Source organism: Anaerospora sp. (assembly GCF_032013335.1).
Lineage (GTDB): Bacteria > Bacillota > Negativicutes > Sporomusales > DSM-15969 > Anaerospora.
In genome coordinates, this window is record NZ_DALZUO010000020.1 from 1 (window position 1) to 57,671 (window position 57,671).

Genomic DNA, 57,671 nt, shown 5'->3' on the forward strand with positions numbered 1-57,671 from the left:
TGGTGCCCGGGAAGGGACTTGAACCCCCACACCATTCCTGATAGCAGATTTTGAGTCTGCCGCGTCTGCCGTTCCGCCACCCGGGCATGTATTATGTTGAGTTTGCTGTACCGACATTTAGTATAATATCATGCTTTCCTCTTTGGTGTCAAGCATATTATTTTATTTTTTATGTTTATTTTAATAGGATTTTTCATTTCCTAACGCTAATTATTGTAACAAGCCAGGAAAGGAATAATAGAACAATGAAAACAGTAACAATCTACGGATCACCAATTCCGTACAAGATACAACGGGTTAAAAATCGCAAAACCATTCAAATCGCCTTCACACCCGAACGCACTCTGCTAGTAAAGGCACCTTACGGAATTACTGATTTAGAAGCGGTAACAATTTTGACAGACAAAGCCAGCTGGATACACAAGCACTGGCACCGCCTTGCTAAACTGTCAACTAATCCTGTTAACAGTGAGTTCAAATCAGATGCCCTTCTTTTATACCTTGGTCAGCAATACCGTTTAAAACTAACCACATCCAGCAAGGATCTGGTCTATATTGACGGCGAACACATCATCGTCCAATGCAGTGCTGCATCTGATACATATCCAGCATTTGCTCAGACACTGCTGTTGAAATGGTATGTAGAACAAGCAAGTTCTGCTTTGTTAAGCCGTACGAACTATTGGGCAAAGATCATTGGCGTCTCTCCTACGCGCGTAACCATCCGGGATCAAAAGACCCGCTGGGGCAGTTGCTCCAACAGGGGTTCCATCAACTATAGCTGGCGCCTGATTATGGCTCCCAGTACGGTAATGGATTATTTGGTTATTCATGAGCTTTGCCATATGAAAGTAGCGAATCATTCCCAGAGCTTTTGGCAGTTAGTTGCGAGTTATATCATTCATTATAATGAGCAAAGGCGCTGGCTTAAGGAAAATGGCAGCATTCTGATGCGCCTGTTTGCCCCGGACAAATGATCATTGTCCGGGGTTCAATTTAATTACCAACAGTGCTTTGTAACAGTTTCAGTCATATTGATAGCAGAACCTGCTTATTACTTGAAAACCGCTTCTTAAAACATAGTGAGGCTATTAGAGAATTCAAGTGTGAATAAATTTTTTATTATTTTTTTAGAACAATTGGGTATTTTTAGTAAAATATGTTTATATTTCCATCGTTTTGTGCATACTTTTACTAGGTAAGCATTATATAAATTAAGGAGTGAATACCTTGGGATTCTCATTTTCACTATTTGAACCAAAAAAAGAACGACTTGCCAAAAATGATCAGCCTCAAATTGAGGTTCGTACAAATGGACGAATTGTTTTTAACAAAAAAGCGACTGAACTATTAAATCCTCATCAATTTTGTATGTTAGGCTACGATGCCAATCAAGCAGCTCTTGGCATTATGCCGGTAAATGAAAAAAATGTTAACGCCTTTCCTATACGGTATGCGGCAAAAGGAGCATATATAGGAGCAAAGAAATTTTTTAAACACTTTGGTATTTTACCTGCCGAATTAGTACGTGACATGCCCTTCCAGGATGACCGTTTTATTGGCATAAAACTATAAAGTAATGAATAAAAGCAAGGGCAGCACTTTCTGCCCTTGCTTTTATTTTTTTGCCTAACCTCAATGAAACCCAGCTTCCTTTAGCGGTTGCACTGTTTATCAATCAGTCGATCGTATGCCTCCTGAATTTGGCGGCATATGGGGCCTACTGTTCCATTTCCTACAGGAGCACCATCTATGCTAACAACCGGTACTATTTCTGTATTGGTACCGCAGACAAATGCTTCTTCTACTGTTTTCAGAAATGCAGGAGTAAATGCCTTTTCCAATACCATATGCCCCAGTTCAGGCACAATTTGTTCAATAACGAGCGTCCGTGTCACACCTTTTAGAATGAGATTAGAAACAGGGTGTGTCCACAAAACACCATCTTTGATTACAAAGAAATTACTGCTAGTGCCTTCCGTAATATTGCCGTCACGAATCATAACGCCTTCAAAACAGCCGGACTCTTTTGCTTTCTGCTTGCCCATAATATTACCTAGTAGGTTAATAGACTTAATATCACACCTGAGCCAGCGTTCATCGGGAATAAGCGCCACTTTTGCACCATCCGCTTTCAATGCAGTCAATGCACTTGTAGGGCGAATAGACATAGTTAGGCGAGGAATTACCTGTTCAGGGAAACCGTGCGCCCGAGGTGACACTCCACGGGTAATTTGCAGATAAACAGCGCCTTCTAAAATACCGCTTTCCTTAATAAGCAATTCATGAAAGCCAGCTAATTCTTCAAAAGAATATGTCGCTGGAATACGCAATTCCCTTAAAGAGCGATATAACCTCTCCATGTGCGCTTCCAGGGAAAAACACAGTCCGTTATATACACGGGTAACTTCGTATACTCCATCCCCAAATTGATGTCCACGGTCTTCCATCGGCAGAATGTTTTCATTTAAATCAATAATTTTACCATCAAATAAACCTAACGCCTTCATGATAACGCCCTCCTAATATTGATATGTATATACCTAATTTCACCTTTTTCTCATAGATTCCTGCAAATCATTCAAGTGCAGGAAAAAGCGTCCTATAAAGAGAAAACAAGTATGAACTAACATGAACTTTATAGGGAAAGGGTAAGGAACTACATGTCCAAACAACGCATTCTGTCAATTGAATATATTCGCGGTCTTTCTATGCTAGGAGTAATCGGAATTCATACAGGAGCTTACTCTCTTGCAAATCCAGATGTTAATGTTCATCTTTTTGCTTTACTGGAAATCTGTACTCGCTTTAGCGTTCCTATCTTTTTCTTTGTATCCGCCTTCGGATTATTTCTTCATCATAATTTAGAAGCACCCTTTAACTATTTCAATTTCATGAAGCGGCGCTGCCGAACAGTACTGATTCCTTATATCGTCTGGTCACTGCTTTACATGATCCATTATACCTGGGTAAGCGGTGACATCTCCCCCTGGTTCCCCGGTATTTTAGTTAAATATCTCTTATTTGGCCTAGCTTCCTATCAGCTCTATTTTTTAGTTATTTTACTTTGGTTTTACAGCTTTATGCCACTATGGCGTATGATCGTCAAAGGCATCGCGAAGGCTCCTGGTTTTTACTTAACAGTACTTTTACTTTTGCAAATTGCTGTCAATTATTATTCCAGTTATATCCTAGAAGCAAATTTTGCTAATCGCTATATCAATATGGCAATTCAATATCGCTTAAGCTACTGGGTGATACACTATATCTTCATATTTTTACTAGGCGCAATTTGTGCCCTCCATTATCAGCAATTTATTCATAAATTAAGAAAGTATCGGATTGCTATTACCTGTTTTTTTGGCGTTACATTGCTGGGCATGACAGGGTACTATTATCATTTGCTGTTTACTAAGCATTACTCTCCCGAAGAGGCCGTTAATACCGTCCACCAGTTAAGCCCCATTGGAGTATTATATACCCTGGCAACGACCTTATTTTTATTAGTACTTTTCGAATCTTACCGCCTGAATCCCGTTATCAAGGCGACCCTCACGCAGTTAGGTGAACGTTCTTATGCAGTATATCTCGTTCATCCCTTTGTTATGTATTACTTAATCGGCTTTATCAATAGCAAAAATATCATCATGAGCGTACCGGTTGTACTAGCATTTTATGTTTTTACTGCTGCTATCAGCCTTGCCATTAGTTGGCTGATTCATTTCAGCAGCCGTTCCCGCCCTTCAATCGGACTGTTACTTACAGGCAGTGCAGCAAAAAAATAAAGCTTCTTGCTAAATAAAAACGACTTGGTTAATACCAAGTCGTTTTTTTATTTCCAATGTAATTAGAGCAACTCAATCCAGCATAAACGAAAGCTTTGCCTTATCCAATTGTGAAAAACCGCTAAGTTGTTGCTGTGCATCGCCAACAAGCTCTAAACGCCGGGATTTACGCCTGCTGGTCTGCGCCCAAAAAGAAAGCAGCAGCTGGCAAAATTTGCGGGCAGCCTTTCCGTACTGACCGGATGCTGCAGGATGTTCCTGCCAGAGTTGCAAAAACTCTACAATAAGTTCACCGGCCGTGACCGTCATACGCTGGCGGGCAAGCATTTCAAAGGCAACTAACAGTTCCCTGACCAGTATATGCAATGCCTGCGGGCGAAAGCCTTCACCTGTACTCTGAGCAAAATTCAGCTCTGCTTGCAGCAAGCGCCGTCCCGTATCAGCCAGCGGAAAAACTACAGGAAAAGCCTCTGCAAAGGTATATCTCGTTAAAACCATAGCTACAACCTGAACAATCTTTCTCACCATTCGGCGGAAAAAGATCGCATCTTCTGTATGAACAGCTATAAATAAGATGCGGGTAAGTATCCGCGGCCCCAGAGTACTGTTGGGATTTAAACAAGCATTGCCTGCCAGCTCGATCCAGCCCTCTGCCAATTCCCGCAAGGCCTGACCACGAATGAGCCGGTTATCAACAAGAGACTGGGTTAATTCATCCAAGACCTGCAGTTGAAGGCAGTTGTCTCCCTTCATGATGCGGTGCATCCAGGAAACAAGACATTGTGCTGCTTCCGTTCCAAGATTCAGTTCTTTGCCAACAGACGACCACGCAGTTAAGCGATTTGCTATTTCACGAAACAGTGCCTCATCATGACGGCGAATCGCCAAAATCCCTAAAAAACGAACCGCACGAAAGGCAGCATTCATAACAGCCTGATTACTTAAGCAGTCAGGGCGATCCAAAACAGAAAATACAAGGTCCGCCACTTTTGCTGCTAGGAAATTTTGCTTTTCTTTCATTGCCGTAGTCGCAACCATCAACAGCGGATTAATAACCGCTGGAAGCGCCTGCGGTTCACAGCGTTTGACAAGAGTCCGGAAAACATCGAGTAACTGACCGGCAACATCAGGCTGCTTCGTTTTAATGGCTAGAACAATGAGCGTCATAAGGCGCAGCGGCTCATCACTTCTGCCTAGTCCCACACCTACAGCTAATTTTAATGCATCAGCAGCCTGATAAATAACAGCAGGCTGCTGAGTGCGCATTCCCTGATGAATCAATGCATAGATTTGACGAAACATGACAGCTACAGCCTTTTTATTAGGCAGCCTCTTTTTAGCTAATTTATCAGTCGCCTGCCTTAGCTTTCGCAAACGCCAACTTAGGCTATTTGTCCTGTACCAGTATACTCCGGCGACAAGCGTCATGAAACAGATCACTATAATAGCAATTGGCACCGCCGCAGCCTCCAGTCCTAGCCGAATTGACGAACTACTTACCTGGCATTAATATGTCCTTGATAAACCACACCCCGCGATGCGTCGATGGTAACCGCCGCTCCATCAGTAAGACAAGCTGTCGCACCCTCAGCCCCAACAATAACAGGAATGCCGAAGCTAATACCAATAATCGCGGCATGAGAGGTAAACCCACCTTCCTCCGCTACGATTCCCGCTGCTTTAGCGGCATAAGGTGCTATCTCTTCATCAACTCCGGGTACTACCAAAATATCACCGGCAACAAACTTGGATTTTACATCCTGAATAGTGGTAGCAACACAAACATTACCCGTTGCCACCCGCTGACCGACGCCCGCACCACGCAACAGGATATTTCCAACTACGTGAACCCGAATCATATTCGTAGTTCCCGCGGTACCAACCGGTACACCGGCTGTTACAACAACCAGATCGCCATCTTTAACAATACCGGATGCTAATGCCCCAACAACGGAATTACTTACTAATTCATCTGAATTTTTTGAGCCTGCACCAGCTACCGGGCAAACCCCCCAGTTTAACAGCATCCGACGCAGTGTCTTAGCATTAGGGGAAACAGCTACAATCGCTGCCTGTGGACGATACTTGGACACCATACGGGCCGTATACCCCGACTCCGTTGCTGTAACAATAGCAGCAGCTCCCAGTTCATGGGCAATTTGTACAGTAGCATGGCTGATTGCATCAGTTGTACTCAGCTGCAGTAAGACGCCTTTTGACATCAAAAGCGCACTATACGATAATGCGGCTTCTGTTCTGATCGCAATTCTGGCCATCGTCTGTACAGCCTCTACCGGATAACAGCCCGATGCAGTTTCACCACTAAGCATGATAACATCTGTACCATCCATAATTGCATTGGCAATATCACTGGCCTCTGCCCTTGTAGGGCGAGGATTGGTAATCATGGATTCCAGCATTTGCGTAGCAGTAATAACCGGTTTACCATCCTTATTACACTTTTCAATCAGCATCTTCTGCACAAGCGGTACTTCTTCCGTCGGAATTTCCACTCCCAAGTCGCCACGTGCTACCATAATGCCATCGGCAACCAGCAGTATTTCATCAATATTTTTTACGCCTTCGGCATTTTCAATTTTCGGAATGATATCCATATCGGAACCGGCATCTTCGAGAACCTTGCGAATAGCTAATACGTCAGCAGCACGCTGAATGAAAGAAGCAGCTACAAAATCCATATCCTGCTCAACGCCGAATAAAATATCTGCCACATCCTGCTCTGATAATGGAGGCAGCTTAACAGGGACCCCCGGTACGGCAACTCTCTTCCGGTCACTAATCGGTCCACTGTTCAAAACGGTGGTGATGATATCTTGTCCTTCTACACCTTCTACTTTAAGGCTAATTAAACCATCAGATAATAGAATGATATCACCGGCAGTCACTTCTTCCGGTAAGAGCTTATGGTTAACTGAAACAATTTCCTTGGTCCCGGCGATATCGCGGGCTGTCAAAACAAAACGCTCACCGGCTGTCAATTGAACTTTTCCTTCAGCAAAGGTGCCTAAGCGCATCTCCGGCCCCTTAGTATCCAGCATTAAAGCTACGGGCTTCTTGGTCTTCGCCGCTGCCGCTCTTACAAGTGCAATCCGTTTTGCATGATCGCTATGATTCCCATGCGAAAAGTTAAAGCGAGCCACATTCATTCCAGAATTAAGCATTTGCTCTAAAACACCCGGTTGATCGGTGCTAGGGCCGACAGTACAGATAATCTTTGTCTTCTTGATCACACAAACACTCCTTTTACTGGTGCTTACCTCTATTTTACTGCATGCTGGCAGAGAATAGCATGCGCTTCATCTGCTTCTGATTCTAAAACCAATATTTCGTGAATCCCGTCACCAAGCATGGAAATACCTGCAGGGCGGGTGTTTGCCAAAATTCCCTCTCTATCAAGTAAATTTTTGAGCATTTCCGCCTGAGCTCGATTTGATGCAATATATACTACAGTCCACATAGTGCCTCCTGATTTGATAATATGCTAGGTAATATTATATTTTTGCAACTTTTGATAGAATCCAGAACGATGAATACCTAGCAATTTAGCTGCTTTACTTTTATTGCCCCCGGCAGCTTCGAGCGCTCTATAGATTGCTTGTTTCTCCGTGTCTCCAAGGATTCCTGCAAGGTCTTTGTCAGTTTCTTCTGTTTCTTTTGGCTTATAATGTTTTTTTAGCAATGGTGGTAAGTGTTCGGGCTGAATAAAGGTATCATCATCCATTAAATTGACTGCTCTTTCCAATATATTCTCCAACTCGCGCACATTACCCGGCCAATTGTATTCCGCTAACAGATACATAACCTCCGGAGAAATTCCTTCAACCCCATACTGGACCTGGCTGTTAATCTTTTGCAGCAGAGCAGTACAAAGCATCGGAATATCTTCTTTTCGCTCTCTGAGAGGCGGAATTAACAAGGTAATAATATTCAAGCGATAGTATAAGTCCTGCCGAAATCGACCTTGCTCGATCATTGTCTCTAAATCTTGATTTGTTGCTGCTATAACACGAACATCAATTTTACTGGTTTTCGTTCCGCCGACTCGCTCAATCTCCCGTTCCTGGAGAACACGGAGCAATTTCGCCTGCATGGCCATAGTCATATCACCGATTTCGTCAAGAAAGATTGTACCACCATTAGCAAGTTCAAATTTCCCCGGTTTCCCCCCCTTACGGGCACCGGTAAAAGCTCCCTCATCATAGCCGAACAATTCGGACTCCAGCAGATTTTCCGGTACAGCTGCACAATTCACTTTAATTAGCGGCCCCTGGCGGCGGGAACTTGCATTATGAATAGCATGAGCAAACAGCTCTTTGCCTGTGCCACTTTCCCCTAATACCAGTACTGTCGAAGCTCCTTTAGCCGCTTTAGTGGCGATACTCTTCAGCCAGAGCATCTTCTCGCTATTACCGATAATTCGCTCTACCGTATATTTACCGCCATGCACTTTACGCAATTCTTCTTTGTAATATTCCAGTTCTGATTGAAGGGTGTTCAGCTTGCGAGCTAAAAGCTTGAAGTCTTTTAAGTCTTTAAACAGCACTTTGCCGACTGCTCCCACTACTTCACCGTCTTTTATAATGGGAATACGGCTTACAATAACATTATTTTCACCGATACGCTGCAGCTCACCCAGTTCAGCCTTACCGGTTTGAGCTACGACGTGCATACGCGTATTCGGAATGACATCCGTTATGTGTTTACCAATCATGATGCGGGAATCAACTCCGAGGAACTCCCCATATGCTTGGTTGATCATCGTAATATAGCCGCTTTTATCAACAACTACTATCCCTTCAAAAATACTTTCAATTGCCGATTCAAGCGTGCTCTTCAGGCTTTTTACCGTTTCCAATTCGGCCGCAATTGCTTGTAATTCTGTAATATCCTGAAAAACCCCGACAGCCCCAATTACTTTATTGTTTTTAGTAATTGGGGAACGATTGGTTACAATTTGACATTTACCAAGGTATTGTTGTTGGTTTAACTCTGCAACTCCGGTTTTCAGCACACGCTGCAAACCGGAGTTGGGAATGACTTCCTCTACATAGCATCCCAAAACGGAATCCGCGCTTAATCCTGTAATATATTCTGCTGCCGGATTAAAGATCGTGATAATTCCATCGGGATTAGTGGCTATAACGCCATTACAAACGGAATGAAGCACGGCCTGCATTTCATCAGCCAAAAAAACAGATCGTTCTGATAAGTACTTTACCAAATCTGTCCTGTTTATAATGCCAATGGGTTTCTTGTCCCCATTGACGACGGGAAAACAGCTATATCGGTAAATCTCATTTCTATGAGGCAATTGATTCGCTGTCATGTTCTCCGACAACGTAAAAACATCAACTGTCATCATGGAACGCACAGAACAATCAGGAGTATCATCAGCAAGTGCTTTTGTAAAGTGAGATTTTGTTATTAATCCTATTAAGCGGCCGTGATCATCAATGACCGGAGCGCCATCCATAATCGCCTTACTAAAAATTACCGCTGCCTGCCGCATAGTCATATCAGGCCGGACAGTTACAACCTGCGTACTCATTATATCCCGTATCCGCATAAGCTCCTCCTTATTCCACTGCACAATCGATTAGACACCATTATATCAGAAACCTTCCCATTTGTATGTTTTTTTAGACATAACAGACAAAAAAAATAACCTCGCCATTTGGCGAGGTTATTTTAAAACACTTTATAATGTGCAGGCTCCGTCAACACTAAGCACGGTTCCGTTGATATATTTTGCATCATCAGATGCCAGGAAGGCAAATGCAGCTGCAATTTCTTCCGGCTCGCCAAGGCGGCCAGCAGGAACTTTAATGATGATTTTATCATTCAATACTTGCTCAGGAATCTTTTTAACCATATCAGTACCAATAAAACCAGGAGCAACGCAATTAAAGCGCAGACCGTTTTTAGCCATTTCTTTGGCCCATGATTTGGTCATACCGATTACGCCCCATTTAGTAGCAGCATAATTGGTCTGTCCCAAATTGCCATAAATACCAACTACTGACGAGGTAGTAAGTACAACGCCTGATTTTTGTTCCAGCAGGAACGGCAAAACGGCGGAAGTACAATTGAATACGCCTGTCAGGTTAACAGAAATAACTGCATCCCAAGTTTCCTTGGTCATTTTTTTCATCATCGCATCTTTAGTAATACCAGCATTATTGATCAAAACATCAACGCGTCCAAAGGCTTCCACAGCCTTATCCACCATAGCCTTAGTGCTATCTGGATTTGTTACATCAACTTGAACATATACAGCTTCTGCGCCTTTAGCCTTTACTTCTTCTACAGTAGCAGCTCCATCCGCAAAATCGGCAATCACTATTTTGGCACCTTCTTCAGCAAAACGTAAAGCAGTTGCTTTACCAATTCCGCCAGCTCCACCAGTAATAATCGCTACTTTGTCCTTTAAACCTCTCATGTACATCTTCCTCCTGCAGTTATCAATTTCTGAACCCTATTATTTACAATGACGCGTTATTACATTCACTGTCACATCCGGCTCAGATTCATCATCCATTTATTATGCAACTATCGTGCCAATAAAAAAAAAGCCCTTAGTTATCAGTAATTCTGCTCTTTTCAACAATAGGAGTATACAGAAATCCATAATTTTGTATATTTTTATGTACACAAGTGTCTATCTTCTTAGCCAGCATATGTGTAAATAAAAATGCCGTACTCTTGTGAGTACGGCATCCTTATTTATTTCTTCATTACAGTAGCTTTTCCGTCTGTCACAATTTTACCTTCTTGATTTGTAACAGTAGTCTTCAATACCAGCCGATTTTTTGCTTCAATCTTTTCCACTACTTCAACAGTAGCCGTTATGGTATCACCGATTTTAACCGGAGCTTTGAAAGAAAGTTCCTGACCGAGGTAAATGGTATTTGCTCCCGGTAAGGTAGTTCCAAGGACTGCCGATATAAAGCCTGCTGATAACATGCCGTGAGCAATACGCTCTTGGAACATCGTTGTTTTAGCAAATTCAGCATTAACATGAACAGGATTGAAATCGCCCGTTATACCAGCAAAGCCATACACATCATACTCACTTACTGTTTTTGCCATACTGGCTTTATCACCAATTTGAATATCAGCAAATTTTACGTCTTGGATCATATGCTTAGCTCCTTTTCAACGGGGCTTATCGACTTAAGCCTGCCGTATTTTCTTAAATTCTGCAATCATAACAGGAAGCACTTCCGTTACATCACCAACAATACCATAATCAGCTACTTTGAAAATAGGTGCATCTGCATCCTTGTTAATAGCAATGATGATATCAGAGGAAGACATACCGGCGATATGCTGAATCGCTCCGGAAATACCGCAGGCAATATAAATCTTCGGTCCAACCGTTTTGCCGGTTTGGCCAACTTGATGAAGAGCGGGTTTCCAGCCGGCATCAACAGCCGCACGTGATGCACCTACCGTACCGCCAAGGACTTCAGCCAGGTCTTCAATCAATTGGAAGTTTTCCAGCTTGCACATACCACGTCCGCCCGATACAATGACTTCCGCTTCTTCCAAATTGCATGAAGCTGCCGATACTTGTAACAGCTCAATGAATTTGGTCCGAATATCTTCTGCTTTTACTTTGCTTGCTACTCGAACGATTTCACCAGTCCGGTTGAAATCCTGTACAGGACGTTTAAATACTTTCGGACGGATGGTTCCCATTTGCGGACGATGCTCTGGACACAAAATGGTTGCCATAATATTGCCGCCAAAGGCAGGACGAGTCCATGCTACCAAGCCGGTTTCCGCATCGATATCCAGATTGGTGCAGTCTGCGGTTAATCCGGTTCCAATACGGCAAGCCACACGCGGCCCTAGATCACGGCCGTCATTCGTTGCTCCCATCAGAATAACACTCGGTTTATAAGTGGTAATCAGATCAGCAAGGGCAGTGGTAAAACCATCTGTGCTGTAATGACTGTATTCTGCTCCTTCAACCAGATAGATTTTGTCAGCACCACTGGCAAAAACATCTTTCGTTAAAGACTCTACCTGATTGCCAATTAACACACCAGCCAGTTCCTGCCCCATGGCATCAGCCAGTTTGCGGCCTTCACCTAGAAGTTCATGCGAAACTCCACGAATGTGTCCTTCAGCCTGCTCAATGAATACCCAAACACCTTTATACTCTTTTTTATCCATTGCTACTGTCTTTTCTTCTTCTTCCCGAACAATTGTGCTGACCGGGCAAGTCTCGATGCATGCTCCACAGGCAGTACAAGCCTCTGTTATAAAGGCTTTGTCATTATCCTGCATCTCAATAGCACCGAACGGACAGACAGCGACGCAAGCGCCGCAACTGATACATTTATCTTGAATTACTACAACTGCCATTTCGTTATTTACCCCCCTCTTAGATAATCTTTGCTTCAGATAGTTTTTGAATGAGTATTGCTACCGACTCGCGAGCGCTGTCAGTTTCAATAATTTCACCTTGTGTCCGCTGCGGAGGGGTAAAAATGCGACGCACCTGTGTAGGAGAACCTTTCAGACCTAGACGTTCAGGATCTACTTCCACATCGTTAACTGTAATGACAGGAATTTCTTTGCGATTAGCTTTCATCGTTCCCTTTACAGTTGGGAAACGGGGCTCATTAATCGATTTTACAACAGTCAACAGTACGGGCAGTGAGGTTTCAATTACTTCATAACCCTCTTCATGTTCCCGTTCAATCCGGACAACACCCTCATTCACTTCTACCTTTGCAACATAAGTGACTTGAGGAATATCAAGATATTCTGCAATTTCAGGACCTACCTGGGCAGTATCGCCATCAATAGCCTGCTTACCGCAAATAATCATATCAAAGCTTCCCAGCTTACGGATGCCGGCAGCTAATGTATAGCTGGTAGCCAGCGTATCAGCACCGCCAAAAGCGCGGTCACTGATCAAATAGGCTTCATCTGCTCCCATTGCCAAGCACTCTTTCAAAGCATCTTTCGCCTGGGGCGGTCCCATAGAAATAACGACAACCTTGCCGCCGTGCTTTTCTTTCAATTGCAGAGCTGCCTCAACAGCATTCTTGTCAAAAGGATTGACAATACTAGGCACCCCTTGACGAATTAGTGTATTTGTTTGTGGGTCAATTTTGACCTCGGTGGTGTCAGGCACTTGCTTGACACATACCAAAATATCCATACTATATGCCTCCTGTTATGATGATTAGTGCGTAAAATTGCTATTACCGCAACAGTGCTCCGGAAATGACCATTCTTTGAACCTGATTTGTACCTTCGTAAATTTGTGTAATCTTGGCATTTCTCATCAGGCGTTCAACCGGATACTCGCAAGTGTAGCCATAGCCGCCAAATATTTGTACAGCATCAGTTGTAACTTCCATTGCAATATCGGAAGCATATAACTTAGCCATAGCAGCTTCTTTCGAATAAGACAATCCTTGATCCTTGTTCCAGGCAGCTTTATAAACCAATAAACGGGCTGCTTCCACTTTTGTACCCATATCAGCCAGCATGAAGGCAATAGCCTGATTGCTAGCAATAGGTTTGCCAAATTGTACACGTTCTTTGGAGTATTTTACTGCATGATCAAGCGCCGCTTGAGCAATTCCCAGTGCCTGAGCAGCAACACCAATACGGCCGCCATCAAGTGTAGTCATGGCAATTTTGAAGCCATCACCCTCTTTGCCCAGCATGTTTGCTTTCGGTACTCTCACATCTTGGAATACAAGTTCCATTGTAATGGAGGAATGAATACCTAATTTATGTTCTTTTTTACCAAACGTAAAACCAGGCATGCCTTTTTCAAGAATAAAAGCGGTAATCCCTTTGACTCCCTTGGATTTATCGGTCATAGCAAAAACGATATAAGTTTCTGCTTCACCAGCATTGGTGATAAAAATCTTACTGCCATTAATGATATAATCATCGCCGTCAGCAACAGCCACTGTTTGCTGAGAAGCGGCGTCTGTACCAGCATTTGCTTCTGTTAGGCCAAATGCTCCCATATGAGTGCCTTCCAGAATAGGACGCAGGAATTTTTCTTTTTGTTCTTCTGTGCCATAAGCATAGATCGGCCAAGCACAGAGAGATACGGTAGCAGACAGCGTAATGCCTACACCATCATCCACTTTGGATAACTCTTCAATTGCTAAAACATAGCTCAGATAATCGCTGTCGGCACCGCCGTATTTTTCCGGGAAGCAAATACCGTTAAGCCCCATTTCCCCCATGGCATCAGCTAAGGAACGGTCAAATATACTTTGCTCATCCCGCTCGGCAACACCTGGTGCCACTTCTTTCTCAGCGAATTCGCGCACCATTTTTTGCATCATTTTCTGCTCTTCAGTTAATTGAAAAAACATACTAACTCCTCCTTTTAATTTCATTATTCGCCTCTTTTGAGACTAATAATCACAAGATTACTTAGTGAAAAAAATCACTTATGTTTTTTGAATGAGTGCCAATAGCGTGTCACCATTGGCACTCACCGGTTAACAGTTTATAGACGTTCTATAACGGTGGCAACACCTTGGCCGCCGCCGATGCACAGTGTAGCCAAACCAATCTTCGCTTGGCGCAGCTCCATTGCATGTAATAATGTTACAAATATACGGGCACCGCTGGCACCAATCGGATGACCCAAAGCAATTGCGCCGCCGTGAATATTAACTTTTTCACGTACAAATTCCAGTTGTTTGCCTACAGCAAGGAATTGAGCGGCAAATGCTTCATTGGCTTCGATCAAATCAAGATCCTTAACAGTAAGTCCAGCTTTAGCCAGCGCTTTTTGAGTAGCAGTTACAGGGCCGATACCCATTACACTAGGATCAACACCGCTCGAAGCATATCCGCGAATGCGGGCCAATGGTTTAAGTCCCAGTTGTTTTGCTTTGTCAGCAGACATAATGACAAGAGCTGCAGCGCCGTCATTAATGCCAGAAGCATTACCGGCAGTGACAGAACCGTCTTTTTTGAACGCAGGTTTCAGGCCGCCAAGTTTTTCGGCAGTGGTGCCTGCTTTGGCGTATTCGTCAGTATCAAATACGACATCGCCTTTTTTACCTTTTATGGTTACGGGAAGTATTTCTTTTTTGAAAGCACCGCTTTGAATAGCCTTAATTGCTTTTTCCTGCGATTCATAAGCCAGTTGATCCTGGTCTTCGCGGCTGATTCCATATTGAGCTGCAACATTTTCTGCAGTGATGCCCATATGGTAGTCATTAAATGCGCACCATAAACCATCCTGAATCATGGAGTCCACTAATTTGCCATGGCCCATACGATAACCGGAGCGGGCTTTATCCAGCAAATAAGGGGAATTTGTCATGCTTTCCATGCCGCCGGCAACAACGATTTCAGCATCTCCTGCCATAATGGACTGAGCTGCCAAATTAACTGCTTTCAAACCGGAGCCGCACACTTTATTGATAGTCAATGCAGGAACTTCAATTGGCAGTCCAGCTTTTAAGGTCGCCTGGCGTGCAGGATTTTGTCCCAAACCGGATTGGAGGACATTCCCCATAATAACTTCATCAATACTCAAGCCCTCAGCACCAGCGCGTTGAAGAGCTTCCTTAATAACCAACCCGCCCATTTCAGTCGCCGACAAAGGGGACAATGAGCCGTTAAAACTACCAATAGCAGTGCGAACCGCACTAACGATTACTACTTCTTTCAAACGAAAACACCTTCCTTAGACGTAAAGTTTCACTTAGTATGACCATTATAAGTATCTATTTGCCATTACTGGTGTAATTCCTGTTAGTTGTAAATATTTTCTTACAGCTTCTTACAGTTTTAAACCCATAAGTTTATCTTCAAAAATAGCTGCATCCATGATTTTTAGGTTTTCCGCAATGATTGGTTTGAAGTCCATAAGAGCCAATATGTCCTTCTCCAGGTCAACCCCAGGTGCAATTTCAATCAACGTCATGCCTTTTTCTGTCAGAGTAAATACGGCACGTTCCGTAATATACATGACCGGCTGATCGACTTTCTTGGCGTAGTCGCCGCTGAACGTAATTTGTTCAACGTGATCCAGGAACTTTTTCGCTTTACCTTCGGTAAGAATATTAAGCTTGCCATTAGCAACCTCTACTTTAAGCCCACCGGCTGTAAAGGTTCCGCAGAAGACTACCTGTTTGGCATTTTGCGTAATATTGATGAAGCCGCCGCAGCCAGCCACACGGCCTTTGAACTTACTAACGTTAATATTGCCGTGCTGATCGGTCTCAGCTAACCCTAAATAAGCAAGATCAACGCCGCCGCCATCATAAAAATCAAACTGATATGGCTGATCCAGAATAGCCTCTGCATTAGTTGCCGCACCGAAGCTTAATCCTCCAGCAGGAACCCCGCCAACCGGTCCAACCTCAACAGTCAGAGTCATCATATGCCCGATACCTTCTTCATTAGCAACAACAGAAACACCTTCTGGCATCCCTATTCCTAAGTTAACTCTGGCATTAGGGATAAGTTCCATTGCGGCACGGCGGGCAATTACCTTGCGCTCGTCCAGAGCCAGTGGAGCAATACCAGTTAAAGGAATACGGGTTTCACCGGAATAAGCCGGGTTATACTGCTCACTGAAAGTCTGCATATGTGCTGCAGGATCATCAGCTACAACTATATAGTCAACGCTAATTCCAGGAAGCTTAACATGCTTAGGATTAATAGAGCCATTTGCTACAATACGCTCTACCTGAGCAATAACGATACCGCCTGAGCTTTGCGTTGCCTGGGCAATTGATAATATCTCCACTGATGCGGCTTCACGCTCTATGGAAATGTTTCCTTTTTCATCGGCACTCGTACCGCGTACAAGAGCTACATGTACAGGAAAGGGTTTATACCAGAGCCATTCTTCTCCGCCCAATTCGATTACTTCAACCAGGTCTTCTTTTGTTACATCATTAATTTTACCGCCCTCAACACGAGGATCGCAGAAAGTATTGAGACCGACTTTCGTAATAACGCCAGGCTTACGGCCAGCTACATTACGGAACCAATGCGTCAAGGTTCCCTGCGGGAAGTTATAGGCTTCGATTTTATTCTCTACTGCCAATTTACCCAGCTTAGGAGCCAAATTCCAATGCCCGCCTACGACGCGCTTGACCAGACCTTCATGTCCAAGATGATTAAGACCACGGTCTTTGCCATCCCCTTGTCCGGCACAATATACTAATGTGAGATCACGAGGCGCTCCTTCAGCAAGAAATCGTTTTTCTAAGGCAGTTGTTAATGCTTCCGCATGCCCAATGCCGACAAATCCACTCGTGGCAACGGTAACGCCATCTTGAATCAGCTTGACGGCTTCTGAAGCAGTAATAATTTTTGCCATGGGTTTCACACTCCCTTGTAATATTGTCATTTATTTTATTATGCAATTATCATGCCAAATTTACAACAACATAAACCTTCAGTTAAAACAAGCCTTTTTAGGTTATTAAATTCACAAACTTGTAACCAACTAACGGTTCACTGTATATTTTTATGAACACTGGTGTCTATTTTATTATACACGCAGTGTCTAGGCAGGATTTTATTATTACCTTCTTGAATAACTATTACCAGGTAAAAAATTTGCTAAATATTATACTAAAATCCTGATTCATGCAAGCATTCACCTCCAAATAGCATAATATATCAATTTTTGAATGACTTGGCATGGTATTTGCATAAGTATAATATGCAATCATCTCACGGCCCTGCCGGAGCCTGATAAAGCAATAATCAATAAGGAGGTGTTGGATTCACATTTCTTAGTTTAGGCCTTATATCAAAATTATTTTATAGGAGGTAGTTCATCAATGGAAGTTATTGGCATTCTTCTTAGTTTGTTTTTGTTAATGTTCTTTGCCTATCGTGGCTTTTCCGTTATTCTATTTGCTCCTGTCTTCGCTCTACTGGCAGCTTCAATGTCGGGTCTGTCCCTCATGCCTGCCTACACTGAATTATTCATGGCTAAAGCAGTTACCTACGTAAAATCATTCTTCCCCGTATTTATGTTAGGTGCTGTTTTCGGAAAAGTGATGGAAGATACCGGTTTAGCTAAAGGTATCGCCCACTCCATTATTAAAGGATTAGGCAAAGAGCGGGCCATATTAGCAGTTGTTCTCTCTGCTTCGGTCCTAACGTATGGCGGCGTAAGCCTCTTCGTAGTAGTATTTGCAGTATATCCTTTTGCCGCTGCTTTATTTAGAGAAGCCGATATTCCCAAACGCCTTCTACCCGGTACCATTGCATTAGGTGCTTTTACCGCAACAATGGACTCTTTCCCCGGCACACCCCAAATACAAAATCTGATCCCTACCAATTTCTTTGGCACTAACGGCTATGCTGCACCAATATGCGGTCTGCTCGGTGGTATCGCCATTTATTTCATTGGTATGTGGTATATGGAAAAACAACGTAAAGCTGCTGCTGCTGCCGGCGAAGGTTATGGCGCACACACGCTTAACGAACCAGAAGTAAAAACCAACGAAGGAACCCTTCCTTCCTGGCAGGTTGCAATGCTGCCGCTCCTGACCGTTCTTGTCGTTAACTTTATTATGACCCGTTTCAGCTGGGACCCTACTATACTACAACCTTTCCTGGCAATGAAACTCCCGCTTACTGCTGCTGCAGTAAAAAATGTAGTTAGTATCTGGGCTCTCATTATTGCACTTGTTTGCGGTATCCTTTTGGCAATTGCCCTTGGATTCTCCCGTCTTCCCCAAGGCGGCTTGGCAAAATCGCTTAACGCCGGTGCAATCGGATCTCTTCTGGCTATCATGAATACAGCTTCCGAAGTTGGTTACGGCAACGTTATCGCTTCACTTAGCGGCTTTAAAGCCATTTCAGGCGCTTTACTGGGTATTAAGGTTGGCGGTTCACCGCTTGTTTCCGAAGCAGTCAGCGTTACCACACTGGCTGGTATTACCGGTTCCGCTTCCGGCGGTATGTCAATCGCCCTTGACTTAATGGCAAAAGACTGGCTGGCATGGGCTAACCAAATCGGCATGTCCCCTGAAATTCTGCATCGTGTAGCCTCCATGGCTTCCGGTGGTATGGACACCCTGCCACACAATGGTGCGGTTATCACCCTGCTTGCAGTATGCGGATTAACACACCGCGATTCATACCGTGATATTTTTGCGATTACCTGCATCAAAACCGCAATGGTTTTTGCAGTCATTATCTTCCATTCTATTACCGGTATTCTATAAACCTATAAAAAAGCCTGTGTACTTTTTTGAAAAGTACGCAGGCTTTTTTTTCTTTTATCAACTTTTGCTAAACCGTGGTTATTTGTAGCACTCTTATCCACACGCTGGTATAATAATAAGCGGTGTCTGTTTTTTGCCCAGGAGGTGCTTATGATAACTTCGAAAAAAATACGCCGCTACATTCTGGCTCTCACCCTTTTGGTGTTCATCGTTGTTGAAATTCCGATTATTGCAGTCGGCCAGTTCTCGGCACCAGAGCCTGGAGATGTAATTATAGTGCTCGGAGCAAAATTAATTGGTACGGAACCAAGCACCATGCTGCGCTTACGTCTCGACGAAGCGATCCGCCTCTACCGCGCAGGCTACGCTCCCTTTATCATTGTGAGCGGTGCCCGGGGATCGGATGAAGAGGTCAGTGAAGCGGCCGCCATGCGCGACTACCTCATCCTCCAAGGGATCTCAGCTGATCACATACTATTGGAGGATGCATCGTTTAATACGTATCAAAACTTGGTTAACTCTTATGCAATTATGAAACAGGCAGGGCTGACAAAAGCCATTATTGTCTCGAACTCATCCCATATCAGACGTTCGTTAGTGCTGGCTCACAGTATTGGGATGAATGCCAGCGGGGCTCCCGCTCCTATGGCGAACAACGCTTACTTGACAGCAAAACAATATCTCCGCGAAGGGGCAGCAATGCTGTCGCTCGGTTTTTTAAAGTGATCCAACAAGGCATGTAAAGCTACCTGATCGATAAAAACAGTCAGCATCAACAGATGCTGACTGTTTCTTTTCCCAATAATGTCTCGATCTCCTCCAGCGCTTTTTGCGAAGGATCAATCCAGTACCGGGACTCTGTCTTTATTACTCTTCCAGTACTGCTTAAGCAAAAGTAAACGGTTGATTTACCACGATTAGCAGTCAACACTTGTTGAAGCTTCTCAATAATTTCCGTTGTTTCATTTTTTTTCTCAATCCGGATACGTACTGCATTTTCAACGGTATCTAACGGTTTAATGTCCTGCACAAGGACTTTACTGCCTTCCTCATTTACTGACAGGCGGCCCGCAATAATTACTGCCATATCAGGAGCCAGCAGACGGCTTACCTTGTTAAAGACCCTTGGGAAAACGATAACTTCAATTTGACCGGTAAAATCCTCCAACGTAACAAAGCACATCATGTCACCGGTCTTCGTTGTCAGCCGCTTAGCAGCAGCAATTAAACCACCAATACGAACCGGTTGTCCTTCCGTGTTATCTCCGGAAGACAATTTTTCAATCGGAGTAAGGCTTTGCATTTTTTCACGAAAGCGATCAAGCGGATGCCCTGTTACATAAAAGCCAATAATTTCTTTTTCCATTGCCAAAATGTTTTCCTGTAACAATTCAGGAATATCCGGATAGATTACGTCAGCCGCCTCTACCGTATCTTCTCCGAATAACCCTAGCTGACCACTTGATAAATCCCTTCTCCGCAGAGCAGCCATATCAACGGCTTGTTCCAGTACGGCCAAGAGCTGCGACCTTTTCTTCCCCAATGAATCAAAAGCACCGCATTTAATTAAGCTTTCAATAACACGTTTATTAGCAAGCCGCATATCTACACGGCTGCAAAAATCAATAATTGAAGTAAACTTACCGGCTTCTTCCCGTACTGCCATAATACTGGCAATAGCATTTGCCCCGACATTCTTAACGCCCGCCAATCCAAAGCGGATATCCTGTCCATCTACTGTGAATCCCGTACCACTCGCATTGATATCCGGTGGCAGCACGGCAATTCCCATGCGACGGCATTCTTCAATGTAAAAACCGATTTTATCATTTACGCCCATAACACTGGTCAGAAGAGCGGCCATAAACTCTGGCCGGTAATGAGCCTTGAGCCAGGCCGTTTGATAGGCTACTAACGCATAAGCGGCGCTATGTGATTTGTTAAACCCATAATCACCAAAGTGAATCATAAGGTCAAAAATTTCCTGGGCAATCTTGCGGTCAATATTTTGGGCAGCTGCCCCTTGCAAAAAGGCATCCTGCTGAGCAACTAGGACATCATGCTTTTTTTTCCCCATCGCCCGCCGCAGCAAATCCGCCTGGCCAAGCGTAAAACCACCCATGAGCGACGCAATCTGCATAACTTGCTCCTGGTACAATATCACGCCAAAGGTATCTTTTAAAACCGATTCCAGTATCGGATGCAAATATTGTATTTCTTTTTTACCATGCCGGCCCGCAATAAAATCAGCAACCATGCCACTGCCGAGAGGGCCAGGCCGGTATAGAGCTACCAGAGGAATGAGATCATTAAAATGCTCCGGTTTCAGCTCTTTTACCAAGTTGGTCATACCAGACGACTCCATTTGAAAAACACCGGCAGTCTCACCATGTGCCAGCATTAAGCAAGCCGTGCTGTCATCAAGCGGAATTTTTTCAATATCAATTGTAATTCCGCGATTTTTGCGGATAAGCTCCAGAGCATCGCCAATAACCGTCAATGTTCTGAGTCCGAGCAAATCCATTTTGAGCAGGCCAATTTCTTCAATTCTGTCTTTGTCAAATTGAGTAGTCAGAAAGCCCTCAGCCGAATTTTGCAGCGGAACATGCTGTGTTAATGGATATTTGGATATAACCAGCCCTGCAGCATGCGTGGACGCATGGCGCGGCAGGCCTTCCACTGCCATTGCAAAATCAAGCAGCCTCTTAATCAGCGGTTCACTATCATAGCTCTGTTTTAATTCTTTGCTGATCTCCAGACTGCGTTTTAACGTAATTCCCAATTCATTAGGCACCAGCTTAGCGATACGGTCTACATCACTATACGTCATATTCAGCGCCCGTCCAACGTCGCGAATAGCCGCTTTGGCCGCCATTGTACCAAATGTGATAATCTGGGCTACCCGATCCGCACCATACCGGGCAGAAACATATTCAATAATTTTGCTGCGCCGCTCATAACAAAAATCAATATCGATATCCGGCATGGTAACCCGGTCAGGATTTAAAAAGCGCTCAAACAATAGACCATATTGCAAAGGATCAATACTGGTAATTCCTAAAAGATAAGATACAAGGCTGCCAGCTGCCGATCCCCGTCCCGGGCCAACCGGAATCTTCTGCTCACGGGAGTAATTTACAAAGTCCCATACAATCAGAAAATAGCTGGAATAGCCCATTTTCTCAATAACAGCTAGCTCATATTCCAACCGATCCTGAATCTCTTGCGTAATTTCACGGTAACGCCAGAGAAGCTTTTCTTCGCATAGCTGACGTAAATACGCCTGAGCATTTTGTCCTTGCGGAACTGGGAATTCAGGCAAGTGGAGGACACCAAACTCAAAAGCGACATTACAGCGTTCTGCAATACGCAGTGTATTGGCTAATGCCTCCGGATAGGCGTCAAAAAGCTTCTCCATTTCTGCCGTACTTTTTAGGTAAAACTCATTCGAGGGAAACCGCATCCGATTTTCTTCGTCAACTGTTTTACCCATCTGAATACATAACAACACATCATGGCTTTCCGCATCTTCCTGGCGAACGTAGTGCAAATCATTTGTCGCAACCAAACCAATGCCTAGTTCTCCAGCTAATTCAATTAACTGGACGTTAACCCGCTTTTCTTCCTCCATTCCATGATCCTGCAGTTCAAGAAAGAAGTTGTCTTTGCCAAGTATGTCGCAGTACTCCTCAGCGATTGCCCGCGCCCCCGCCGCATCTCCTTTTAAAAACGCCGCCGGAACTTCCCCGGCGATACAGGCACTTAAGCCAATGAGACCTTCGCTATAGGTCCTGAGTATTTCCCGGTCAATACGGGGTTTGTAGTAAAAACCCTCTGTGTAGCCCCTCGATACCAATTCAATTAGATTCCGGTATCCTTTTTCATTTTCTGCTAGTAATACAAGATGATAATAGGCTTCTGTATCCGCTCCAGCACTTTTCTCCATCCGGGAGCGGGGCGCTATATATACTTCGCAGCCGATAATCGGCTTAATCCCCTGCTTTAACGCTTGTTTATAAAAATCGACAGCACCATACATGCAACCGTGATCGGTTATTGCAATAGCCGGCATGCCCAGCTCTTTGGTCCGGGTGATTAAATCTTTGATTCGGCTGGCACCATCAAGCAAACTATACTCCGTGTGTACATGGAGGTGAACGAAATTATCCATGAGTAAATCTCCCTTAAACTAACCTCTATTCGATTATTTTCGCTATAAAACTGCATATTCCTCTCCACTTGCATATTAAGAGAACATATAGAGCCTGGTAAAAAACAAATGCTTTACTACATAAAAAAACCGGAACACAAACGGCAAAAACTAGTGCCATTTGTGTCCCGGCCTATAGAAAACTACCCGTGCTACCCTCGTATTGCCCGTGCCATTCGATTTCTTTTACCATCCCGGGATTTTCTTTCATCGAAGCCAGGAAAGTAGAACCTCTGTCGACGTTCTCCAGATAAGCGGGTGGAATGAGCTAAGCATACGATAATGCTTAGCAGCGCCCAAATACCGGCAAATATGCGACCCGCAGCAGAAGTCAGGAATTCAGGTAACGCCAACGCAAACAACATCAGCATAGCCGTCAACGTTACAAGACTCAGAAGCGAGCCAAATCTGGATATCTTGGTTTTGAATAATGATTTCATACAAAACACCTCACAGCCTGCCTAATATCCAAAACTACGACTTCACTTGAATTATATTCCTGTACGCCTTTAACTATTACCATTATTATCAATATTATGTATGTCTGCAGATACTGCCGGCTTATTCCTGCGCTGAATGCAGATAATTTTTAATGCAGTAAAAATAGTACGCAGCGGCTAACAGATCTGCCGCCCCTCCAGGACTAATATTCTTTTGAATCAAAGCTTCATCCCACTCACTAATCAACTGCCGCCCCTTATCAGTCATCATCCCCCCGCAGCCAAGGATACCGGCCGCTTGCTGCTGAACACTGGACAGCACCTGCAAATTGTGTCTATTCAAAATTGTCGTATCCTGAGTTGAAGCAATCAGGGCAATCAACGTATCCACCATGGCATCATTTACAGACAAACCTGCTGCTAATGCCTGCTCCAGGCGGGGAAGAGCAGTTGTAACCAGAATAGTTAAACCAGACTCAAGTTCGCCTCGTATACCAGTAATACCATAGGCAAGAAACAGTCGTTCTCCTGCTGTCAATTTACGGTCCGGTTTTATTTGCTGCAGCGGGGCCAATTCCTGTGATACAAGCCCCTGACACATCGCAGCAACTGTTTGCAAAATACCTTCAACGGAAGCGGAATTACCCATTTTGCGCATATGATGGGCAGTAGCTGCTGTTGCAATTCCCAGAAGGAAAAGCAAGCCCTTTTGTGTATTTACGCCCTTTGTGGCGGCAAACATTGCCCTTTCCCCATCTTGACCGATTTTTCTCAGGACAGGCAACAACGCAGTGCTTTCACCGGTATGATTCCAACCAGCCAGCGTACAGCGAAGCAGCGATGAAACCAAAGCACTGCTGCTGTGAATAAAAGTAAAAAAATCCATATCGCGATGAGCACCGGAATTGAAGCGGTCGACCAAGCCTGGAGCAGGTGAGCAGGCTACTTCCGCCAGCATTGCCTCTAAGGCCTTTGAAGCAATATATACAACCTTTTCCGGAACAACCTGCGTTTGCTCGCTGTAAAACGATACTAGCAGCTCCTTAACAGCGCTCATTACCTCTTCGGACTGGTGCGCCTGGGAGCGAACACATTCCACTGCCGGCCGCTCGCAAACCATACAGGAGCGGCGAGGAAGCTGATAACCATCTCTGCTGATTAAGTTTCCCTGTGAGTCAAATACATCAATATCAAGCAGTCGACCGGATTTGAACTCCTTTTCAATTTCAATGGCTATTTTTTTACACTGATGAGCATCTCCACGAACTGAGACAAGCACAACCGGGCCGGTATTCCAATGAAAAATCCGTTCTTCACTCAACAGGAATTCGTGCTCGGCGAATCTCAGCTGCAGTTCACGAAGCGCAAAATAGACCAGCTGAACTGTGTCGCCGGTATATTTTCGGCTCCCCGGCATGTTAACCGTCAGACTAATCAATGCGTCTCCCTGCGCAGAATACTTCAAGCGCATCTCACGCTGCGCCTCTGCCCGGTATTCTCTGCTATCCAGAACCTCTTGCAATGTTACTTCCCTAAACGTATTCATAAGACTTTAGACACTCCTAGATTCGTTTTAATTTAAACCGGTGCACCGGCCTGCCAACAGTTAAATAGTCCATGGTCCTTACTACCTGCCCCTGATCAAGCATATATTCCAAATAACGGCGTGCAGTCACGCGCGAAACACCGACCGTTGCCGCAACTTGCTCTGCTGATGCCGCTTCGTCCTGACTTACCAGAAAATTAATAATTAAGTCTCTTGTCTGGCTGTTAAAATTTTTAGGCATTTCGCCTGGCTCCTGAGTTATACGGCCGCTGCCGACAGCGATCAGTTCATCTATCTCATCCTGATTAAACCGTTCTTTTTCCTTTACCTTAAATCGGTTGTCACGGTAAGCTTCCAGCACCGCGCGGTACCGTTCAAATTTAAACGGTTTGGTAATATAGGCCACTACACCTTGCCGGATCGCTTTATTGACGGTTTGAACATCATCGGCGGCAGTAATCATGATGATATCAACGGGCTCATCCTGACTGCGTAAAGCATGCAATATGTCCACTCCATTCGTTTCCGGCAGATAATTATCGAGAATAACTACATCCGGCCTGGTCTTATTGATTTGCTCTACCGCTTCACTGCCGTTATAAACTAAACCGACAACTTGATAACCTTCTACTGCTTCTGTATATTTTTTATTAATTTCGGCTACCATCACATCATCTTCTATGATTAGCACATGAATATTTCTCATATTACCATCCTTGACTATACGGTATTGTGACCGCAAATTGGACCCCGCCCAGAGGCAAATTGCTTTGCACAATTGAACCTCCTATTAACTGCAGTTTTTCCGAAACTAATGCGAGCCCTAGTCCTCCGCCATCAGGTTTTGTGGTTACGCCCATTTGAAAAATTGTTGCTGCCACATCTTTATCTATCCATGGTCCTGAGTTCTGCACTAGGATGGTAAGCTCTGCCACATCCTGTAGAATACTGACGTAAATGAGTTTTTCTTCTGTATTTGCTAATGCTTCGATTGCATTCTGCAGTAAATTGCCCAGCACCAATACGATATCGCCGCTTGTCACATGAATGGGCAGCTCCTCTAAATAGCTTTCTGCATCAATGGAGAACTCAATGCCCTTCTCACGCATTACACTGGCTTTTCCCAATAACAAACCAAATATAACGGAATCACGTATCCGGCCGTTCAGCTGATTGAATAACCCTTGCCTGCTGATATTGCCATCTGTCGCAAAGCGAATAGCCTCGTCATATTGTCCAAGCTGAATAAGCCCGCTGATAGTATGCATTTTATTTTTAAATTCGTGTGTTTGCGCTCGTAAAATATCAACAAAACTATGAACTCCGGTGAGGGCCTCTGCCATACGATTCACTTCTGTCCGGTCTCTGAATGTAATAACTGCCCCGCTTACTTTCTGATCAACAATTATCGGCACGCTATTTGCTAAAATAATCGTATTGCCAACATAGTGCTCCTCATCATAAATAGCGCTACCGCTCCTAATGACTTCGTTAAGCCCGCTGCGGGGAATCAGATCATCAACCTGCTTGCCAATGACAGCCTGCTCCTCAATGCCTAAAACCTTGGCGGCCTCATTATTCACCAGCCGGATTCGCCCCTCAACATCAACTGCCACCACACCCTCACGGATCGCCTCCAGTGTAGCGGTTCTTTCCTTTAGTATTGTTGCTATTTCATAAGGTTCCAATCCAAATATGGCTTTTTTTACATTACCAGAAAGATATACGGCACCGGCTACACTGAACATTAGTCCCACGAACAGGGCAAAGAGTATTTGCTTAAAGCTTTCCATAAAGGTTTCGTTGATGTCTTTTAAGTAATAACCAACAGAAACAAAGCCGATTTGCAGTCCCGTATCGGGGTGAAAAATAGGTACATTAGCCCTCAATGAAGGCTCCAGACTCCCCTTACCGATATAAACATATTCGTTCCCCTGTAAAACAGGATCACGATATAAATTAGCCATCGGTGTTCCTATTTTTTCAGGTATGGGATACGAAAACCGAATTGCCTCCATATTACTGATTACAATAAAAGCCGCATCTGTTGCGACACGCCAGCGTTCAGCAAATGGCTGCAGAGTCTCAGACGGATTATCCGATAGCAGTGCCTGCTGCACATGAGGTACCCGAGCGACAACCTGGGCAATGGACATTGCTTTATCGGCAGTGCTGCTTTGAACATTCATACTTACATTTTGCGCTATTAATAAACCTGCGGTAATCAACACTAAAAAAACCATAATAACACTATGCAGCATAATTTTATGCTGTAGTTTAATTGTCGATAATGTAAACAGTTTACTTCACCTCAAAAACGTGATTCGACAAAAAAGCAAAAACATCCTGCACTTTTTTCTCTAGCATTCCCGATAGCATAAGAGACCATGAACCGTTTCCGGTTCATGGTCTCTCTTTATTCTCAATCGTCTGTCTGCTGATTTATTATCCTTTTTTCTTTACGTAGGTAGGTATGGATACAGCAAACAACTGCTTTTCAATTTGTGCATATTGAGGAAGATACATATAGATATTGTCTGAAATACGTTCTGCACTGCCATCAATTACAAAGGCCACACCACTCAGAAAATCGTGAATTCCTTGCAAAAGCTGCTGATCAACGTATTCATAATTGACCAAAACAGCCATATTATTCTTTAAGCAATCGGCCAAGAGGCGGACTTCATCTTCATTGCGTGGCGTAGCGATAAAAATCTTCAGCGCTGTAGGCACATGCACGCGCAACTGAGCTTTCCGTTCACGGATATTAACCTGCTCAAAATCAGCAGCACCTTCTACAGGCATTAGAAAATTAGTTAGTTTATCAATCAAACCATAGGCCATAAACTCGCCTCCACACAAACAAATTCACCATTATTTGGCAAATATTCGACAGACAATGAAATTTACCTTCCATATTTTTTAGTTCTTACAGATATTTTGCTAAAAAAAATAAAAAACGTGCAGCCCAGACAAGTTTGTACAAAGAATTTACTAAAAAACAAGGCAAGCTTCCGGCGAATCGCCAGGCTTGCCTTGTTTGAAAAAGAAAATTAACCTACACTGTTGTTCTTCCGTTCCCGGGCACGCAGATTTCTATCTAAAATCGCCTTCCGTAAACGAATACTCTTCGGTGTTACTTCAACCAGCTCATCATCGTTGATCCATTCCAACGCCTGTTCAAGACTGAGTATTCTGGGAGGAGTCAGGCGAACCGCCTCATCGGCCGAGCTGGAGCGCATGTTAGTAACATGCTTCTTCTTGCAAGGATTAACATCCATATCCAGTTCCCGTGCATTTTCGCCCACTACCATGCCGGCATACACTGACTGAACAGGAGAAATAAAGATCACACCGCGATCTTGTACGCTGTTAATTCCATAAGCCGTAGTTTCTCCATCTTCAAAAGCTACTAAAGCTCCCCGTGTACGTCCGGGAATATCGCCTTTAAACGGTGCATAACCATGGAAAACATGATGCATGATACCGTTGCCTTTTGTATTCGTTAAGAACTCAGAACGGAAACCGATCAGACCGCGGGCAGGAACAACAAACTCCATCCGCAAGTAGCCAGCAAGTTCTATCATATTGATCAGTTCAGCCCGACGGGTTCCCAATGATTCCATAACTGCGCCCATAAATTCCTGAGGCACGTCAATGGTCAGTAATTCCAATGGCTCGCATTTCTTGCCATTAATCTCACGATTAATAACTTTAGGTTTGCCTACTTGGAATTCATAGCCTTCCCGGCGCATTGTTTCAATCAATATTGCCAAGTGCAATTCACCGCGGCCCGCTACTTCAAAGGAATCCGCACTATCCGTTTCGGTAACGCTCATGCTGACATTTGTCTGCACTTCACGGAACAGACGGTCCCGTAAATGACGGGAGGTAACGAATTGACCTTCCCTGCCGGCAAAAGGACTGTTATTTACACTAAAAATCATTGACAAGGTTGGTTCATCAATATTAATTGCCGGTAATGCCTCAGGCCGTTCCGGATCAGCAATGGTATCGCCGATATTCACATCGTTCAGGCCGATGATTGCTACAATATCACCGAAAGCGGCTTCCTTCGCTTCTACCCGTTTTAAGCCTTCATACGTATACAGTCGGCCTATCCGCACCTTGGTTTCAGTAGCTCCATTGAGTACAGCAACCATTTGGCCACTGCTTACCGACCCCCGCATGATACGTCCGATAGCAACGCGGCCTACATACTCATCATAGTCCAGCGTGGTAACCATAATTTGCAATGGCCCGTCTATGTCCCCGTGAGGAGCAGGAATTGAATCGATCAACAATTTAAATAATGGCTCCAAGTTGGTACTTTCATCATCCATTTTCAGTTTTGCGATGCCATCGCGGGCAGCTGCCAAAACTACCGGGAAATCAAGCTGATCATCATTGGCTTCCAGCTCCATGAACAACTCTAAAACCTCATCATAAACATCATCCACCCGTTGATCAGGGCGGTCAATTTTATTAATGACTACAATTGCTTTTAGGTTTTGCTCGAGAGCCTTGCGTAGTACATATTTGGTTTGCGGCATAGGCCCTTCAAATGCATCTACCAGCAATAGTACTCCGTCAACCATATTGAGTACCCGTTCTACTTCACCGCCAAAGTCAGCATGTCCCGGTGTATCAACAATGTTGATTTTAACGCCGTTATGCATGACTGCCGTGTTCTTGGACAGAATGGTAATTCCCCGTTCACGCTCCAAATCATTGGAGTCCATAACCCGTTCTGCTACATGTTCGTTTGCACGGAAAACATTACTTTGTCTGAGCATGGCATCAACCAATGTTGTTTTGCCATGGTCAACGTGAGCAATAATTGCGACATTACGTAAATCGTTGCGTTTCACTAGCTACCTCCTGAAATAAACCCTACTTACTGAAGTTAAAAAGGATGCTGACAGAAGCATCCCTTTTAGTGTCAATACAAATGACTATATTATACTACTTGACGGCTGTCAATGCACAAAAGAAAATTTATTCTTATGCGATTTATTTCAACACCGCTCCGGTACTGCCAGATGTGACCAGTTTGGCATAACGGGCTAAATAGCCGGTAGTTACTTTAGGGGCAGGTTTTACCCATTCTCTCCGGCGTTTTTCCATTTCACTTTCATCAATTTTTACTGCCAGCTTACGGTTGGGAATATCAATTGTAATCATATCGTTATCTTGTATCAGACCGATCGGCCCGCCTTCGGCAGCTTCAGGCGATATATGTCCAATACAGGCTCCCTGCGTAGCACCGCTGAAACGCCCGTCTGTAAGCAGAGCTACCCGGAGTCCCATTCCAGTAATGACAGCTGTAGGATTCAGCATTTCTTTCATACCGGGACCGCCTTTAGGTCCTTCATAACGGATAACAACAACATCACCGTCATGAATTTTTTTGCCGATAATGGCCTCAATGGCCGCCTCTTCAGAATCAAATATTTTAGCCGGTCCTTCAAACATAAGCATGTTTTCGGCAACTGCACTTTCTTTGACTACAGCACCATCTGGAGCCAAATTGCCCATCAGAATGGCAATTCCACCGCGAGTACGATACGGTGCTTCTACCGTTTTAATAACATCGGATCTGGTGATAGCAGCAGCTTCCAGTCGATCACCAATTGTACCCGTAATTGTTAATGCATCTGTATGAATAATTCCCGTCTTCGTCAGCTCTTTCATTACTGCTGCAATGCCACCGGCTTCATTAAGATCTTGGATATGGTGGCTGCCACCGGGACTCATCTTCGTGATATACGGGGTTTTAGCACTCATGCTTTCAAAAAGCGAAAGCGGCAGCTCAATGCCAGCTTCATAGGCAATCGCAGTTAAATGAAGTACCGTATTGGACGAACCGCCGACGGCCATATCTACTGCAATGGCGTTCTCGAAGCTTTTAAGCGTTAAAATATCACGCGGCTTGCGATCATTCTGGACAAGCTCAACTGCGGTTGCTCCGGCTTTCTTGGCCAGCATACGTCTTGCACCGGTATGCGCTGCAGGTATCGTGCCATTGCCCGGCAGAGCCATCCCCAGCACTTCTACCAGACAGTTCATCGTATTCGCCGTAAACAGACCGGCACAGGAACCACAACCGGGACAGGCCGACTTTTCCATAGAGTCCAGCTCAGCAGCAGTAATTTTTCCCGCCTCATACAATCCTGCCGCCTCAAACATTGTACTGACGCTAATATCCCTGCCATTATGCCGCCCGGCAAGCATGGGACCGCCACTCATAACGACAGCGGGAATATTGAGCCGTGCTGCCGCCATCAGCATTCCGGGAACAATTTTATCGCAATTAGGAATAAGCACCAGCCCATCAAAGCCGTGGCCGATTGCCATAGCTTCAATCGAATCGGCAATGAGCTCTCGGCTGGGCAGGGGATATTTCATCCCATCATGTCCCATCGCTATTCCGTCGCAAATACCAATCGCCGGAAATTCCACCGCCATACCACCAGCAGCTGAAATTCCTGATTTAACTGCTTCTGCCACATCGCGAAGATGCATATGTCCGGGGATAATTTCATTAAATGCGTTAACAACCCCAATCATCGGTTTCTGTAATTCTTCAGGGGTATACCCCATGGCATAAAACAAAGACCGATGGGCAGCCCGTGTCGAGCCTTTTTTAACAATGTCACTGCGCATGACAGATCACCTCTTTGTTAAGTAGTATATATAATATTAGTCTCCTATTCGCGCATTCCTGCCTGATCAGACTAACTCTCATAAAATATATTGTAAACTTGTAAACCAGACGGAATAAATCCGTCTGGTTTACAAGTTTTACAGCTATGATAGTATTAGTATTTACAAGTCGCCCAGATTTTTCTTAATAAATGAGGAAATTTTATCAATACGCCGCAGAATATCATTTGATTTGGCTGCGTCGCCGGTTACCAACTGCTCCAACCGTTGTCTGTATCCGGTATATTCCGCCTCCAGCTGTGCCAAAGAATCACGAAGCTGCTGTACCGATGGCTCTACTGTAACAATCTGCGATTTTTCTACTTGCCATTGTCTGCCATCGATCAAAGCACTATCACCAAAATGCGGAATATAAGTAGCTAATCCTAGTTGTGCTTCAATGCGCTCAGCAAATGGGCCGGACATTTCTGGCTCACCGTGCACCAAAAATACATTCGCCGGTTTACCGCTGAACCGGGAAAGCCATTCGAGTAAATAACTCCGGTCGCCATGAGCCGAAAATCCATCTAAATTAATTACTTTTGCTTTAACCGTAATATCTTCACCCATGATTTTTACTTTCTTAGCACCTTCCGTCAGACGCCGTCCGAGACTGCCTTCTGCCTGATAGCCTACAAGCAATACACTGGAATCAGTCCGCCATAAGTTATGCTTTAAATGATGCAGTATCCGCCCGGCATCAGCCATGCCGCTGGCAGAGATAATAATAACGGATTCCTTCATTGTATTAATCAGCTTCGATTCAGCAGCCGTGCGGGTAAATGTAAGCTGAGGCATAAGCAGCGGGTTTTCCTTATCATCATATACCAGGCTGTAAGCTTCTTCATCATACACTTGCGTATTGTGCATAAAAATATCAGTCGCCGAAATAGCCAAAGGACTATCAATAATCACCGGTATATCGGGTATTTTACCGGCTTTAAACAGCTTGCGCAGATAATACAGGATTGTCTGGGTACGTCCTACGGCAAAGGCCGGTATAACAATGTTGCCACCCCGGTCTACCGTATCATTAATAATCTCAGCCAATGTTTCCTCACGGTCAAAGGGCTCATGATCACGGTTGCCATAAGTAGATTCTATCACCACATAATCTGCATCTTCGATAAAAGTAGGATCTTTAATAATCGGCTGACCAGGCTGACCGACATCTCCCGAAAATACCAGTTTTGTCGTTTTCCCCTCTTCCGTTACCCACACTTCAACCATAGCGGAACCAAGAATGTGTCCGGCGTCCCGAAATTTAATCACTATCTCAGGCGTAATAGAGAGTTCCTGATCGTATTGGTGCGGAGCAAACTGTTTCAGGCAGGCATACGCATCCTCTACCGTATATAAAGGAGTTACAACCTTTTTACCGGCTCTTTTCCCCTTACGATTGGCTATTTCTGCATCAAATTCCTGAATATGCGCGCTATCAGGCAGCATAATCCCACAAAGATCTGCAGTTACTTTAGTTGCATGAATGGAGCCTTTAAACCCTTCTTTACATAGTCGGGGTAATAAGCCGCTATGATCAATATGGGCATGTGTTAAAACAACACAATCCAGCTCTGCCGGATTATACATAAATTCACGGGTATTAAATGCGCGAATAGCTTTCGATCCCTGAAACATACCACAATCAATTAAAATCTTACGGTCATTTACTTCAAGTAAATAAGAAGAGCCCGTAACAATCATGGCTGCGCCCAAAAACGTTAACTGCATATCTAATTCGCTCCTTTCGCCTTAACTATCTAATTAATTCGACAATTCCTTTAAAATTACCTGCAATAAAATAAGATTGCCTGTATTCCCAGCGCCTGCAGCAACCTCAGCATTCTCAGCCGCTGCAAATCCAGTGGAAATAAGACAACCTTATAAAATGACAAATTTTATTCGCCTATGACACGCACTTCCGGGTGTAAGTCTACGCCAAATTTTTCGTGAACCCGGTGTTGTACTTCTTTTATTAAAGAAAGTACATCATTGGCAGTGGCGTTGCCGGCATTAACAATAAAACCGGCATGCTTTTCCGAAACCTGGGCACCGCCGATTTTTAACCCCTTCAAACCGGTCTGTTCAATTAACGTACCAGCAAAGTAACCGGGCGGTCGTTTAAAAGTACTGCCGGCACTGGGCATTTCCAGCGGCTGTTTACTTTCCCGTTTAGCGGTTAAATCAATCATTTTACGGCCGATTTCATTTCTTTGTCCGGGGATTAGCGACAATTCTATTTCACAGATAATACAGCCGTTATCCTGAAAGACGCTGTGACGATACGTAAAATGAATTTTTTCACTGGAGAATCGCCGAATGTTTCCATCAGGGCAAACGGCAGTCACAGCACTGACAACACTGCTGATTTCACCGTCATACGCACCGGCATTCATGAAAACAGCTCCACCAATACTGCCTGGGATACCGATGGCAAACTCCAAGCCTGTCAGTTGCTGCTTTAATGCATATTCCGATACATCGGCTAATGTAGCCCCCGCACCAGCAATAATAGTAGAACCTTGGTGGCGGATATAGCCCATGTGTTCATCAAATTTAAGAACAACCCCGCGAATCCCTTTATCTCTTACTAACACATTAGAGCCGTTGCCTAAAATAGTTACAGCCATGTTACAAGTAATAGCTGCTTCAAGTACCGCTGCAGCTTCCGGTGCAGAAGCAGGCTGAATTAAGAAATCGGCAGGACCGCCAATCTTAAACGTAGTGTGCCGCGACATTGGCTCATCAATATGCAACCGTTCCCCGGGAACAATTGACTGTACTTTAGTAAAGAAATCTTGTTCATACTCAGTCTTTTGCAAAAATATCCATTCCTTCGGCGATTGAATCGCCAAGAATTTTGTACACATCAGCCATCACCCGCTGAAACCGCATATGGGCCTGTAAAAAATCACGAGCTGCCGGATTAAAAGAAATAAGCTCAGCCATTTTTTGCAGTTGCGCCATTTTCTCTTTGTCTTCTCCCTTACCGGCCATTCTTTCATATTCTATTTCCATCTGGCGTGCTAAAAAATCTTTAATCATTTTTTTAGCGGGACCGTCACTGTCAATTGCTTTTTTTACAGTAAGAAATTGCTGATATTCACTGCTGCTCTGCAATGCTCGTGCTAACTCATGAGCTTTATCATAGCTATTCATAAGACCCTCCATATTACACCATATATAGTATGCTTTCCCTAAGAATTTCATTCTTAGGGCTTCTATTGTCTCGCCTACTTCAACAATCGCTGGTAGAATTCCTGCATTATTTTGGCATCAGCCGCCTGCGTACCTGCCGACTCACAAATAATGCGCGGTGTATAGCCGCGCTCGGCAATCAATTCCAGTAGCGGCTCATGGGGCGGCCCGTAAGGATCCTGAAAGGTCCAATGACGTTTTTCTCCTGCTTTTGTATATTCAATACGGCTGAAATGAATATGCAATTTACTGGCAGACTCTAAACCAAGCACTTCCCCAATCCGGTCAAATACAGCCGCATATTCAGACTTTGCTGTGTACCCACCGCAGGTAACCGCATGCATATGCCCAAAGTCAACCGCTGGCCTAACTTGGCGGGACATCTTACAAAGTTCCAAAACCTCTTCCAACTTACTGCCAAGCTGATTTTGCTTACCCATCGTTTCAGGTGCCAGGTCAATATCATTCAAGCCCCGTTTTTCAGCTTCCTCCAGTACAACAGCAAATAATGTTTTCGCTCTCTCCATTGCTTTTTCTCTATTCATCTTGCCTGGCCCGCCAATATGAAAAATAACGCGGTCAGCTCCCATCCAGCGGGCCACTTCCAAGGACTGCAAAAAATGCTTAATCGTATTAGCAGCTGTAGTTTCATCTTCTGTGGCAAGGCTAATATAGTAGGGGCCATGAATGCTTAAACTGATTTTATTATCCGCTGCATTTTGTCCGATCAGGCGAGCCGTATCTTCCCGTACTCTAGCGCCCCGGCTGCACTGATACTCATAAGCATTCAAACCTAAGTCTGAAAGCCATGCCGGCAGCTGAGCCGAGGCTTTATAACCGGCCGCATAAAAAGCATCTGAGTTGCCGGCTGTACCAAATTCTGCGAACATAGCATCACCTGAATTCATAAATATTGTCGGTTACCATTACCTGAGGCCAGCGAATTGCAGCTGCCGCAGCCCCTCGTACGCTACTATGGAAGCAGCATTGGATAAATTTAATGAGCGCGCATCTTCCACCATCGGTATACGAATGCAATTATTCCGGTTAGTGTCAAGTATCCACTCTGGCAATCCCGCTGTCTCTTTGCCAAATACGAGCATGTCTCCAGGCTGGTATTGTACATCGGTGTGCAAACGGGCCGCTTTAGTTGTATTGAAATAAAAACTATGATCTTGATAAAGCTCCATTACTTGCTGAAAATTATCATGGTAATGTATTTTTACCAAATGCCAGTAATCCAATCCGGCTCTTTTTAAATAGCGGTCATCAACAGAAAATCCTAAGGGCTTAACCAAGTGCAGCTCACACCCCGTAGCTGCACAAAGCCTTGATATGTTGCCCGTATTTCCCGGGATCTCCGGTTCGACCAGCACAATATGTAACATGTTCGATCACCTCGTACGATATGTATTATACAATTTTTTCTAAAAATATCTTAGCTGTACCATGCAGCAAACAGCTGATAACACGAACTTGCTGCTAAGCAGCATTCTTATTTTCCTCGGGTTCTTTACTTTCAGTCTGAATCAGCAAGACTGCTGCCAGCACGAAACTCCCTCCCACTATTTGCAATAGCCCCATATTTTCCCCTAAGGCAGCATAAGCAACTGCCGCCGCTATTGCAGGTTCCAAACAAGCAATAATTCCGACACTGGTGGGTGATAGAAAACGCATGCCGGTAAAATAAAGCAAGAAGGGTAATACCGTTGAAAAAACGGCTACGTACCAAAACATATACCAATGCTCAACCGTTATACTGCCTGGCTCCCATAAGCCTGGCAGCAATATCCACCACATCAATGCACCGAAGCCAAAAGAATAAGCAGCTGCTGTCAGCGGATGGTAATTGCGTACAGCCCGCCGGCCGTATATCGTACAAAAAGCCATAAAAAATGCTGACCCTACTCCACTTATTATACCCATCCAGCTCAATCCTGCAACTTCCCCGGAATTAAGTAAAATAAAGAGTCCGCCCAACATAGCCAGTAATACTGCCCCTGTCCGGCGGAGTGTAAGTTTCTCTTTTTCCCATAGGACAGCATATGCAGCCATCAGAATTGGCGACATATATTGAAGAAAAACTGCGGTCGCCACGTTTGTAAGGCTAATAGTAAAGAAATAAGAGAATTGCATAAAAGCCATTCCTCCCATTCCTAATACAGCAAAATAAGGAATATCCCTGCGGCTGATCACTAACAAATGCCGGTTATAACAAGCTATCCCCGCTGTAAGTAATAAAAAAGACAGCGTTAAGCGTATCTTCACTAGTAGAAACGGACTTACTGCCTGATTGAACAGGAATTTAGCGACTGAGCCTCCTACCCCCCACAGAAATGCAGCAGCAACTACAGCAGCAAACCCGATTGATTCCTTGCGCAATGATTTCCCTCCTCCATGTACCGTATACAAAGTTCCACAGAAAAGATGAAAATCCTACCCTTTCACATAACAATATACTCAGGGAGATTATGCACAAAAAATGCAAGTTATTGGCTTATCCAATAACTTGCGGTTTTCTGCTGCGGCGGTAATGTAATAAATCAATAAAAGCTTCGAGACGGGTAACAATCCCGGCATCTCCTGACTGCTCATCAAATGCAAGCGTAAGTACTGGTAAATCAGCATCTTTACTGACTTGATGCAAAATATTCTTTGCAACTACCTCCGGCATACAGGTAAAGGGATATACTTGAATTACCCCATCAAAATGTTCCTGCGCCTTTTGAAGCGAATAGGCAACACTTTTTAAGCCATGACCTCCGACATAATGGCCTAAGTATGGCTTGGCCAATTTATCAAGATGAAGAAACTGTTTCCGATAGTCGGCACTATGATAAAGATGCCCTTTTACATAATCGCTCAAATACATGGATTTATGTACTTCAACCCCCAGGTCTCCAAGCCTTCGCTCTAAGTCCTGATTAATAAAAGGTTCAAGCATAACATAAATTTCACCTACCAATCCGATCTTCAAAGGGTTTCTTTCTCTTGCGATTGCAATCCCATCTAATGCCGCTGTTATCGCCGGCCAAATCAACTTAAGTTCCGCTTCCCCTGCAGCCTGAGAGATCGCCATTATCCCTTCTTTTCTGGCAATGTCGACACTTCCGGCTTGATATTCAACCGGACGCAATTCTGCCGAACGCCGTTCTAAATCGTCGAGCAGCTGAAGTTTTCTTCCGGCAAACTGAAAAGCCCGGTATACTTGCAGCCAGCTCTTGCCACTGGACAAACGGCGTACCGTACGTACAACATCACCAAGCTGTGGTTCTATTACGATCATTTCGAAGCGATAGCCTAATCGACTAAGAATTTCCCTTTGCACTTCGGCATAATAGCCTAGGCGGCAAGGTCCTTTACCACCACAGCTGATTAATGTATCAGCACCTTGTTCTAACGCTTCAATAAAATTACCCAGCATAATTTTAAAAGGCAGGCAGACTGTTTCTGGCGAGTATCTCGCTCCCAGCTCCAAGGTTCGCTTTGAAATCGGCGGCGGCACACAAACGGACTGACCAAGCTCTTTAAGCAGCGTCTCTAAAACAATATGCATATTCCCCATATGAGGAAATGATACGATCATTGCTTCCACCGCCTTTCCAGCATATCTGTATAAGCCTCCAGCCTGGTGACAAAGCCGGCTTCTGCCGTATGCTCGTCAACCGACAGAATCATGCAGGGAATGTTGCGTTTTTGTGCCTGCTGGCTGAGTAATTCTCCAATTAGCGCATCCGGTCCACAGGAAAAGCAAGTAAAGAAAATCAGGCCATTAACCGGTCTTATATCCGTCATTAAAGCCATAGCTGCACCCGCTAGATGATGGCTGCCTGACCAGAATATTTTTTTACCGAGCAGGCGGGCAGCAAAATCTGCCTGCCGGGGGCTTACCGCCTCCGGAGTTATGACCTCAATAGCGGCTCTCCTTAATCTGTCAACAACATTCATGCTTACCTGCCTGTCATGAAGAATATAGGGATGACCAATAACGGCAACTCTGAGTCCATTGCTTGTCCCAATTGTAACGAAATCCTGCCGCGGCTTCAGCCACATTTTTCCCCAGGCAGCAAGACTGGCAAAAGAGCTTTTCCCCATTGCTTTGCCCACTGCCAGCACTGTCTCCATCAACCGATACCGGTTTTGGCGTAAGTTGATTTCGCTGTCAATCAGTGGCGGAAGTTTGGCGTTAGCCCTCAATAAGTCAGGCATACCGATTATTTTGGGACATGTGTATTGCCCTTTAGCAAGACTTACCACACGAGGCGCAAACAGAAAATCCACTTGTTCCTTCAGGGCGCAGGCATGCCCGAAAAAAACCTTCGCAGGCAGACAAACCTCATCCAGACAACTGCCGCAATCCAGCGTTTGTCGAGTCGTTGCTCCAGAATGAATTACCTCTGCACCCAACTGGCGAAAAAATTCTTCCCATACCCACCCGTACTGATAAAATAATAAGCCTTGCGGCATTCCTACACGGATTGACAAAAGCATCACCTCTTAAGGAATTCATTTTATGCAACGGTAACAGTACTGGACCATTTGCCGCAGCGATCCCCCCAGCAGCCGATTGCCTGTCCATTCATTTGAATTTTAACAATTTCGCATAAATTTGCACAGCCACTGCATTCAAAACTACTGGGATTATAGCTGAAGTCAGCAACTTCAAAACCACGAAACAAGCTCCTTTTCTGACTTTTACTAACTGCTTCTTGAGCCAGTAACGCAGCACCTACTGCCCCCATAACATTAAAATAAGGCGGTACGATCACCTTTTGGCCAAGCGCCTCTTCGAAGGAGCGGTGCATCCCTTTATTAGCTGCCACGCCACCTTGGAAAAGAATAGGCCCCTGAAGTTGTTTGCCTTTGCCAAGATTATTTAGATAGTTGCGTACCAGTGCCTGGCACAGTCCATTTAAAATGTCCGGTAAACAATGACCGGCTTGTTGCTTGTGTATCATATCTGATTCGGCAAATACAGCACACCGTCCGGCGATTCTTACCGGTGACCGGGACTGCAGCGCGATATCGCCAAACTCTTCAATCGGAACATTCAGCCGGGCCGCCTGTTGATCCAGGAAGGAGCCTGTCCCGGCAGCACAAACCGTATTCATGGCAAAATCAGTAACAATTCCATCACGCATAATAATCATCTTAGAATCTTGCCCACCGATTTCCAGCACCGTTTGAACCTGCGGGACAATATACAGCGCCGCCACTGCGTGAGCGGTAATTTCATTTTTTATACTGTCAGCCCCTACCACTATGCCGATAAGCTCCCGTCCGCTGCCGGTTGTTCCCACGCCCAAAACTTCAAGTGGCTGATGAGCTTCCCGAATGCGGTTTAACCCCTTTTGAACAGCTTCTACCGGTTTTCCCTGAGTCCGTATGTATAGCGTGTCCAGTACAGTGCCTTCATTGGTAAGAACAGCAATATTTGTACTTACAGAGCCCACATCAAGGCCTAAATAAACGCGCACAGCATGTCCTCCCTTCTTTTTGCTTTATTGGACAAAAATAGTATTTCCCAGAACTAACCATTTTAACTGACAAACCTCCTTTTTTCAGGAGATTTGCCAGTTAAAAAAATCATTTTTTGGCTTGCTGCTCTCCTGCAGCCCCATCAGTTGACGATTTACTGGTAAGATCAATCCCTTTCGAACTATACTTACTATTGAAATACTTGTTAAAAATTTGAGTGGTCGCTCCGCCGCCGCCTGTAATAAATGCAAAAGTATCATAATGTCCCCATTGCTGATTATTCCACATCAAATAAAATGAGGCTGCCAAAAAGGCAATAAATGAAATTATGCTAAAGAACCGCGTCAGACTGGGGATGCCATTTTCATATGTCATCGCAGTTAAAAAGTTACAAAGGCAGTTCCACATACGATTTTTCCCCTCCTTTAAAGCACGCAAAAGCGCACTTACTATAGTTTATTAGTCATACAATTACTCGGGCACACATTTTTCTGTAAATAATCATTGGCAGTTTTTGCCCGTAAGCTTATAATATAAGTATCTGACAAAAGGCGATACCAATTGTCTTCTGAAGGATAATACCAGTCGTACATCTCAATGCAAGGGCAATACCTGCGCACAGGAGGCACATAAACACCCACGCCTTCTTTTGGTTATGCCCAAAAGAAGGTTATTTTTGTAAAGGAGGTACAGTATGATGACCAAACGAATCGGAGTAATTGGCATTGTCATTGATGAGCCGAAGCTTATTTCAGATAAAGTCAATACACTGCTCAGTCAATACGGTTCCATGATTATTGGCCGTATGGGTATTCCCCGGCACGATGAGAATGTCGGTGTGATTGCTCTCATCATTGAAGGTACCACCGACGATGTGGGTGCGTTTACCGGCAAATTAGGCAATCTGCCCGGTGTCACTGTCAAATCTGCCCTGACTGCCAGAAAGGCGACTGAACAGGGGGAATATAAATGATAAACGAAAACCAACGGACTACTGACGCCTTTATTGATCACGAACGAATTACCACTCTTTTATCAGCTGCTAAAACTGCTTCCCATGATAGCACTTACGTCAGGCAAATTCTTGCTAAAGCAGCTAAATGTAAAGGCTTATCTGCCGATGAAGTCGCTGTTTTGCTTGAAATTGATCAGCCTGATCTTCTTGAAGAAATGTTATCCTGTGCATCCCAGGTAAAAAAAGCCATCTATGGCAGCCGGATTGTCCTTTTCGCACCCCTGTATGTTTCTAGTTACTGCGTCAATAACTGCACGTATTGCGGGTATCGCGCCGGTAACCAGGAGCAGCTTCGCAGACGTTTAACACTTGATGAGATCAAGGAAGAAGTGGAAATCCTCGAATCATTAGGTCATAAGCGCTTAGTTGTTGAAGCCGGTGAAGACCCCGTTAACTGTCCGACCAGCTACGTAGTAGACTGTATCCGCCAAATATACAGTATCAAAGATGGTAACGGCAGCATTCGCAGAGTGAATGTAAACATTGCCGCAACAACAGTTGAAGAATACCGCATGCTAAAAGATGTGGAAATTGGTACGTATATTCTATTTCAGGAAACCTATCACAGGCCAACTTATCAAGCTATGCATCCTACCGGTCCTAAAATTGATTATAACTGGCACACCACCGCGATGGACCGCGCTATGCAGGCTGGAATTGATGATGTTGGCATTGGTGTACTGTATGGCTTATATGATTATAAATACGAAACAGTTGCTATGTGTTTACATGCCGAGCATCTGGAAACAACCCAGGGTGTAGGGCCTCATACGATATCTGTCCCCCGTCTGCGTCCTGCCAGCGGTATGGATGTAAGTCAATATCCTTATTTAGTCTCTGATGGGGACTTTAAGAAAATTATTGCCGTTATTCGCTTGGCAGTTCCCTACACCGGCATGATTCTCTCAACACGGGAAGATCCTGAATTTCGTGATGAGCTAATCACTTATGGTATAACGCAGATTAGTGCCGGTTCCTGTACAGGTGTAGGCGGATATCATGATTCCTTGCAGGAAACAGAGCACCCCGCTCTGGGAATGCAATTCGAGCCAAGTGACAGTCGTTCGCCTAATGAGGTGATTCGTATGCTTTGCAATAAAGGTTATGTGCCTAGTTACTGTACGGCCTGTTACCGGCAGGGGCGTACCGGTGACCGGTTTATGAGTCTGGTAAAAAGCGGCGAACTGCACAATGTTTGCCTGCCAAATGCCATTCTAACCTTTAAAGAATATTTAATTGACTATGCTGACGAGGAAACGAAAAAAGCTGGTGAACAAACATTGTTAACCAGCCTGGCAGGAATTCCGCAGGAGGATATCCGCAAACAAACCAGCGAGCGTTTGAAGCAGATTGAGTGCGGTATCCGTGATATGTTTTTTTAGTTCACTTTTTATGATAAAATAAAGGTCAGTGGGGCAACGCATGTCCCCACTGACCTTTTATCTTTGACAAGCTCCCTGGTCCGCTTCTTTTCTCTTGATTTTTGGAACGAGCCAATAAATATATAAGATACTGTATAGTACAGTATATCCACCTGCCGCAATAAATGCGCTACGGTAACCAAGCTCTGCCGATACGGCTCCCAAACCAATTGCGCCTATCGCAACTCCGCCGTCAACGGCCATGGAAAAAAAGCCAAATGCCGTTCCACGGTTAGCAGGCTGTACTGCCGTTGTAATCATGGTTGCCAGTGTAGGGAATGCTAGGCCATAGCCAATACCAATACTTGCCCCTGCTACCATCAGCACCCACCAATAACCACCTAAACTGGTGATAAACATGGATACTCCCATAATGAGCAGAATATGAAATGCCAAGCGTTCCGGCGAAAGCAGGATACAGAGTTTGCCTACCCACAACCGTGAAGCAACTACCGATAGGGAATATGCAATATAAAACAGGCTAAATTCTGTGACTCCATTACTAACCATAAAAAGCGGTAAGAAGGTCATAATGGCGGCGTAACAAAGATTTACTGCCAATAAGCTGATTGTTGATACATATACACCCGGCTCTGTAATGACCTCTCCCAATGGCAGCGACTGACTATTTCTAGTCCTGATTTTCAGACGCGGTGCTTTTGGGAAAAACAGCAGCGAGAAAAGCGTAGCTGCCGCACCTGCAGCAACCACTAAGCCAAATCCACTCGTATTATATAACCATCCGGCCAAACTGGCGGCAATACCTACCCCGATCATCGTAAAGAGAGTATAGACCGCCACTGCTTCAACCGTATTTTTTTCATCATGCATTAACGTTGCCATGGTTAACGCTGCCGCACTATAACCTGATATACCAATGCCATGAAGCAATCTTGACACTGATGCTGCAAATAACGAAGTAGAAAAGTAATAACTGCCGATTGCTCCTATGGATAGTATAATTCCAGCCGTAATCATTGGTGTACTGCCATAGCGGTCGACAGCTTTTCCACCGATAATTCTAAATACGATTGCTCCCAAAGAAAAAATACCAATTGCCAGACCGACTTGATGGTCATCCATACCTAAGCTGTGGTAATATATTGGCAGAACAGGCAAAAAGAAATTAACACTCATCCAAAAAAACATATTGGAAAACAAAAGACCAATAAATTCTCTAGTATACATTTCACGATTTCCGATAATTGCAGGTAGGTGTTGCATGAAACGAAAAATTTTCACTTTGATTTTCATCCTTTCAGCGGCTGCTATTTACGGCCTGGAAGCAACTGATTTTGGTTTTGCCGGATATAAGCCGCACCTTGAAGCAAAGCAAGTAGCAAATGAATATGTTTTGACCTGGCCCCGCTTATCCTATTTATCTTACTATGAAATTGAAGTACTCAGCTGCTTTCCTGAAAATGATACAAAAGCAGCCTCTCCCTCCCAGCGGATAACCAAATATCGAACCTGGTCAAATCAATGGACGGTTAATCAGAGTTTTCCCTACCGAACTTATTGGCGTGTGTCAGCGCAGGGATTGTTTGCCCATCCACTTGGCCGTTATTCGGAAAGTCTTAGCCTTACGGAAGTAACCGGTAGTACGGCAGAGGATTTCCTTCATATTAAACCACAGGCAACTTCTCATTATCCACCTTACAGTCCCGCACCGGCACGACCAATGTTGACCTGGACCTCCGTTGCAGGAGCAGTATATTATGAGATTGAAATGTTATCCCGCCCCCCGGAGAATCCCAATGATATTTTACCTTCCCAGCAACGAGTTTTCTCTTCACGCGAAGTTTTCACGAATGGCTACAATGCAGACTTTTCTACTTTGCAGGCAGATAATTTGCTATGGCGCGTCCGGGCGCTTGACTATCACGGAAATCCCATCGGAGTTTTTTCTGATGCCTCTCAAATCAGCATTAATCCGGCTTTAGAGCAGGTATTAAAACCAGTAATCACAGCATCATTAAATGAAAAAGGCACCGCCCAGCTGCTCTATCCCGTATATTCGTGGATTCCCATTAGTGGCGCAGTGGATTACGAGGTGGAGCTGCTTAGCCAGCCTCCGGAAAACCCGAATGGAGTTGAACCATCTGCGTACCGGATTTGGAGCAAGCAGGTTGTAGGCTTTGACTGCTACGATGACCTTCCGCGGAATAACCCTGGCATATATTACTGGCGCGTCCTGGGTCTGGACAAGCAGGGCAACCCTGTTGGCGTCTATTCTGATGCAGTACCCTTTACAGTAGATGTATCAAAAGGTCACTATGCAGCAACGTTTGGTGACAGTATCACACACGGTGGAGGTGCTGTATCCTATTCACCTGCTGACTGGGAGTACAGCTTCCAAACATATTTAAACTTTCCCGTTGTCAATCTGGGAAAAAGCGGCGACACTTCCGAAACGATGGCCGCTCGCTTTGACCATGATGTTTTGCCGTACAAACCCCGTTTCTTGCTGATTATGGGCGGCACTAACAGTCTGCGAGGCGGTACTCCTGCAGCTGACGTCATCCACGATCTAACCGTTATCAGAGATAAATGTCTGGCCAATGGCATTCGCCCTATACTTATGACACTTCCCCCGATAAATCCTTCCGCTATTGATCGGGTCTTTCAGGAAGAAACGATGCCAAACTGGCAGGAAGAATTTGCCACAGTCAATCACTTTATCCGTCAGCAGCGCTATTTTATTGATTTAAATCCCTATTTTACCAATAGCGATGGTGAACTGCCTGACTACTATGCAATTGACGGCCTTCATCCCGATATTGAAGGCAAGAAACTAATGGCCCAACTTATCAATGCCCACTGGTCACGAGTGACACGTTAAAAAAAATCAGGCCTCTTTGAGGCCTAGGGCGTGTCTTCAAACTAGCGGAAGGGTCAACGGCGAGTGATTTTTGTGCCAGACAAGGCAATTTTTTGCAGGAATAATGGGCCTTATTTCAAAAAAAATTAACGAAGTATGGTGCAAAAAGCACCGTCAGTGGACGTTTTGATAGTTTGAAAACACGCCCTGAAATCTGCAGGCCCAGAAGGGCCTTTTTTTATGAGCGGGCACATTCGGAGGCTTCACCTTTTAATATAGCCAAGCCGTGCTCCAATGCCGGTAAAACTACTTCTAAACATTCCTGAACCCCTTTGGGACTGCCGGGGAGATTAATAATTAAGGTACGTCCCCTTGTTCCTGCCACTGCTCTTGAGAGCATCGCCCGATTTGTTTTTTCCATAGATTTAGCCCGCATAGCTTCCGCAATTCCCGGTACTTGCCGGTCTACAACCGCCAGCGTTGCCTCAGGAGTAACATCGCGTGGACCAAGTCCGGTCCCGCCTGTAGTCAGGATTAGATCTACTTCCAAATTGTCGGCCATTTCTACCATTTCCCGGCTAAGTGCTTCCAGTTCATCAGGTACAATAACATAATGCTTGATGTCTCCTAGACCAGAGAGCATGGCCGCAATCGTTTTTCCGCTGATATCCTCGCGTTCTCCTTTTGCACCTTTGTCGCTGGCAGTAATAATTCCGATATTAAACACGTTCAATCACCTCAATATAGTCGCCAACTGACAGGTTTCCGCCTTCTACTACAATAGTAAAAATACCTTCCTTCGGCATAACGCAGTCGCCAGCCTGATAATAAATTGCACAGCGAGTATGACATTCTTTACCGATTTGGCTTACCTCCAGCAAGGTCTCTCCTGCCTTCAGCCTCGTACCTATTGGCAGCGAACACAGATCGATGCCTTTCGTTGTGACATTTTCAGCAAAATCGCCTGGATTAACGTTTAATCCCTTTGCCCGCATTTTTTCAATACTTTCTAAGGCAAGCAAGCTGACTTGGCGATGCTGAAAGCCGGCATGCGCATCGCCCTCTAAGCCCAAGCCAACAAGCAATTTGGCAGAACCAATATTTTTTTTGCGTTCGCCTTTATTAGCACTGGTACAGACGGCAACAATTGTCCCTTTCATGGACCAACTTCCTCTCTTTTATAATTTCCGCTTTTTCCTCCTGATTTGGCAACGAGGCTTATATATTCGATTACCATTGCCTTATCAACTGCTTTACACATATCATAAATTGTTAAGGCCGCAACTGATACAGCCGTAAGAGCTTCCATTTCCACGCCTGTTTTCCCTGTCGTTTTAACGGTAGCACGTATATCGACACAGCTCTTATCTTCACATATAGTTAGCTCTAGATTAACACTTGACAACAACAAAGGATGACACATTGGAATTAAATCCCCTGTTTTTTTTGCCCCCATAATTCCGGCAATCTGGGCTACTCCCAAAACATCGCCTTTGCCCATTTCCCCTTGTTTAATGAGTTCGAGCGTATCTGGTTTCATGACAATTCGCCCTTCAGCGATTGCCTGACGGTGAGTATCCTGCTTAATCGTTACATCTACCATATGAGCTTTACCAGACTGATTAAAATGTGTTAGTTCCATACCGTCGTCCTTTCACACTTTTTAGCTATATTCTCTAACAGGTAAACAATTCCTTCCTGTAAAAACCTGGAGAAAATCCGGCTAAGAAATTACCCGTACTGCCTTTAACCACCGATTTGAGACATCTTGCGTTTAAAACCATGATCATCACCCGTTAATTTATGCTCACCGGGTTTCTGTCCAATCACTTGTGAAAAAAGCCTTACTAATTCTGTATCTGTGGCTCCGTTCCTTAATGGAGTCTTAATATCCAGTTCTTGATTTGACAGCAGGCAAGGCCGGAATTTCCCGTCTGCAGTCAGGCGAATACGGTTGCAGCTACCGCAAAAATGCTCGGATATAGGCGTAATAAAACCAAAACAGCCTTTGGCCTTTGCAACGCGATAATATTTTGCCGGACCATTTCCTTTCCCGTTAGAAGCCACAGGATCAAGTATGTTAGCGGTGTATTTTTCCAGCAGCTCTTTTACAGTCTGTACTGACATTCCGGGACCGACACCACCATGGCCGATGGGCATATACTCAATAAAACGTATCGCTACCGGCTGCGCTATGACTAACTCACTAAAATAAGCGATATCCGCTTCTGTTACAGCCTCACTTAGTACTACATTGAGCTTTACAGGGGTCAAGCCTGCCTGTAAGGCACTTTCAATTCCTTTAAGCGTATCTGACAATTGACCACAATTACCGGTTATAAAGTGAAACCTTTCAGGGTTAATTGTGTCCAGACTAATATTAACCCGGTCTAACCCCGCTGCCTTGAGATGTTCAGCTAGAGGCGCTAGTAAACTGCCGTTAGTCGTCAAGGATAAATCGTCAATTGAGCCTAATGACTTAACAGCCCGGACAAAATCAACAATCCCCTTGCGCACTAGTGGTTCGCCACCTGTAATACGAACTTTTCTTATTCCCTCCCGCGTCAGTACTGCGATAATACGCACCAGTTCTTCATAGGTCAATATATCGGAATGTTTCAACAATTCCAGTCCTTCTGGCGGCATACAATAGACACAGCGAAAATTACAGCGATCAGTAACGGAAACACGTAAATAATCTATGGACCGGTTGTATGTGTCGTGCAACTCCATCACCCTTTAACATAAAATATCCAGCTATTGTTCCGGTTTTAAAATGGTAGCTTCCAGAAACATAGCCAATTCCCTGGCGTCATCCAGCGGAAACTGAGGAATATCATCATACAAATGTGTATCGGTAGCAATCGCCAGTAAATCCTCTTTTGGGCAAAGCGGACTGTCGCAGACAGCCTGCCGGTAAATCTCAATTTTGCGTTTCCTCTCTCGCTTATATCCTTCTGTAAAGATAATATCAACATCCTTGATATAGGCGATCACTTCATCCAATGCCAGTTCCTTATCTACCCTTTTAATCATGGCCATTTTATCGGGTGAGGAAATACAAACCACATCAGCACCAGCCTGAGCATGACGCCAGGTGTCCTTACCGGGTTGATCCATTTCAAAGCCATGAACATCATGCTTAATCGTGGCCACCCTGTAGCCCCGGATCTTTAATTCACGGATAACTTTTTCCAGATAAGTTGTCTTACCGCAGTTCGAACGTCCAACAAAGGATATAACAGGAATCATATAATCACGCCCTTAAGGGTAGTCTCTCTACTAGCTTTGTTCTACATCACTATTTCACAGACCTGCTAAAAAGGCTTATTTGTTTCTTGTGCTCCATGGCAACCAATAAGTATATTGCAAAATTGTTTTACTGAGGCAATTTGCCATAAAGAGGTTTTTATTTGCAAAAATCGAATAGACTACCAAAGAATGGATATAAGGTAAAGGAGCGTTGCTATGATTAAGCTTACATTTTTAGGACATGCCTGTTTTCAGTTAAGCCACAATGATGTATCACTAATCTTTGATCCCTTTTTAACTGATAACCCTTTTCAAATTGCTCAGGCCGGTGACATCTCCTGTAACTATATCTTAGTTTCCCACGGACATGCCGACCACCTTGGCGATGCAGTATCCATTGCGCAGCGAACCGGTGCAACCGTAATTGCTACCGCAGAAGTCGCCCATTTAATCAGCCAGGAAAACGGCACTGCCCACGCTATGCACATAGGTGGTAAACATACCTTTGAATTTGGCTATGTACGCATTACTCCTGCGTTTCACGGGGCCGGTATCCCCGGAGGTCATGCTTGTGGCTTCATCGTTAATTTCTACGGCACTACGATTTACTTTGCCGGTGACACTAGTCTATTTGGTGATATGGCTTTACTCGGACGCTTAGAAAACATTGATTATGCTTTGCTGCCAATTGGTGATAATTATACTATGGGCCCAAGTGATGCGGTTGAGGCCGTTGACCTGCTTAAACCGAAAGCAGTTATTCCTATGCATTATAATACCTGGCCAGTCATTGCCCAATCGCCGGAAGATTTCAAACGGGCAGTTGAAGAGCGGCTTGCCATCCCTGTTCATATTGTCGCGCCTGGTCAGCAATTAACTTTATAAGAAGTACTTATCTTCCCTCACTTCCCGGCCTCGAAAAATTATCATTTCTGCTATAGTAAAAAGACGTCTGCCCTGGATCGAATCCACGGCAGACGTCTTTTTTTATAATTCTTTTACCATAGCAATTTCATCACAATTAGGGAACTTGGCACAGTTGATACATTCTTTCCATACTTTATGGGAAAGTCTTTCTTTTGGCTGTTCACTGAATCCTAATTTAGCAAAAAAGCCCGGCTGATACGTTAGCGCAAAAACAGTCTTAACTCCTAGCTGCTTTGCTTCTTCAATCAAGCCTAAGACGATATTTCTACCGACACCGCTTTTCGTGACATTAGGAGCTACGGCCAGCGCCCGGATCTCCGCCAGTTCATCCCAAACCATGTGCAAAGCGCCGACTCCAAGGATCTCCCCATCTTCTTCGGCAATAATGAAGTCCCGCAGTGACTCATATAATATATTGCGAGCCCGAGCTAACATTAATCCCTGTTCAGCATAGGCGTTCACAATTTTTTGAATAGCTTCTACATCAGCAAAAGTTGCTTTCCGGTATATCACTTTGATTCCCCCTCCACTTTGTATAATTATACTTTTAATTTCATATTTATCCAAGAACTTTTTTTCAGCTATTTTACTTCAACAACAGCTCTTCCTCTGTCAAATAAGTAACCGCCCCCTTAAGGCGCGGTTTTCTGCGTATTGAATGCTAAGCACAATGCAGGCAAATCACACTTGTCGCATTCCGGCTTGCGGGCTTTACAAACTTTACGACCATGCCAAATCAACCAATGATGAGCGGCACTCCATTGTTCCCGTGGTATGGCTTTCATTAATCCCTGCTCAACAGCTAACGGTGTTTCTCCTTTTGCCAGACCTAAGCGGTTAGAGACACGGAAGACATGCGTATCAACAGCAATGGCAGGGATATTAAATAGTTGACTGAGAACAACATTGGCCGTCTTTCTACCAACACCGGGCAACTCAGTAAGCGCCTCGAATTCAGCAGGTACTTCTCCCCCGTATTTGCGGCATAAAATATCACAAGTAGCGATAATATTACGGGCCTTACCACGAAAAAGGCCGCAATCACGAATTTGCTCTTCTAATCCCGCCTGTCCGAGTTCCAGTATTTTATCGGGACTGTTATAGTGGGCAAACAGGCGGGCTGTAATGATGTTTACGCGCTCATCCGTACATTGAGCAGACAAAATGACAGCAATTAACAGTTCAAAAGGAGATCTATAGTGCAGGGCTGTTTCCATCCCTCGATAACGTTCTTCCAATAGTAGCAGCATTTGTTGTTTTACAGCTTTGGTAATTCGCACAGCGCCCGACCTCCTTTATTAATCTTTATTTACCAAAAGGACAATGAGGAAATGTACAAGTCGGGCAAACCTTACACAAACCACCATACCCCATATTTGCAATATCACTTTTTGTGATGCGTTCTCCCGCTAATATCCGCGGAAAAAGAAGATCTAAGACAGTGGTCTTGGCATACATGCCGCAAGCTGGCATTCCCATAACCGCCACTTCATCCAAATAGGCAAGCATAAACATAGCTCCTGGCAAAACAGGCGTTCCATAACTAATCACTTGCGCACCAGTAGCACGTATAGCGTCAGGAGTTACGTCATCAGGATCAACTGACATACCGCCGGATGCAATAATAATTTCGGCACCTTGTTCTTTATAAGCTAAAATGGCAGCAGTAATTTTTTCTTTGTCATCAGGCAAGTACATCATTCCTACTAGTTCGCCGCCAAAATGAGCTGCCTTTTTTTCAAAGACAGGTGCAAACTTGTCCTGAATACGGCCATAATAAACTTCATTGCCAGTGATAATCACGCCAATTTTGAGCTTATTGAGCGGCTTTACCGACACAATCGGACCATATTGAGCGCAAATTTTTTCCACTTCTGCCACCATACTTTCATCGACAACAAGTGGCACTACTTTTATGCCTGCTACTAAAGTATCAGACTCTACAATTTGATTACCGTGCAACGTCGATAAAACAGCATGCTCTACCATATTAACAGCAAATGCAGCCTCTCTGTTTATTTTTAGCAAACCTGCCTGACTGGCCTTTACATTGATCTTGCCCTCGGCAGGCTCGGTACAGGTTACATTCTCACCGGCAATTCCCTTGGCCATACGGGAAATCGCATCATTCTCATGAACTTGTCCCTCTGTAAGCTCAATTAAGTAAATATGCTCTTTGCCAATATTTTTCAAATGACAAATATCCTCTTGTCGTATAATGTGCCCTTTTTTAAAAGCCGGCCCCCGATATTCACCAGGCACAATTTTAGACATGTCATGGCCCAATACCATTCCAACAGCATCTTCTACTCGCACTTGTCTAATTGCCACATTATCGCTGCCTTTCTTCTACTATTATAAAACAAAAAAACTGTTTTCCGCGTGAGAAAACAGTCAGGCATCTGGTGCCTTCTTTGTTTTCCTTTCCTAACACGCCCAGGCATGGTCGTTTCCTTCCATACCCGAATCGGCCATTTGTTCATAAACGTGTGTTCTTAGACACAAATGGCTCGGAAAACTTAATAATCAGATTATCGGATAATCCCTTTCATTGTAAATCACCCTGCAAAAAAAGTAAAGAAAAAGCCCCTGCACACCATGATGCGCAGGGACCTTTTTAACGTTTATGAAGCAGGTAATCGTAAGCAATCAGAGCAGCTTTTGCACCGTCTCCCGCTGCAATTACAATTTGCTTATCGGGACCATTGCTAATATCGCCAGCTGCAAAAAGGCCGGGAATATTAGTTTGGGTCCTACAATCTGTCACAACTTCGTTGTTCTGATTAAGCTCTACTACGTTTTGCGCAAATTCTGAGTTTGGTATTAAACCAATTTCAACAAATACGCCTTCTACTTCCAGTTCTTGCTCTTCATTGGAGTCACAATTTTGCACAACGATTTTCCCGACGACCTGACTGCCCTCAATTTTTTTGGTTATATACCCTGTTAATTCAACAATATTGGTTGCTTCCTTCATCTTATCAATAATAATAGGATCAGCAATATATTCTCTCCGGGAGATAAGATATACTTTTTCCCCCACTGAGCTGACTTCAATAGCCGCCTGTACAGCTGAATTTCCGCCACCAACAACAGCCACTTTTTTATTAGCGAACAAAGGTCCGTCACAGGTAGCGCAGTAACTGACGCCCCGACCGGTAAATTCCAGCTCACCCGGTACGTTCAAACGCCTTGGGCGCTTGCCGGATGCCAGAATGACTGTCTTCGCCTGATGCTCTTCTTCTGCTGTAGAGACAGTAAATGTTCCGTCAGCATTAACCGTAAGTCCAGTAGCTTCCTGATACTCAATTTTTACAGAAAAGCGCCGTACCTGCTCTTCAAACTTTCCCATCAGCTCCGGTCCGGTAATAAATTGATAGCCCATGTAATTTTCAATTTCCATTGTCCACATTGGCTGACCGCCAAAATCAGTAGTGATGAGCAAAGTGTCCATTTTCTTCCTTGCGGCGTATACGGCTGCTGTCATACCTGCCGGACCACCGCCAATTATAATTAAGTCGTACATCGCTATTCACCTCACAAAATTAAGTAAAATTATTATTATTTCAGCAGGACTGCTGTGAATAATAATTGAAAAATAAAACAAATAAAGGTGACGTATTCTCATGAAGACCGCTATTACTAGTATCGTTTTGTTCAGTTTGAATATACAGCTGCTTGATTATGATGATATTTCCAAAACCTCTTCTAGTCTAGCATCTCTTGCATGTTTGTCAATAATCTGCTAGTATACTTACAGTCATTTACAGGAGTGTGATACTATAATGATACCACAAACAGTTGCCCGCATTAATGAATTAGCGCGCAAACAGCGCGAAACAGGCTTATCAGACGAAGAAAAGGCCGAACAAAACCAGTTGCGACGTATTTATATTGATAATATAAAAAGCCAGGTCCGGCAGCAGTTAGAACAGGCTCAGCCGGAGCACAAACACAATTGCGGCTGCGGCTGCCATCACAAGCATTAATATATCCTATGTATTGTGCCCTGTCTAAGCGAGAGGAGTCCTACCATGAGTAAAGCCGGCACATCTAGTTGGCTGCTAATTGCCTTATTAAGTATCGGACATTTTTTCAGTGATTTTTATAATACGTTTTTGCCTGCTCTTTTACCAGCTGCATCAGCAAATCTGGGGCTTTCTTTAACCGCTACAGGTTCGCTCATTATGGTCTACTCCCTTACCTCCAGTATTTTGCAGCCTCTATTAGGCTACTACATGGATAAGCATGGCTGGACCTGGTTAATTCTTTGCACCATTCCTGCCAGTGCTTTATTCATTTGTCTTGCAGGAATGGTAACAAACTATTGGCAGTTGTTTACCTGCATCACGCTTGCCGGTCTTGCTTCTTCACTTTTTCATCCTTTAGGGTCTGCAATGTTGAATAAAGCTACCACTGGCTGCAATAAAGGGATATCAATGGCTCTGTTTATCGGTGGCGGTAACCTTGGTGTAGCAATCGCACCGGCTTTTGTCTTATATTATCTATACCGCTTTGGTACCGATCAGCTGCTTTGGCTGTCAATTCCCGGTATAGCATTAGGCTTTGCCTGCTATTTGGGAAAAGTCCATCAAATCCCCATCAGCCGAACTTCAACCGAGCAAGCACAGCTTTCCGGTCATGCAATTCCCTGGTATCGTTCAGGTAATTTATTAAAGCTCAATATTGTTATGGGCCTGCGCTCCTGGCCGCAGGCTGCTCTACCTAACTTTCTTGTATTATGGCTGGCTCAGCAAGGCCACGCAACGTCACTTGCCGGCGGTATGCTTACCGTCTTTTTGCTGGGAGGAGCGCTGGGCAGCATTGGCGGCGGTTATGTAGGCGACCGCTTTGGTCGAAAGAGCTGTATCATACTCTCTCTTATGCTATGCATCCCCGCACTTTATTTTTTCCTGACTGCTCACGAGATCACACCAACAACGTATATCCTGCTTGGACTAAGCGGTGCAGCGCTGCAGGGGACTCTGCCGTCCTCTATTATTTGGGCACAAGAGATGTTACCGGCTAACGCCGCTATGGCTTCAGGTATGATGCTAGGCTTATCTTTTGGTCTAGGTGGCCTGGGCGCTGCCGTAACTGGTGCCCTTGCTGATTATATTGGCTTACAGGCAGCTTTGCTGTGGTCGCTGCCGGCGCTTGCACTGGCAGCATTCATTACTTATTTGATTCCAGATACGAAAGGCTGTTATCCAGCACCCCCATCAATTCAAACAAATAAATAAAAAATGCCGCAAGCTTATAAGGCTTGTGGCATTTTTTATTTATTTAGAAACAAAGGTCTGACAGTCAGTATCATCCGTTTTTGCAGCATTAGTTCCAATCACTTCAATCGACTGGGCACTGCAGTTGTTACCTGAATCCCAGTGTTTACAGCCACTTACAAAGCATTCTACATTCGGAGTAATTTGCTTGCCATCCATAAACGCGCCTGTTACCGCACCGGCAACATTTGCATTATGAAATGCTCCAACCATATCCCCCATCGTTTTACGATGATGGAAGGCCTTACACTGCGTATCACTTGAGGCCTTGGCTGATCCGCTTTCTTCGTTATTATATACACTAATTTTGGCGGCCATACACTGATCACCAGGCATGTAATGGGTACATTGGTCTACAGTACACTTAACCATAGGATTAGTAGCCAAAAAAATCACCTCTCTGTTTTTTTTAGTTTGTGCAACTCTTAGAGAAGTATGCTTTTTTAAACAAGAATTAATTCCCATGCAACTCTTGTATCATAATGGCATGCCGGGCAATACAGCAAATGTACACATTGTCCCTCAGAACTTGTTTGTTGCAGGGCGGGCCAGTCCATATACGGACTATAGGGTCCATAATAATCTTCCAGAATGCCTCCATCTTCCATGCGCCCAGTGCAACTGGGGCAGGAAATAAGAATGCTCTGCAAGCCGTTGCAAATCGGGCATACCACTTCCACACCGGATCCCTCCTTTTATAATACGAACGGCTGCCAGCCTCATTGCATATAATATGACATAGAAACTTTACAAGGATGGTGGCCGTGTTGAATATCAAGCATGCATTAGGCGCATCATTTGTTTTTACACTTGCACTCTGGGTATTTAGTGGCCTAGGCTCGCTCTGGTTCCCTCAGCCGGTCATAAATGTCCTGCGTAGTGCTTTAGAATTAATAAGCACGCTGCCGGGCTTTATTATTTTTTTCATTGTTTGGTATGGCAGCAACCAGGAAACAGGGCCGCGAATTACGATGATCAGCCTGGTAATGGCGAGCACAAGCATCCTCAATTTAGCCCATTTATTGGCTTATCCCGGTATTCCCATATTAGGGCAAACCGACACAACTGCTATTTGGGGACTTTCTTCGCTTTTCGCCAGCATGCTTTGGTCCTTTGGCTTGCTTTATGCTGTTTGCTTGCCAACTAACGGGCCTACAACATTGCCGGCAAAAACGCTGCTGTATTCTACCTTCTTTTTGATAGCCGGTTTAATCGCCAACATTACACTTAATTATAATGTATGGCTAAGCAGTCATCATCCCATTGTGTATTATACCCGTTATTTAGCAACAATCGCCGACTTTTTTGCTTTATTAATGATTCGCCGTAATGCTACTGGTCAAACCGCTGACCAGCTGCTGCAAGTGGCACTTCTATTTGGTATATTGGCTGACTTTAGTTTTGCTTTCACCAATCACCTTACACAGACGCTGAATATGTCTGGCCATTTATCAAAAATAGTTGCTAATTTCTATCTGCTGTTCGTTTGCCAGTTTATGGTAATCCGCAAGCCATATGAAGAAATGCTCCAGTATAAAGAGGAGTTGGAAGCGCTAGCTGCCAATAATGCAAAACTTTATCAGGAATCAGAACAACAGCGTAATTTAATTGAGGATACCTTAGCTAAAATTGGCGCTATGATCTCATCGCAATTAAATCTAAAGGATACCCTGGATTCAATTGCTGATATGGTAGCTGACCTAATGGGTGCCCGCCAAAGTGCGATTGCACTCTTGCATAAAGACCTCTCCAGCTTACAGGTATCGGCCAGCTATGGCATAAATACACCTCCGGCGGTTATTCCGCTTGCTACTAGTCTTGCCGGTCAAGTGCTTGAGCAAAAAGCGGCATTGTATATTAGTGATTTATCCGTGCACCCCGAATTATTCCGGCCTCAGTTAATCTTTTCCAACATACGCTCAATTATTTGTGCCCCGCTGGTCAATGATCAGGAGTTAATCGGCGTCATTGAAGCATACTCCAGTGAAAAAGGTGCCTTTGGCGATGCCGATGCTCTGCTTTTAAAAGCGTTAGGTCATCATGCCGGTGCAGCAATTACTAGTGCTATGCAGTATGAAGAAACGAAAATACGTCTTGATGAAGAAAAGTTCCTTTATCAAATCGCCCATTCGGCCGCCTCAACAATTGATACAGATACGATTATTGATACCTGTACCAAACACGTGATTCAAGCTCTTAATGCCGATGTGGGAATCGGACTCTTAACCAATAGTCAAAGAGGGTTATTTACGGTAAGATCTGCTCTTGGTCTAACTTGCGGGCAAAACAACATTGAATTGAGTGAGTATCCTGAACTTGCAGCAATCTTGGATACTCAAAAGCCGGCAGCAGTCTCAGCAGACG

54 protein-coding genes, 1 tRNA gene and 1 riboswitch (1 of these 56 running past the window's edge) are annotated in these 57,671 nt (G+C 44.4%); of the genes, 12 read left to right on the forward strand and 43 right to left on the reverse strand.

Annotated elements, in window-relative coordinates; translation table 11 throughout:
- Positions 1-86: transfer RNA gene (locus RTR76_RS14780), tRNA-Leu, on the reverse strand.
- Positions 87-245: 159 nt separating this feature from the next.
- Between RTR76_RS14780 and RTR76_RS14785 the strand changes: the two genes are divergently transcribed.
- Together RTR76_RS14785 and RTR76_RS14790 are read left to right on the forward strand one after the other, a co-directional pair.
- Positions 246-977, forward strand: a complete 732-nt coding sequence (locus RTR76_RS14785) for a SprT family zinc-dependent metalloprotease (RefSeq protein ID WP_312521962.1) — start codon at positions 246-248, stop codon at positions 975-977.
- A gap of 244 nt (positions 978-1,221) precedes the next feature.
- The gene (locus RTR76_RS14790) at positions 1,222-1,575 is read left to right on the forward strand and encodes a hypothetical protein (RefSeq protein WP_312521964.1); all 354 of its coding nucleotides are present in this window, start codon (positions 1,222-1,224) and stop codon (positions 1,573-1,575) included.
- A gap of 80 nt (positions 1,576-1,655) precedes the next feature.
- Here RTR76_RS14790 and dat read toward each other — a convergent pair whose 3' ends face one another.
- Positions 1,656-2,510: a D-amino-acid transaminase gene (gene dat / locus RTR76_RS14795; RefSeq protein ID WP_312521966.1), complete on the reverse strand. Its 855-nt coding sequence runs from the start codon at positions 2,508-2,510 to the stop codon at positions 1,656-1,658.
- A 153-nt stretch (positions 2,511-2,663) separates the two neighbouring features.
- On the opposite strand from dat, the gene RTR76_RS14800 reads away from it, so the two are divergent.
- A complete protein-coding gene (locus tag RTR76_RS14800; RefSeq protein ID WP_312521967.1) occupies positions 2,664-3,785 on the forward strand; it encodes an acyltransferase in 1,122 nt (373 codons plus the stop codon).
- A 72-nt stretch (positions 3,786-3,857) separates the two neighbouring features.
- Here the strand turns inward: RTR76_RS14800 and RTR76_RS14805 are convergent, their stop codons facing one another.
- The 11 genes from RTR76_RS14805 to RTR76_RS14855 form a co-directional block, all read right to left on the reverse strand.
- The gene (locus tag RTR76_RS14805) at positions 3,858-5,243 is read right to left on the reverse strand and encodes a hypothetical protein (protein ID WP_312521968.1); all 1,386 of its coding nucleotides are present in this window, start codon (positions 5,241-5,243) and stop codon (positions 3,858-3,860) included.
- Between the two features lie 38 nt (positions 5,244-5,281).
- Positions 5,282-7,036 carry a pyruvate kinase gene (pyk, locus tag RTR76_RS14810; RefSeq protein WP_312521970.1) on the reverse strand — a complete coding sequence of 585 codons (1,755 nt, stop codon included), beginning with the start codon at positions 7,034-7,036 and terminating at the stop codon, positions 5,282-5,284.
- Between the two features lie 29 nt (positions 7,037-7,065).
- The gene (locus tag RTR76_RS14815; protein ID WP_312521972.1) at positions 7,066-7,263 is read right to left on the reverse strand and encodes a putative signal transducing protein; all 198 of its coding nucleotides are present in this window, start codon (positions 7,261-7,263) and stop codon (positions 7,066-7,068) included.
- Between the two features lie 24 nt (positions 7,264-7,287).
- Positions 7,288-9,372, reverse strand: a complete 2,085-nt coding sequence (locus RTR76_RS14820; protein ID WP_312521973.1) for a sigma 54-interacting transcriptional regulator — start codon at positions 9,370-9,372, stop codon at positions 7,288-7,290.
- A 132-nt stretch (positions 9,373-9,504) separates the two neighbouring features.
- Entirely contained in the window at positions 9,505-10,245 is a 741-nt protein-coding gene (fabG, locus tag RTR76_RS14825) for a 3-oxoacyl-ACP reductase FabG (RefSeq protein ID WP_312521974.1), read from the reverse strand.
- A gap of 284 nt (positions 10,246-10,529) precedes the next feature.
- Positions 10,530-10,946, reverse strand: coding sequence for a MaoC family dehydratase (locus RTR76_RS14830; protein ID WP_312521975.1), 417 nt, complete (start codon positions 10,944-10,946; stop codon positions 10,530-10,532).
- Positions 10,947-10,979: 33 nt separating this feature from the next.
- The gene (locus RTR76_RS14835; RefSeq protein ID WP_312521976.1) at positions 10,980-12,179 is read right to left on the reverse strand and encodes an electron transfer flavoprotein subunit alpha; all 1,200 of its coding nucleotides are present in this window, start codon (positions 12,177-12,179) and stop codon (positions 10,980-10,982) included.
- Positions 12,180-12,198: 19 nt separating this feature from the next.
- Positions 12,199-12,984 carry an electron transfer flavoprotein subunit beta/FixA family protein gene (locus RTR76_RS14840; protein ID WP_312521978.1) on the reverse strand — a complete coding sequence of 262 codons (786 nt, stop codon included), beginning with the start codon at positions 12,982-12,984 and terminating at the stop codon, positions 12,199-12,201.
- Positions 12,985-13,027: 43 nt separating this feature from the next.
- Positions 13,028-14,167, reverse strand: coding sequence for an acyl-CoA dehydrogenase (locus tag RTR76_RS14845; RefSeq protein WP_312521980.1), 1,140 nt, complete (start codon positions 14,165-14,167; stop codon positions 13,028-13,030).
- A gap of 137 nt (positions 14,168-14,304) precedes the next feature.
- Complete coding sequence (locus RTR76_RS14850; RefSeq protein ID WP_312521982.1) at positions 14,305-15,483, reverse strand: acetyl-CoA C-acetyltransferase; 1,179 nt, start codon at positions 15,481-15,483, stop codon at positions 14,305-14,307.
- A gap of 111 nt (positions 15,484-15,594) precedes the next feature.
- Positions 15,595-17,145: an acyl CoA:acetate/3-ketoacid CoA transferase gene (locus RTR76_RS14855; protein WP_312521984.1), complete on the reverse strand. Its 1,551-nt coding sequence runs from the start codon at positions 17,143-17,145 to the stop codon at positions 15,595-15,597.
- 469 nt (positions 17,146-17,614) lie between these two features.
- On the opposite strand from RTR76_RS14855, the gene RTR76_RS14860 reads away from it, so the two are divergent.
- Together RTR76_RS14860 and RTR76_RS14865 are read left to right on the forward strand one after the other, a co-directional pair.
- Positions 17,615-19,012 (forward strand): GntP family permease, encoded by a 1,398-nt coding sequence (locus RTR76_RS14860; protein WP_312521985.1) that lies wholly within the window; start codon positions 17,615-17,617, stop codon positions 19,010-19,012.
- A gap of 150 nt (positions 19,013-19,162) precedes the next feature.
- The gene (locus RTR76_RS14865; protein WP_312521987.1) at positions 19,163-19,738 is read left to right on the forward strand and encodes a YdcF family protein; all 576 of its coding nucleotides are present in this window, start codon (positions 19,163-19,165) and stop codon (positions 19,736-19,738) included.
- 46 nt (positions 19,739-19,784) lie between these two features.
- Here RTR76_RS14865 and RTR76_RS14870 read toward each other — a convergent pair whose 3' ends face one another.
- From RTR76_RS14870 to RTR76_RS14955, 18 genes are all read right to left on the reverse strand, one after another.
- Positions 19,785-23,183, reverse strand: coding sequence for a DNA polymerase III subunit alpha (locus tag RTR76_RS14870; RefSeq protein ID WP_312521989.1), 3,399 nt, complete (start codon positions 23,181-23,183; stop codon positions 19,785-19,787).
- Between the two features lie 191 nt (positions 23,184-23,374).
- The gene (locus RTR76_RS14875) at positions 23,375-23,662 is read right to left on the reverse strand and encodes a hypothetical protein (protein WP_312521991.1); all 288 of its coding nucleotides are present in this window, start codon (positions 23,660-23,662) and stop codon (positions 23,375-23,377) included.
- 121 nt (positions 23,663-23,783) lie between these two features.
- Positions 23,784-25,208, reverse strand: coding sequence for a triphosphoribosyl-dephospho-CoA synthase CitG (gene citG / locus RTR76_RS14880; RefSeq protein WP_312521993.1), 1,425 nt, complete (start codon positions 25,206-25,208; stop codon positions 23,784-23,786).
- Positions 25,209-25,224: 16 nt separating this feature from the next.
- Positions 25,225-25,914, reverse strand: a complete 690-nt coding sequence (locus tag RTR76_RS14885) for a response regulator (protein ID WP_312521995.1) — start codon at positions 25,912-25,914, stop codon at positions 25,225-25,227.
- A 1-nt stretch (position 25,915) separates the two neighbouring features.
- Positions 25,916-27,469 (reverse strand): sensor histidine kinase, encoded by a 1,554-nt coding sequence (locus tag RTR76_RS14890; RefSeq protein WP_312521997.1) that lies wholly within the window; start codon positions 27,467-27,469, stop codon positions 25,916-25,918.
- Positions 27,470-27,653: 184 nt separating this feature from the next.
- Complete coding sequence (locus tag RTR76_RS14895; RefSeq protein WP_312521998.1) at positions 27,654-28,052, reverse strand: cell division protein SepF; 399 nt, start codon at positions 28,050-28,052, stop codon at positions 27,654-27,656.
- A 209-nt stretch (positions 28,053-28,261) separates the two neighbouring features.
- Positions 28,262-30,079, reverse strand: coding sequence for a translational GTPase TypA (typA, locus tag RTR76_RS14900; protein WP_312522001.1), 1,818 nt, complete (start codon positions 30,077-30,079; stop codon positions 28,262-28,264).
- 142 nt (positions 30,080-30,221) lie between these two features.
- The gene (gene ilvD / locus RTR76_RS14905) at positions 30,222-31,874 is read right to left on the reverse strand and encodes a dihydroxy-acid dehydratase (RefSeq protein ID WP_312522003.1); all 1,653 of its coding nucleotides are present in this window, start codon (positions 31,872-31,874) and stop codon (positions 30,222-30,224) included.
- A 162-nt stretch (positions 31,875-32,036) separates the two neighbouring features.
- Positions 32,037-33,644 carry an MBL fold metallo-hydrolase gene (locus tag RTR76_RS14910; protein WP_312522005.1) on the reverse strand — a complete coding sequence of 536 codons (1,608 nt, stop codon included), beginning with the start codon at positions 33,642-33,644 and terminating at the stop codon, positions 32,037-32,039.
- Between the two features lie 167 nt (positions 33,645-33,811).
- Positions 33,812-34,735 (reverse strand): UDP-N-acetylmuramate dehydrogenase, encoded by a 924-nt coding sequence (gene murB / locus RTR76_RS14915; RefSeq protein WP_396145247.1) that lies wholly within the window; start codon positions 34,733-34,735, stop codon positions 33,812-33,814.
- Positions 34,722-35,072 carry a YlbF family regulator gene (locus RTR76_RS14920; RefSeq protein ID WP_312522009.1) on the reverse strand — a complete coding sequence of 117 codons (351 nt, stop codon included), beginning with the start codon at positions 35,070-35,072 and terminating at the stop codon, positions 34,722-34,724. The genes murB and RTR76_RS14920 overlap by 14 nt, the downstream gene beginning before the upstream one ends.
- Before the next feature lie 74 nt (positions 35,073-35,146).
- Positions 35,147-36,001 carry a TIM barrel protein gene (locus RTR76_RS14925; RefSeq protein ID WP_312522010.1) on the reverse strand — a complete coding sequence of 285 codons (855 nt, stop codon included), beginning with the start codon at positions 35,999-36,001 and terminating at the stop codon, positions 35,147-35,149.
- Between the two features lie 36 nt (positions 36,002-36,037).
- Positions 36,038-36,499, reverse strand: coding sequence for a tRNA (uridine(34)/cytosine(34)/5-carboxymethylaminomethyluridine(34)-2'-O)-methyltransferase TrmL (trmL, locus tag RTR76_RS14930; protein WP_312522011.1), 462 nt, complete (start codon positions 36,497-36,499; stop codon positions 36,038-36,040).
- Positions 36,500-36,593: 94 nt separating this feature from the next.
- A complete protein-coding gene (locus tag RTR76_RS14935) occupies positions 36,594-37,493 on the reverse strand; it encodes a DMT family transporter (RefSeq protein ID WP_312522013.1) in 900 nt (299 codons plus the stop codon).
- 115 nt (positions 37,494-37,608) lie between these two features.
- The gene (locus RTR76_RS14940; RefSeq protein ID WP_312522015.1) at positions 37,609-38,697 is read right to left on the reverse strand and encodes a hypothetical protein; all 1,089 of its coding nucleotides are present in this window, start codon (positions 38,695-38,697) and stop codon (positions 37,609-37,611) included.
- On the reverse strand, positions 38,694-39,596 hold the full coding sequence (locus RTR76_RS14945) for an acyl-CoA dehydratase activase-related protein (protein ID WP_312522017.1): 903 nt from the start codon (positions 39,594-39,596) through the stop codon (positions 38,694-38,696). Before RTR76_RS14945 ends, RTR76_RS14940 begins: the two co-directional genes overlap by 4 nt.
- A 26-nt stretch (positions 39,597-39,622) precedes the next feature.
- Entirely contained in the window at positions 39,623-40,588 is a 966-nt protein-coding gene (locus RTR76_RS14950) for an acyl-CoA dehydratase activase (RefSeq protein ID WP_312522019.1), read from the reverse strand.
- A 109-nt stretch (positions 40,589-40,697) separates the two neighbouring features.
- On the reverse strand, positions 40,698-40,997 hold the full coding sequence (locus tag RTR76_RS14955) for a hypothetical protein (protein ID WP_312522021.1): 300 nt from the start codon (positions 40,995-40,997) through the stop codon (positions 40,698-40,700).
- A gap of 286 nt (positions 40,998-41,283) precedes the next feature.
- Between RTR76_RS14955 and RTR76_RS14960 the strand changes: the two genes are divergently transcribed.
- Both RTR76_RS14960 and hydG read left to right on the forward strand, forming a co-directional pair.
- Complete coding sequence (locus tag RTR76_RS14960; protein ID WP_312522023.1) at positions 41,284-41,562, forward strand: TM1266 family iron-only hydrogenase system putative regulator; 279 nt, start codon at positions 41,284-41,286, stop codon at positions 41,560-41,562.
- Positions 41,559-42,986 carry a [FeFe] hydrogenase H-cluster radical SAM maturase HydG gene (gene hydG / locus RTR76_RS14965; RefSeq protein ID WP_312522025.1) on the forward strand — a complete coding sequence of 476 codons (1,428 nt, stop codon included), beginning with the start codon at positions 41,559-41,561 and terminating at the stop codon, positions 42,984-42,986. The genes RTR76_RS14960 and hydG overlap by 4 nt, the downstream gene beginning before the upstream one ends.
- 57 nt (positions 42,987-43,043) lie before the next feature.
- On the opposite strand, the gene RTR76_RS14970 is transcribed toward hydG, so the two are convergent.
- Entirely contained in the window at positions 43,044-44,267 is a 1,224-nt protein-coding gene (locus tag RTR76_RS14970; protein ID WP_312522026.1) for an MFS transporter, read from the reverse strand.
- On the opposite strand from RTR76_RS14970, the gene RTR76_RS14975 reads away from it, so the two are divergent.
- Positions 44,248-45,867 carry a GDSL-type esterase/lipase family protein gene (locus RTR76_RS14975; RefSeq protein ID WP_312522027.1) on the forward strand — a complete coding sequence of 540 codons (1,620 nt, stop codon included), beginning with the start codon at positions 44,248-44,250 and terminating at the stop codon, positions 45,865-45,867. The genes RTR76_RS14970 and RTR76_RS14975 overlap by 20 nt on opposite strands.
- 217 nt (positions 45,868-46,084) lie before the next feature.
- Here RTR76_RS14975 and RTR76_RS14980 read toward each other — a convergent pair whose 3' ends face one another.
- The 5 genes from RTR76_RS14980 to mobB all read right to left on the reverse strand — a co-directional run bounded on the left by RTR76_RS14980 (position 46,085) and on the right by mobB (position 49,098).
- Entirely contained in the window at positions 46,085-46,573 is a 489-nt protein-coding gene (locus RTR76_RS14980) for a MogA/MoaB family molybdenum cofactor biosynthesis protein (RefSeq protein WP_312522030.1), read from the reverse strand.
- On the reverse strand, positions 46,566-47,006 hold the full coding sequence (locus tag RTR76_RS14985; protein WP_312522031.1) for an MOSC domain-containing protein: 441 nt from the start codon (positions 47,004-47,006) through the stop codon (positions 46,566-46,568). Before RTR76_RS14985 ends, RTR76_RS14980 begins: the two co-directional genes overlap by 8 nt.
- Positions 47,003-47,488, reverse strand: coding sequence for a cyclic pyranopterin monophosphate synthase MoaC (gene moaC / locus RTR76_RS14990; RefSeq protein ID WP_312522032.1), 486 nt, complete (start codon positions 47,486-47,488; stop codon positions 47,003-47,005). The genes RTR76_RS14985 and moaC overlap by 4 nt, the downstream gene beginning before the upstream one ends.
- Positions 47,489-47,592: 104 nt before the next feature.
- The gene (gene moaA, locus RTR76_RS14995) at positions 47,593-48,579 is read right to left on the reverse strand and encodes a GTP 3',8-cyclase MoaA (RefSeq protein ID WP_312522034.1); all 987 of its coding nucleotides are present in this window, start codon (positions 48,577-48,579) and stop codon (positions 47,593-47,595) included.
- A 24-nt stretch (positions 48,580-48,603) separates the two neighbouring features.
- Positions 48,604-49,098 carry a molybdopterin-guanine dinucleotide biosynthesis protein B gene (gene mobB, locus RTR76_RS15000; protein WP_312522036.1) on the reverse strand — a complete coding sequence of 165 codons (495 nt, stop codon included), beginning with the start codon at positions 49,096-49,098 and terminating at the stop codon, positions 48,604-48,606.
- Between the two features lie 216 nt (positions 49,099-49,314).
- Here mobB and RTR76_RS15005 point away from each other — a divergent pair, with 216 nt between their 5' ends.
- Positions 49,315-49,983, forward strand: a complete 669-nt coding sequence (locus RTR76_RS15005) for a metal-dependent hydrolase (RefSeq protein WP_312522037.1) — start codon at positions 49,315-49,317, stop codon at positions 49,981-49,983.
- A 102-nt stretch (positions 49,984-50,085) separates the two neighbouring features.
- On the opposite strand, the gene RTR76_RS15010 is transcribed toward RTR76_RS15005, so the two are convergent.
- The 4 genes from RTR76_RS15010 to RTR76_RS15025 all read right to left on the reverse strand — a co-directional run bounded on the left by RTR76_RS15010 (position 50,086) and on the right by RTR76_RS15025 (position 53,551).
- Positions 50,086-50,538, reverse strand: a complete 453-nt coding sequence (locus RTR76_RS15010; RefSeq protein WP_312522038.1) for an N-acetyltransferase — start codon at positions 50,536-50,538, stop codon at positions 50,086-50,088.
- A gap of 119 nt (positions 50,539-50,657) precedes the next feature.
- Entirely contained in the window at positions 50,658-51,305 is a 648-nt protein-coding gene (gene nth / locus RTR76_RS15015) for an endonuclease III (protein WP_312522040.1), read from the reverse strand.
- A gap of 25 nt (positions 51,306-51,330) precedes the next feature.
- Entirely contained in the window at positions 51,331-52,356 is a 1,026-nt protein-coding gene (locus RTR76_RS15020) for a molybdopterin-binding protein (RefSeq protein ID WP_312522042.1), read from the reverse strand.
- A 72-nt stretch (positions 52,357-52,428) separates the two neighbouring features.
- A riboswitch (molybdenum cofactor riboswitch) is annotated at positions 52,429-52,553 on the reverse strand.
- Between the two features lie 89 nt (positions 52,554-52,642).
- Entirely contained in the window at positions 52,643-53,551 is a 909-nt protein-coding gene (locus RTR76_RS15025; RefSeq protein WP_312522044.1) for an FAD-dependent oxidoreductase, read from the reverse strand.
- Positions 53,552-53,810: 259 nt separating this feature from the next.
- Between RTR76_RS15025 and RTR76_RS15030 the strand changes: the two genes are divergently transcribed.
- Both RTR76_RS15030 and RTR76_RS15035 read left to right on the forward strand, forming a co-directional pair.
- A complete protein-coding gene (locus tag RTR76_RS15030) occupies positions 53,811-54,014 on the forward strand; it encodes a DUF896 domain-containing protein (RefSeq protein ID WP_312522046.1) in 204 nt (67 codons plus the stop codon).
- 45 nt (positions 54,015-54,059) lie between these two features.
- The gene (locus RTR76_RS15035; RefSeq protein ID WP_312522049.1) at positions 54,060-55,268 is read left to right on the forward strand and encodes an MFS transporter; all 1,209 of its coding nucleotides are present in this window, start codon (positions 54,060-54,062) and stop codon (positions 55,266-55,268) included.
- Between the two features lie 39 nt (positions 55,269-55,307).
- On the opposite strand, the gene RTR76_RS15040 is transcribed toward RTR76_RS15035, so the two are convergent.
- Positions 55,308-55,694 (reverse strand): DUF1540 domain-containing protein, encoded by a 387-nt coding sequence (locus tag RTR76_RS15040; protein WP_312522050.1) that lies wholly within the window; start codon positions 55,692-55,694, stop codon positions 55,308-55,310.
- Between the two features lie 56 nt (positions 55,695-55,750).
- On the reverse strand, positions 55,751-55,987 hold the full coding sequence (locus tag RTR76_RS15045; protein ID WP_312522052.1) for a hypothetical protein: 237 nt from the start codon (positions 55,985-55,987) through the stop codon (positions 55,751-55,753).
- 84 nt (positions 55,988-56,071) lie between these two features.
- Here RTR76_RS15045 and RTR76_RS15050 point away from each other — a divergent pair, with 84 nt between their 5' ends.
- A protein-coding gene (locus RTR76_RS15050; protein ID WP_312522054.1) for a diguanylate cyclase crosses the window boundary here: on the forward strand, positions 56,072-57,671 show its 5' portion. It continues 740 nt past the right edge of the window; the window shows 1,600 of its 2,340 coding nt (coding positions 1-1,600); it begins with the start codon at positions 56,072-56,074; its stop codon lies beyond the right edge, outside the window.

Coding starts and splice junctions, on each gene's coding strand:
- dat (WP_312521966.1), bottom strand. CDS start 2,510: ATGAAGGCGTTAGGTTTATTTGATGGTAAAATTATTGATTTAAATGAA.
- RTR76_RS14895 (WP_312521998.1), bottom strand. CDS start 28,052: ATGGCCTATGGTTTGATTGATAAACTAACTAATTTTCTAATGCCTGTA.
- ilvD (WP_312522003.1), bottom strand. CDS start 31,874: ATGCGCAGTGACATTGTTAAAAAAGGCTCGACACGGGCTGCCCATCGG.
- RTR76_RS14975 (WP_312522027.1), top strand. CDS start 44,248: ATGAAACGAAAAATTTTCACTTTGATTTTCATCCTTTCAGCGGCTGCT.
- RTR76_RS14820 (WP_312521973.1), bottom strand. CDS start 9,372: ATGCGGATACGGGATATAATGAGTACGCAGGTTGTAACTGTCCGGCCT.
- RTR76_RS14855 (WP_312521984.1), bottom strand. CDS start 17,145: ATGGCAAAAATTATTACTGCTTCAGAAGCCGTCAAGCTGATTCAAGAT.
- RTR76_RS14865 (WP_312521987.1), top strand. CDS start 19,163: ATGATAACTTCGAAAAAAATACGCCGCTACATTCTGGCTCTCACCCTT.
- RTR76_RS14885 (WP_312521995.1), bottom strand. CDS start 25,914: ATGAGAAATATTCATGTGCTAATCATAGAAGATGATGTGATGGTAGCC.
- RTR76_RS14985 (WP_312522031.1), bottom strand. CDS start 47,006: ATGAAAGGGACAATTGTTGCCGTCTGTACCAGTGCTAATAAAGGCGAA.
- RTR76_RS14830 (WP_312521975.1), bottom strand. CDS start 10,946: ATGATCCAAGACGTAAAATTTGCTGATATTCAAATTGGTGATAAAGCC.
- RTR76_RS14860 (WP_312521985.1), top strand. CDS start 17,615: ATGGAAGTTATTGGCATTCTTCTTAGTTTGTTTTTGTTAATGTTCTTT.
- RTR76_RS14955 (WP_312522021.1), bottom strand. CDS start 40,997: ATGTGGAACTGCCTTTGTAACTTTTTAACTGCGATGACATATGAAAAT.
- RTR76_RS14940 (WP_312522015.1), bottom strand. CDS start 38,697: ATGATCGTATCATTTCCTCATATGGGGAATATGCATATTGTTTTAGAG.
- RTR76_RS15035 (WP_312522049.1), top strand. CDS start 54,060: ATGAGTAAAGCCGGCACATCTAGTTGGCTGCTAATTGCCTTATTAAGT.
- RTR76_RS14875 (WP_312521991.1), bottom strand. CDS start 23,662: ATGAAATCATTATTCAAAACCAAGATATCCAGATTTGGCTCGCTTCTG.
- citG (WP_312521993.1), bottom strand. CDS start 25,208: ATGAATACGTTTAGGGAAGTAACATTGCAAGAGGTTCTGGATAGCAGA.
- RTR76_RS15030 (WP_312522046.1), top strand. CDS start 53,811: ATGATACCACAAACAGTTGCCCGCATTAATGAATTAGCGCGCAAACAG.
- RTR76_RS14835 (WP_312521976.1), bottom strand. CDS start 12,179: ATGGCAGTTGTAGTAATTCAAGATAAATGTATCAGTTGCGGCGCTTGC.
- RTR76_RS14920 (WP_312522009.1), bottom strand. CDS start 35,072: ATGAATAGCTATGATAAAGCTCATGAGTTAGCACGAGCATTGCAGAGC.
- fabG (WP_312521974.1), bottom strand. CDS start 10,245: ATGAGAGGTTTAAAGGACAAAGTAGCGATTATTACTGGTGGAGCTGGC.
- moaA (WP_312522034.1), bottom strand. CDS start 48,579: ATGGAGTTGCACGACACATACAACCGGTCCATAGATTATTTACGTGTT.
- RTR76_RS14890 (WP_312521997.1), bottom strand. CDS start 27,469: ATGCTGCATAGTGTTATTATGGTTTTTTTAGTGTTGATTACCGCAGGT.
- moaC (WP_312522032.1), bottom strand. CDS start 47,488: ATGGAACTAACACATTTTAATCAGTCTGGTAAAGCTCATATGGTAGAT.
- RTR76_RS14840 (WP_312521978.1), bottom strand. CDS start 12,984: ATGGATATTTTGGTATGTGTCAAGCAAGTGCCTGACACCACCGAGGTC.
- RTR76_RS14960 (WP_312522023.1), top strand. CDS start 41,284: ATGATGACCAAACGAATCGGAGTAATTGGCATTGTCATTGATGAGCCG.
- RTR76_RS14870 (WP_312521989.1), bottom strand. CDS start 23,183: ATGGATAATTTCGTTCACCTCCATGTACACACGGAGTATAGTTTGCTT.
- RTR76_RS14815 (WP_312521972.1), bottom strand. CDS start 7,263: ATGTGGACTGTAGTATATATTGCATCAAATCGAGCTCAGGCGGAAATG.
- RTR76_RS15025 (WP_312522044.1), bottom strand. CDS start 53,551: ATGTACGACTTAATTATAATTGGCGGTGGTCCGGCAGGTATGACAGCA.
- RTR76_RS14800 (WP_312521967.1), top strand. CDS start 2,664: ATGTCCAAACAACGCATTCTGTCAATTGAATATATTCGCGGTCTTTCT.
- trmL (WP_312522011.1), bottom strand. CDS start 36,499: ATGTTACATATTGTGCTGGTCGAACCGGAGATCCCGGGAAATACGGGC.
- hydG (WP_312522025.1), top strand. CDS start 41,559: ATGATAAACGAAAACCAACGGACTACTGACGCCTTTATTGATCACGAA.
- RTR76_RS14845 (WP_312521980.1), bottom strand. CDS start 14,167: ATGTTTTTTCAATTAACTGAAGAGCAGAAAATGATGCAAAAAATGGTG.
- RTR76_RS15005 (WP_312522037.1), top strand. CDS start 49,315: ATGATTAAGCTTACATTTTTAGGACATGCCTGTTTTCAGTTAAGCCAC.
- RTR76_RS14785 (WP_312521962.1), top strand. CDS start 246: ATGAAAACAGTAACAATCTACGGATCACCAATTCCGTACAAGATACAA.
- RTR76_RS14925 (WP_312522010.1), bottom strand. CDS start 36,001: ATGTTCGCAGAATTTGGTACAGCCGGCAACTCAGATGCTTTTTATGCG.
- mobB (WP_312522036.1), bottom strand. CDS start 49,098: ATGATTCCTGTTATATCCTTTGTTGGACGTTCGAACTGCGGTAAGACA.
- RTR76_RS14910 (WP_312522005.1), bottom strand. CDS start 33,644: ATGCAGTTAACGTTTTTGGGCGCAGCCATGATTGTTACGGGCTCTTCT.